This is a genomic window from Phyllobacterium sp. 628 (genome assembly GCF_014189505.1).
Classification (GTDB): Bacteria; Pseudomonadota; Alphaproteobacteria; order Rhizobiales; family Rhizobiaceae; genus Phyllobacterium.
The window spans coordinates 519,044-576,714 of record NZ_CP050303.1 but is presented as its reverse complement, the minus strand read 5'-3'; the positions used below and the strand labels follow the sequence as shown (position 1 = coordinate 576,714).

The 57,671-nt window shown below is 54.7% G+C and carries 55 protein-coding genes (2 of these 55 running past the window's edge); 40 read left to right on the top strand and 15 right to left on the bottom strand.

Going from position 1 to position 57,671, the window contains the following annotated elements; translation table 11 throughout:
• Positions 1 to 1,865, top strand: partial view of an FAD-dependent oxidoreductase gene (locus HB779_RS25170; protein WP_188346628.1) — the 3' portion only. 613 nt of this gene lie to the left of the window's left edge; the window shows 1,865 of its 2,478 coding nt (coding positions 614–2,478); its start codon lies off the left edge, out of view; it ends in the stop codon at positions 1,863 to 1,865.
• On the opposite strand, the gene HB779_RS25165 is transcribed toward HB779_RS25170, so the two are convergent.
• Entirely contained in the window at positions 1,862 to 2,734 is an 873-nt protein-coding gene (locus HB779_RS25165) for a LysR substrate-binding domain-containing protein (protein ID WP_188346627.1), read from the bottom strand. The genes HB779_RS25170 and HB779_RS25165 overlap by 4 nt on opposite strands.
• Positions 2,735 to 2,888: 154 nt before the next feature.
• Between HB779_RS25165 and HB779_RS25160 the strand changes: the two genes are divergently transcribed.
• The 12 genes from HB779_RS25160 to HB779_RS25105 all read left to right on the top strand — a co-directional run bounded on the left by HB779_RS25160 (position 2,889) and on the right by HB779_RS25105 (position 17,557).
• Complete coding sequence (locus tag HB779_RS25160; RefSeq protein WP_244642911.1) at positions 2,889 to 4,091, top strand: 2-aminoethylphosphonate--pyruvate transaminase; 1,203 nt, start codon at positions 2,889 to 2,891, stop codon at positions 4,089 to 4,091.
• Positions 4,092 to 4,116: 25 nt separating this feature from the next.
• Positions 4,117 to 5,376, top strand: a complete 1,260-nt coding sequence (phnA, locus tag HB779_RS25155) for a phosphonoacetate hydrolase (RefSeq protein ID WP_188346626.1) — start codon at positions 4,117 to 4,119, stop codon at positions 5,374 to 5,376.
• A gap of 208 nt (positions 5,377 to 5,584) precedes the next feature.
• Entirely contained in the window at positions 5,585 to 7,042 is a 1,458-nt protein-coding gene (gene phnY / locus HB779_RS25150; RefSeq protein WP_188346625.1) for a phosphonoacetaldehyde dehydrogenase, read from the top strand.
• Between the two features lie 272 nt (positions 7,043 to 7,314).
• On the top strand, positions 7,315 to 8,337 hold the full coding sequence (locus tag HB779_RS25145; protein ID WP_188346624.1) for a putative 2-aminoethylphosphonate ABC transporter substrate-binding protein: 1,023 nt from the start codon (positions 7,315 to 7,317) through the stop codon (positions 8,335 to 8,337).
• Between the two features lie 67 nt (positions 8,338 to 8,404).
• Complete coding sequence (locus HB779_RS25140; protein ID WP_371823963.1) at positions 8,405 to 9,574, top strand: putative 2-aminoethylphosphonate ABC transporter ATP-binding protein; 1,170 nt, start codon at positions 8,405 to 8,407, stop codon at positions 9,572 to 9,574.
• On the top strand, positions 9,558 to 11,573 hold the full coding sequence (locus HB779_RS25135) for a putative 2-aminoethylphosphonate ABC transporter permease subunit (protein WP_188346623.1): 2,016 nt from the start codon (positions 9,558 to 9,560) through the stop codon (positions 11,571 to 11,573). Before HB779_RS25140 ends, HB779_RS25135 begins: the two co-directional genes overlap by 17 nt.
• A 98-nt stretch (positions 11,574 to 11,671) precedes the next feature.
• On the top strand, positions 11,672 to 12,340 hold the full coding sequence (locus HB779_RS25130) for a GntR family transcriptional regulator (RefSeq protein WP_188346622.1): 669 nt from the start codon (positions 11,672 to 11,674) through the stop codon (positions 12,338 to 12,340).
• A 193-nt stretch (positions 12,341 to 12,533) separates the two neighbouring features.
• The gene (bioB, locus tag HB779_RS25125; RefSeq protein ID WP_188346621.1) at positions 12,534 to 13,532 is read left to right on the top strand and encodes a biotin synthase BioB; all 999 of its coding nucleotides are present in this window, start codon (positions 12,534 to 12,536) and stop codon (positions 13,530 to 13,532) included.
• Positions 13,529 to 14,674, top strand: a complete 1,146-nt coding sequence (locus HB779_RS25120) for an 8-amino-7-oxononanoate synthase (RefSeq protein WP_188346620.1) — start codon at positions 13,529 to 13,531, stop codon at positions 14,672 to 14,674. Before bioB ends, HB779_RS25120 begins: the two co-directional genes overlap by 4 nt.
• On the top strand, positions 14,671 to 15,309 hold the full coding sequence (bioD, locus tag HB779_RS25115) for a dethiobiotin synthase (protein WP_188346619.1): 639 nt from the start codon (positions 14,671 to 14,673) through the stop codon (positions 15,307 to 15,309). Before HB779_RS25120 ends, bioD begins: the two co-directional genes overlap by 4 nt.
• Positions 15,306 to 16,586, top strand: a complete 1,281-nt coding sequence (locus HB779_RS25110; RefSeq protein ID WP_188346618.1) for an adenosylmethionine--8-amino-7-oxononanoate transaminase — start codon at positions 15,306 to 15,308, stop codon at positions 16,584 to 16,586. Before bioD ends, HB779_RS25110 begins: the two co-directional genes overlap by 4 nt.
• On the top strand, positions 16,583 to 17,557 hold the full coding sequence (locus tag HB779_RS25105) for a beta-ketoacyl-ACP synthase III (protein ID WP_188346617.1): 975 nt from the start codon (positions 16,583 to 16,585) through the stop codon (positions 17,555 to 17,557). Before HB779_RS25110 ends, HB779_RS25105 begins: the two co-directional genes overlap by 4 nt.
• Here the strand turns inward: HB779_RS25105 and HB779_RS25100 are convergent.
• Together HB779_RS25100 and HB779_RS25095 are read right to left on the bottom strand one after the other, a co-directional pair.
• Entirely contained in the window at positions 17,554 to 18,933 is a 1,380-nt protein-coding gene (locus HB779_RS25100; protein WP_244642908.1) for a sensor histidine kinase, read from the bottom strand. The two genes, HB779_RS25105 and HB779_RS25100, sit on opposite strands and share 4 nt — an antisense overlap.
• Entirely contained in the window at positions 18,920 to 19,585 is a 666-nt protein-coding gene (locus tag HB779_RS25095; RefSeq protein WP_188346616.1) for a response regulator transcription factor, read from the bottom strand. The genes HB779_RS25100 and HB779_RS25095 overlap by 14 nt, the downstream gene beginning before the upstream one ends.
• A 115-nt stretch (positions 19,586 to 19,700) precedes the next feature.
• Between HB779_RS25095 and HB779_RS25090 the strand changes: the two genes are divergently transcribed.
• The 9 genes from HB779_RS25090 (at position 19,701) to HB779_RS25050 (ending at position 28,806) form a co-directional block, all read left to right on the top strand.
• Positions 19,701 to 20,477 carry an ABC transporter ATP-binding protein gene (locus HB779_RS25090; protein ID WP_188346615.1) on the top strand — a complete coding sequence of 259 codons (777 nt, stop codon included), beginning with the start codon at positions 19,701 to 19,703 and terminating at the stop codon, positions 20,475 to 20,477.
• 14 nt (positions 20,478 to 20,491) lie between these two features.
• Complete coding sequence (locus HB779_RS25085; RefSeq protein WP_188346614.1) at positions 20,492 to 21,358, top strand: ABC transporter permease; 867 nt, start codon at positions 20,492 to 20,494, stop codon at positions 21,356 to 21,358.
• 45 nt (positions 21,359 to 21,403) lie between these two features.
• Positions 21,404 to 22,423 (top strand): ABC transporter substrate-binding protein, encoded by a 1,020-nt coding sequence (locus HB779_RS25080; protein WP_188346613.1) that lies wholly within the window; start codon positions 21,404 to 21,406, stop codon positions 22,421 to 22,423.
• 284 nt (positions 22,424 to 22,707) lie between these two features.
• Positions 22,708 to 23,973, top strand: coding sequence for an extracellular solute-binding protein (locus tag HB779_RS25075; RefSeq protein ID WP_188346612.1), 1,266 nt, complete (start codon positions 22,708 to 22,710; stop codon positions 23,971 to 23,973).
• 101 nt (positions 23,974 to 24,074) lie between these two features.
• Positions 24,075 to 24,944, top strand: coding sequence for a carbohydrate ABC transporter permease (locus HB779_RS25070; protein ID WP_188346611.1), 870 nt, complete (start codon positions 24,075 to 24,077; stop codon positions 24,942 to 24,944).
• Positions 24,935 to 25,750 (top strand): carbohydrate ABC transporter permease, encoded by an 816-nt coding sequence (locus HB779_RS25065; RefSeq protein ID WP_188346610.1) that lies wholly within the window; start codon positions 24,935 to 24,937, stop codon positions 25,748 to 25,750. The genes HB779_RS25070 and HB779_RS25065 overlap by 10 nt, the downstream gene beginning before the upstream one ends.
• A gap of 5 nt (positions 25,751 to 25,755) precedes the next feature.
• Positions 25,756 to 26,802 (top strand): NAD(P)-dependent alcohol dehydrogenase, encoded by a 1,047-nt coding sequence (locus HB779_RS25060; RefSeq protein ID WP_188346609.1) that lies wholly within the window; start codon positions 25,756 to 25,758, stop codon positions 26,800 to 26,802.
• The gene (locus HB779_RS25055; protein WP_188346608.1) at positions 26,802 to 27,896 is read left to right on the top strand and encodes an ABC transporter ATP-binding protein; all 1,095 of its coding nucleotides are present in this window, start codon (positions 26,802 to 26,804) and stop codon (positions 27,894 to 27,896) included. Before HB779_RS25060 ends, HB779_RS25055 begins: the two co-directional genes overlap by 1 nt.
• A gap of 19 nt (positions 27,897 to 27,915) precedes the next feature.
• Complete coding sequence (locus HB779_RS25050) at positions 27,916 to 28,806, top strand: AraC family transcriptional regulator (RefSeq protein ID WP_188346607.1); 891 nt, start codon at positions 27,916 to 27,918, stop codon at positions 28,804 to 28,806.
• Positions 28,807 to 28,815: 9 nt separating this feature from the next.
• Here HB779_RS25050 and HB779_RS25045 read toward each other — a convergent pair whose 3' ends face one another.
• From HB779_RS25045 to HB779_RS25035, 3 genes are all read right to left on the bottom strand, one after another.
• The gene (locus tag HB779_RS25045; RefSeq protein WP_188346606.1) at positions 28,816 to 29,499 is read right to left on the bottom strand and encodes a DUF2161 domain-containing phosphodiesterase; all 684 of its coding nucleotides are present in this window, start codon (positions 29,497 to 29,499) and stop codon (positions 28,816 to 28,818) included.
• A 2-nt stretch (positions 29,500 to 29,501) separates the two neighbouring features.
• On the bottom strand, positions 29,502 to 30,734 hold the full coding sequence (gene pepT, locus HB779_RS25040) for a peptidase T (RefSeq protein WP_188346605.1): 1,233 nt from the start codon (positions 30,732 to 30,734) through the stop codon (positions 29,502 to 29,504).
• 165 nt (positions 30,735 to 30,899) lie between these two features.
• Positions 30,900 to 32,498, bottom strand: a complete 1,599-nt coding sequence (locus HB779_RS25035) for an ABC transporter substrate-binding protein (RefSeq protein WP_188346604.1) — start codon at positions 32,496 to 32,498, stop codon at positions 30,900 to 30,902.
• Positions 32,499 to 32,656: 158 nt separating this feature from the next.
• On the opposite strand from HB779_RS25035, the gene pepT (HB779_RS25030) reads away from it, so the two are divergent.
• A complete protein-coding gene (pepT, locus tag HB779_RS25030; protein WP_188346603.1) occupies positions 32,657 to 33,886 on the top strand; it encodes a peptidase T in 1,230 nt (409 codons plus the stop codon).
• Positions 33,887 to 33,998: 112 nt separating this feature from the next.
• On the top strand, positions 33,999 to 34,949 hold the full coding sequence (locus tag HB779_RS25025; protein WP_188346602.1) for an adenylate/guanylate cyclase domain-containing protein: 951 nt from the start codon (positions 33,999 to 34,001) through the stop codon (positions 34,947 to 34,949).
• Between the two features lie 363 nt (positions 34,950 to 35,312).
• Here HB779_RS25025 and HB779_RS25020 read toward each other — a convergent pair whose 3' ends face one another.
• The 5 genes from HB779_RS25020 to HB779_RS25000 all read right to left on the bottom strand — a co-directional run bounded on the left by HB779_RS25020 (position 35,313) and on the right by HB779_RS25000 (position 41,280).
• A complete protein-coding gene (locus HB779_RS25020; protein ID WP_188346601.1) occupies positions 35,313 to 36,788 on the bottom strand; it encodes an MDR family MFS transporter in 1,476 nt (491 codons plus the stop codon).
• Between the two features lie 264 nt (positions 36,789 to 37,052).
• A complete protein-coding gene (locus HB779_RS25015; protein ID WP_188346600.1) occupies positions 37,053 to 37,889 on the bottom strand; it encodes an efflux RND transporter periplasmic adaptor subunit in 837 nt (278 codons plus the stop codon).
• A gap of 94 nt (positions 37,890 to 37,983) precedes the next feature.
• Positions 37,984 to 38,688, bottom strand: a complete 705-nt coding sequence (locus tag HB779_RS25010; protein WP_188346599.1) for an ABC transporter ATP-binding protein — start codon at positions 38,686 to 38,688, stop codon at positions 37,984 to 37,986.
• A 5-nt stretch (positions 38,689 to 38,693) separates the two neighbouring features.
• Positions 38,694 to 39,827 carry an ABC transporter permease gene (locus HB779_RS25005; RefSeq protein WP_188346598.1) on the bottom strand — a complete coding sequence of 378 codons (1,134 nt, stop codon included), beginning with the start codon at positions 39,825 to 39,827 and terminating at the stop codon, positions 38,694 to 38,696.
• A 4-nt stretch (positions 39,828 to 39,831) separates the two neighbouring features.
• Positions 39,832 to 41,280, bottom strand: coding sequence for a TolC family protein (locus HB779_RS25000; RefSeq protein ID WP_188346597.1), 1,449 nt, complete (start codon positions 41,278 to 41,280; stop codon positions 39,832 to 39,834).
• Positions 41,281 to 41,650: 370 nt separating this feature from the next.
• On the opposite strand from HB779_RS25000, the gene HB779_RS24995 reads away from it, so the two are divergent.
• Positions 41,651 to 42,040, top strand: coding sequence for a nuclear transport factor 2 family protein (locus HB779_RS24995; protein ID WP_188346596.1), 390 nt, complete (start codon positions 41,651 to 41,653; stop codon positions 42,038 to 42,040).
• A 91-nt stretch (positions 42,041 to 42,131) separates the two neighbouring features.
• Positions 42,132 to 42,701 (top strand): nucleoside 2-deoxyribosyltransferase, encoded by a 570-nt coding sequence (locus HB779_RS24990; protein ID WP_188346595.1) that lies wholly within the window; start codon positions 42,132 to 42,134, stop codon positions 42,699 to 42,701.
• Positions 42,702 to 42,721: 20 nt separating this feature from the next.
• Here HB779_RS24990 and HB779_RS24985 read toward each other — a convergent pair whose 3' ends face one another.
• A complete protein-coding gene (locus HB779_RS24985) occupies positions 42,722 to 43,132 on the bottom strand; it encodes a DUF2147 domain-containing protein (protein WP_188346594.1) in 411 nt (136 codons plus the stop codon).
• A 318-nt stretch (positions 43,133 to 43,450) separates the two neighbouring features.
• Between HB779_RS24985 and HB779_RS24980 the strand changes: the two genes are divergently transcribed.
• Positions 43,451 to 44,170: a DUF2076 domain-containing protein gene (locus tag HB779_RS24980; protein WP_188346593.1), complete on the top strand. Its 720-nt coding sequence runs from the start codon at positions 43,451 to 43,453 to the stop codon at positions 44,168 to 44,170.
• Between the two features lie 9 nt (positions 44,171 to 44,179).
• Here the strand turns inward: HB779_RS24980 and HB779_RS24975 are convergent, their stop codons facing one another.
• Together HB779_RS24975 and HB779_RS24970 are read right to left on the bottom strand one after the other, a co-directional pair.
• Positions 44,180 to 45,040, bottom strand: coding sequence for an undecaprenyl-diphosphate phosphatase (locus tag HB779_RS24975; RefSeq protein WP_188346592.1), 861 nt, complete (start codon positions 45,038 to 45,040; stop codon positions 44,180 to 44,182).
• 81 nt (positions 45,041 to 45,121) lie between these two features.
• Positions 45,122 to 46,108: a DUF1402 family protein gene (locus HB779_RS24970; protein WP_188346925.1), complete on the bottom strand. Its 987-nt coding sequence runs from the start codon at positions 46,106 to 46,108 to the stop codon at positions 45,122 to 45,124.
• 486 nt (positions 46,109 to 46,594) lie between these two features.
• Here HB779_RS24970 and HB779_RS24965 point away from each other — a divergent pair, with 486 nt between their 5' ends.
• Positions 46,595 to 47,101, top strand: coding sequence for a spore coat U domain-containing protein (locus HB779_RS24965; protein ID WP_188346591.1), 507 nt, complete (start codon positions 46,595 to 46,597; stop codon positions 47,099 to 47,101).
• A gap of 27 nt (positions 47,102 to 47,128) precedes the next feature.
• Here HB779_RS24965 and HB779_RS24960 read toward each other — a convergent pair whose 3' ends face one another.
• A complete protein-coding gene (locus HB779_RS24960; protein ID WP_188346590.1) occupies positions 47,129 to 48,169 on the bottom strand; it encodes a dipeptidase in 1,041 nt (346 codons plus the stop codon).
• A gap of 274 nt (positions 48,170 to 48,443) precedes the next feature.
• Between HB779_RS24960 and HB779_RS24955 the strand changes: the two genes are divergently transcribed.
• The 12 genes from HB779_RS24955 to HB779_RS24900 all read left to right on the top strand — a co-directional run.
• Positions 48,444 to 49,037 (top strand): class I SAM-dependent methyltransferase, encoded by a 594-nt coding sequence (locus HB779_RS24955; RefSeq protein ID WP_188346589.1) that lies wholly within the window; start codon positions 48,444 to 48,446, stop codon positions 49,035 to 49,037.
• Between the two features lie 125 nt (positions 49,038 to 49,162).
• Positions 49,163 to 49,837 (top strand): response regulator transcription factor, encoded by a 675-nt coding sequence (locus HB779_RS24950; RefSeq protein ID WP_188346588.1) that lies wholly within the window; start codon positions 49,163 to 49,165, stop codon positions 49,835 to 49,837.
• Complete coding sequence (locus tag HB779_RS24945) at positions 49,834 to 51,168, top strand: HAMP domain-containing sensor histidine kinase (protein WP_188346587.1); 1,335 nt, start codon at positions 49,834 to 49,836, stop codon at positions 51,166 to 51,168. The genes HB779_RS24950 and HB779_RS24945 overlap by 4 nt, the downstream gene beginning before the upstream one ends.
• 66 nt (positions 51,169 to 51,234) lie before the next feature.
• The gene (locus HB779_RS24940) at positions 51,235 to 51,549 is read left to right on the top strand and encodes a hypothetical protein (RefSeq protein ID WP_188346586.1); all 315 of its coding nucleotides are present in this window, start codon (positions 51,235 to 51,237) and stop codon (positions 51,547 to 51,549) included.
• 237 nt (positions 51,550 to 51,786) lie between these two features.
• Positions 51,787 to 52,332 (top strand): sigma-70 family RNA polymerase sigma factor, encoded by a 546-nt coding sequence (locus tag HB779_RS24935; RefSeq protein ID WP_188346585.1) that lies wholly within the window; start codon positions 51,787 to 51,789, stop codon positions 52,330 to 52,332.
• On the top strand, positions 52,316 to 53,089 hold the full coding sequence (locus HB779_RS24930) for an anti-sigma factor (protein ID WP_188346584.1): 774 nt from the start codon (positions 52,316 to 52,318) through the stop codon (positions 53,087 to 53,089). The genes HB779_RS24935 and HB779_RS24930 overlap by 17 nt, the downstream gene beginning before the upstream one ends.
• A 21-nt stretch (positions 53,090 to 53,110) precedes the next feature.
• Positions 53,111 to 53,830, top strand: a complete 720-nt coding sequence (locus tag HB779_RS24925) for a Bax inhibitor-1/YccA family protein (RefSeq protein ID WP_188346583.1) — start codon at positions 53,111 to 53,113, stop codon at positions 53,828 to 53,830.
• Positions 53,831 to 54,102: 272 nt separating this feature from the next.
• The gene (locus HB779_RS24920) at positions 54,103 to 54,507 is read left to right on the top strand and encodes a RidA family protein (RefSeq protein ID WP_188346582.1); all 405 of its coding nucleotides are present in this window, start codon (positions 54,103 to 54,105) and stop codon (positions 54,505 to 54,507) included.
• A gap of 211 nt (positions 54,508 to 54,718) precedes the next feature.
• The gene (locus HB779_RS24915; protein ID WP_188346581.1) at positions 54,719 to 55,750 is read left to right on the top strand and encodes a glycosyltransferase family 2 protein; all 1,032 of its coding nucleotides are present in this window, start codon (positions 54,719 to 54,721) and stop codon (positions 55,748 to 55,750) included.
• Positions 55,743 to 56,444: a class I SAM-dependent methyltransferase gene (locus tag HB779_RS24910; RefSeq protein ID WP_188346580.1), complete on the top strand. Its 702-nt coding sequence runs from the start codon at positions 55,743 to 55,745 to the stop codon at positions 56,442 to 56,444. Before HB779_RS24915 ends, HB779_RS24910 begins: the two co-directional genes overlap by 8 nt.
• Entirely contained in the window at positions 56,422 to 56,871 is a 450-nt protein-coding gene (locus HB779_RS24905; RefSeq protein WP_244642943.1) for a GtrA family protein, read from the top strand. Before HB779_RS24910 ends, HB779_RS24905 begins: the two co-directional genes overlap by 23 nt.
• Before the next feature lies 1 nt (position 56,872).
• Positions 56,873 to 57,671, top strand: partial view of a hypothetical protein gene (locus tag HB779_RS24900; protein WP_188346578.1) — the 5' portion only. It continues 707 nt past the right edge of the window; only the first 799 of its 1,506 coding nucleotides appear in the window; the start codon lies at positions 56,873 to 56,875; its stop codon lies off the right edge, out of view.

The following is a 57,671-nucleotide window of genomic DNA, read 5'->3' as shown; positions in this document are numbered from 1 at the left end:
ATTGCGCTGGCCAGTGGGCCCGGCAGGTGGGGCTGATGTGCGGCGTATCTGTTCCGCTGCATTCGGCTGAGCACATGTATATCGTCACGGGAAAAATCGAGAGTGTTCATACGGATCTTCCGGTCCTGCGCGATCCCGACGGTTATATCTATTTCAAGGAAGAAGTTGGCGGCCTTGTCATGGGCGGGTTTGAGCCGGAAGCCAAGCCGTGGGGTATGAATGGCATTCCGGAGAATTTCGAGTTCGCGTTGCTGCCAGATGATTGGGACCAGTTTGAAATATTGATGCAGAATGCGCTGATCCGTGTGCCGCAGCTCGAACGTGCAGAGGTCCGCAAGTTCTACAACGGTCCGGAAAGTTTTACGCCCGACAATAACTTCATTCTTGGCGAGGCGCCGGAGCTGAAGAATTTCTTTGTCGGTGCGGGTTTCAATTCCATGGGGATTGCCAGTGCTGGCGGTGCGGGCAGGGCGCTGGCCGAATGGATCGTCAACGGTGCGCCGACCATGGATTTGTGGCCGGTCGATATTCGCCGCTTCGCCTCGTTCAACAACAATCCGCGCTGGTTGCATGACCGTGTCAAGGAAACGCTCGGCCTGCATTACGCCATGCCTTGGCCAAACCGTGAATTGGACACGGCGCGTCCTTTCCGCCGCTCGCCGCTCTATGATCGTCTTGCGGCCAAAGGCGCATGTTTTGGTTCGAAAATGGGCTGGGAACGGCCCAACTGGTTTGCTGTTTCGGGTGAGAAACCGGAAACCCAATATGCTTTTGGCCGCCAGAACTGGCATAATGCCGTGAAGCGCGAAATGAAGGCAACCCGAGAAGCCGCTGCGCTTTTCGATCAAACGTCCTTTGCGAAATTGTTGTTCCAGGGACAGGATGCCTGTGCGGCGCTCAATCGCATCTGCGCTGCAGAGATCGATGTCGAGATTGGCCGTTCTGTCTATACGGGCATGTTGAATGAGCGCGGCGGCTATGAAACCGATTTGACCGTGATGCGCATTGCGGCTGATAAGTTCCTGATCATAACGGGCTCGGCGCAGGCCGTGCACGATGCCGACTGGATCCGCAAAAACACACCGGCCGATTGGCATGCTCACCTGACGGATGTCACATCATCCTATTGCGTCCTTGCGCTGATGGGCCCGAACTCGCGCGACATTCTGAGCAAGGTTACGTCAGCCGACTTGTCCAATGACGGCTTCCCGTTTGCAACGATCCGTGAAATCGATATCGGTTATGCCACGGCCTATGCCAACCGCATGACCTATGTCGGTGAACTTGGTTGGGAACTGATCGTGCCGACGGAATTTGCCGTTGGTGTGTATGAAACCTTGCACAAAGCGGGTGACGATCTGGGGCTTATCGATGCGGGTTACTACGCGCTGGAAGCATTGCGCCTTGAGAAGGGTTTCCGTGCCTGGAGCCGGGAGCTGACACCCGATATCAATCCGTTTGAAGCGGGTCTGGCTTTTGCTGTTGCCCTTGACAAGCCCAACGGGTTCCTTGGCAAGGAAGCCCTCATCACAGCCAAGGCCAAGGGCGCGCCACACAGGCGCATCGTACAGTTCACCGTGGATGACGCAACTCCGATGCTGTGGGGCGGCGAACTCATCCTGCGAGATGGCAAGCCAGTCGGCGAGGTGCGCTCGGGTGCGTACGGCCATACACTGGGCCGCTCGGTGGCGCTTGCTTTGATCGAAAACCCCGATGGTGTCAGCAGGGAATTCATCGAAAGCGGCAGTTTCTCCATCGATCTGGCTGGTGAACTCTATCCGGCAACGGCGCATCTGCGCAGTCCGTATGATCCCAAGTCCGACCGGGTAAAAGCTGACATCGTCAAAGTGCAGGCTGCGGCCTAAGACGTCGGCGCCAGTGACTTTGCGATATCCAGAAACACCCGTACCAGTTTGCCCGCGCTGCGCTCGCGCAGACAGATAAGTGCTTCGTCCATCAGCACTTCGGGTCCGGCGATGGGAATTTGCACAAGGCGGCTGTCCTGACCGAACTCGGCAGAGGAAACAAAGCCGATGCCTGCACCGGATGCCACAATTTCGCGGACTGCTTCGCGGCCTTCCGCCTCGATGGCCGGTTTGAGGTCAAAGCCCATGCTGGCAGCGCGATCCTGCAATTTTTGCCGGGTTTTCGAACCGCGCTCGCGCATGACGAGCGGAAGGCGCGTCAGTTCTTCCAGTGTCAGCGATTTGGCCGCGGCTAGCGGATGTTCGGTGGAGACGAAAGCGACAATCGGCGTTGAATTCAGTTTCAATATCTCGAAGTCACGCCCGGTAGGAATTTCGCCGAGAACGCCGATATCAGCCTCATAGCTGTAGAGACTGCTGATCACAGTCTCCGTATTGCCTGCACGTACGGAAACCTGAATACCGGGATATCTTTCGCGAAATGTGCCGAGAATGTGCAGAAGATGGTGCGCCGCATCAGCAACGATGCGCAATGTGCCTGCGCGGAGGGCCCGGGATTCCGAAAGTAGCTCCAGTGCCTGCTGTTCCGTATCGAACATGCGGTGGGTAATTTCCAGAAGCCGTTGTCCGGCTTCCGTCAGCGTAACCTGTTTCTTGTTCCGGTTGAAAAGCAGGATGTCATATTCCTCTTCCAGCTTGCGCACCTGATCGGAAATTGCGGGTTGCGTGAGGAACAGCATTTCTGCCGCCCGGGAAAATCCGCCGCAGATGGCGACGTGATGAAAGGCGCGAAGCTGGACATAGCGCATGATTTTTCTCCCTGTCATATCGGGGGTCGTTCTGATCGCTTATTATATATCGTATAAACTTATACATCGATACAAAATAACGATTTTACATATATATCGCATCCATGGGAAAGGATTGGCAAGAGCAGATCATGCCAGTCAGGAGGAAATGACAATGTTGGCGGGAAACCAGAGTACAGCGGCAACCCCTTTCGATATGCCGGAGCTTGGCGAACCCTATCTTCTGACACCCGGTCCGCTGACCACTTCCTTTGCGGTCAAGCAGGCGATGCTGCGTGACTGGGGTTCGTGGGACGGTGATTTCCGCGCCATGACTGCCGAATTGCGGCGCCGCCTCCTCGTGCTGACCGGCGACAAAAACGATGAGTTCGACTGTGTTCCCATGCAAGGCAGCGGGACCTTTGCAGTGGAAGCCATGCTGGGCAGCTTTCTTTCGCGCGACAGCAAGACACTGGTTCTGGTCAACGGTGCCTATGGCCAGCGTATCGTCCAGACGCTGGACTACCTTGGCCGCGCGCATACGGTGATCGACAAGGGTGACTACATGCCGCCGCGCGGACCGGAAGTGGCTGCGGCCCTCGACGCTGACCCGGCCATCACGCATGTGATCATCGTCCATTGCGAAACGAGTTCCGGTATTCTCAACCCGGTCCATGAGATTTCAGAAACGGTTTATGCCAAGGGGCGCAAACTTTTGATCGACTCGATGAGCGCATTCGGTGCCATCTCGCTCGATGTGAATGAAATCCGCTATGAGGCCATGGTTTCGTCCGCCAACAAATGCATTGAAGGTGTGCCGGGTTTTGGTTTCATCATTGCCCGCAAAAATGAGCTTGAAGCCGCCAAGGGACGCAGTCATTCCCTAAGCCTCGACGTGCACGCACAATGGGCGCATCTGGTCAAAACCGGTCAGTGGCGCTACACGCCGCCAACCCACGTGGTTGCGGCATTTCTGGTGGCGCTGCGCCAGCACGAAGTCGAGGGCGGTGTTGCTGGACGCGGCGCCCGCTATGCCAACAACCGTGATGTGATGGTTGCGGGTATGCGCGAGCTTGGTTTCGAGACCTTGCTCAAAGACCGCTGGCTATCTCCCATCATTGTCACCTTCTTCAATCCAGCCCATCCGAACTTTTCATTCGAGTGTTTCTACGAACTGATGAAGGACAAGGGCTTTATCATCTATCCCGGCAAGCTGACCGTTGTGGACAGTTTCCGCGTTGGCTGTATCGGACGAATGGACGACCACGTTATGCGCCGCGTGGTCAAAGCTGCGGGAGAATCCCTGCGTGAGATGGATGTCGATACTGCCGCCCCGCCTGCTGCTGCCATCGCTGAACGCGCCAAACTTGCTGCCTGACCTGCTCAAAACAAGGAATATTTTGATGAACCAGATGTCCCCCGTCAATGTCAGCGTCAACGGCCGCAACTATGCCTGGCCGCGCCTGACGGCAATCGCAATCTGCCTTGATGGTTGCGAACCAGCTTATCTCGATGAAGCGATCGAGGCGGGACTGATGCCCGCTCTGGTCAAGATCAAGGAAAAGGGGACGGTGCGCATGGCGCACAGCGTCATTCCGAGCTTTACCAACCCCAACAACATGTCCATCGCCACAGGACGCCCGCCTTCAGTGCATGGCATTTGCGGCAACTATCTCTATGAGCGCGAGACCGGCAAGGAAGTGATGATGAACGATCCGCGCTTCCTGCGCGCACCGACAATCTTCAAAGCCTATTATGATGCTGGTGCGCGCGTTGCCGTGGTTACCGCGAAGGACAAGCTGCGCGCCTTACTCGGTCATGGTCTGGCATTTGATGACGACCGGGCCATCTGTTTCTCGTCGGAAAAGTCTGACAACTCGACCAAGGCAGAACACGGTATCGACAATGCATCGGCATGGCTTGGACGCCCTGTCCCGGAAGTCTATTCCGCTGAGTTGTCGGAGTTTGTCTTTGCAGCCGGCGTCAAGCTGCTTAAGACGTTCAAGCCGGATGTGATGTATCTGACCACAACCGACTATGTGCAGCACAAATATGCCCCGGGTGTACCCGAAGCCAATGCATTCTACGAGATGTTCGACAAGTATCTGGCCGAACTCGACGCGCTGGGTGCAGCCATTGTCGTGACGGCCGACCATGGCATGAAACCGAAGCACAAGCCCGATGGGTCACCGGATGTTGTTTACGTTCAAGATCTGTTGGACGAATGGCTAGGCAAGGACGCGGCCCGCGTCATTCTGCCGATCACTGATCCCTATGTGGTGCATCATGGTGCACTCGGCTCATTCGCGACGGCCTATCTGCCTGAGGGTGCTGATCAGGCTGACATCATGGCACGCTTGGCGAAGGTTGAGGGCATCGATGTCGTTCTCGACAACGCTGCCGCGTGCGAGCGCTTTGAATTGCCGAATGACCGGATTGGCGACATCGTTTTCCTCTCCACGGAAAACAAGACGCTTGGCACCAGCGAGCACCGGCATGATCTTGCTGCGCTCAACGAACCCCTGCGTTCGCATGGGGGTCTCACCGAGCAGGTCGTGCCGTTTATCGTCAACCGCAAATTGCCTGATCTGCCGGATGCGCCGGAACTGCGCAATTTCGACGCGTTCCATTATGCCGCCATGGCTGCGGCCATCGCGGAATGAGGTTCTGAAGATTTGGGCTTGCAATAGCATTGTGCGTGGTTCGACAGGCTCACCATGAGGGAATTTGATGGCTGCAAGGTTTGCAGGATCCAGCTCCCTGCAATCGCCCCATCTCCCTCATGGTGAGCCTGTCGAACCACGCACAGAGATTGATGCCAGCATAAGCTTCAGGGCTTTGAACAGTAGTACGAATTCGGAGAACACGATCATGGTCAAGGTGGAAGCGGATTTCAAAGTGCGTCACGAACCAATGCGTATTGCGGGCAGGAAGGTCGACGCGGATGGCGTGATCGAGGTTCATTACCCTTACACCAATGCCGTGGTGGGTACCGTTCCGGCAGGCCGGACGGAACATGCGCGGCAAGCTTTTGAGATTGCTGCCAACTATAAGCCAAAGCTGACGCGTTATGAACGTCAGCAGATATTGTTCCGCACCGCCGAAGCGCTTGCCAGCCGCAGGGAAGAAATTTCCGATCTGATTACATTGGAGCTCGGTATTTCCAAAGCCGATTCACTCTATGAAGTGGGCCGGGCCTATGACGTGTTCACGCTGTCGGCACAGATGTGCATTCAGGACGATGGACAGATATTCTCCTGTGATCTGACCCCGCATGGCAAGGCGCGGAAAATTTTCACCATGCGCGAGCCGCTGAAGGCGATTTCGGCAATCACCCCCTTTAATCATCCGCTCAACATGGTGTCGCACAAGATTGCTCCAGCGATCGCCACCAACAACTGCGTTGTCTGCAAGCCGACAGAACTGACACCGATGACGGCTCTGGTGCTCGCCGATATTCTTTACGAGGCGGGTCTACCACCGGAAATGCTGTCGGTCGTCACCGGCTGGCCTGCCGATATCGGCATGGAAATGATCACCAATCCAAACATCGAGCTCATCACATTTACCGGTGGTGTTCCCGTGGGCAAGATGATCGCCAATACGGCAGGCTACAAGCGCGCGGTGCTGGAGCTTGGCGGCAATGATCCGCTGATCATTCTCAATGACCTGAGCGACGACGATCTCGCCAAGGCTGCCGATCTGGCGGTGGCGGGAGCCACCAAGAATTCCGGACAGCGGTGCACGGCGGTCAAACGTATCCTGTGTCAGGAAAAAGTCGCCGACCGCTTCGTGCCGATGGTGCTGGAGCGAGCTAAAAAACTGCGCTTTGGTGATCCGATGGACCGCTCGACCGATCTGGGCACAGTGGTGCACGAGAAGGCTGCGGCGCTGTTTGAAGCCCGCGTGCACATGGCGGCGGAGCAGGGGGCTGAAATACTCTATAATCCCGGCCGTCAGGGTGCTCTGCTGCCGCCGATTGTTCTCGACCACGTGCCGCATGCTTCTGAGCTGGTGATGGAAGAAACCTTTGGACCGATCATTCCGATTATTCGCGCTCCGGATGATGATGACGCGCTGATTGCCCTGTCCAATTCCACCGCCTTTGGCCTTTCATCGGGTGTATGCACGAATGATTTCCGCCGTATGCAGAAATACATTGCGGGTCTGCAGGTGGGTACGGTGAATATTTGGGAAGTGCCGGGTTACCGCATCGAAATGTCGCCCTTCGGTGGCATCAAGGATTCTGGAAATGGCTACAAGGAAGGCGTTGCCGAAGCGATGAAAAGCTATACCAATATCAAGACTTATTCTTTGCCCTGGTCCTGAGTTGACCGCTGAATTTTAATATGAAAAAGGGCGCATTGCGCTCCTTTTTCATTGTAACTATTGAATTTTTTCGAATTTTATTATCAGCCGCATCATCGATTTTTCCAACAATAACATCAGATAAATAGATTTTACTTATCGAAGACCATTCCCCACTATTGACCCATGGAGCGGGGGCATTCTGACAAGACGAGGCATTCCTCAATTGGCGGCGGCGAACCTTTCCCAAGCAAAAAGCGCATAAGCCGACCTTCAAAAATGGGAACAAAGTCATGAATACGCACAGATTTGCGGCGCTCGCCGCCTTTGCCTTTACACTTCTGTCATCGGCTGCCTATGCCGAGACCCAGTTGACCGTTTATACCGCCTTCGAGGCGGTCGATTTGCAGCGTTATGCTGACACGTTCAACGCCGATCACCCTGATATCAAGATCAACTGGGTACGCGATTCCACCGGTGTCATGACGGCGAAGCTCCTTGCCGAAAAGGATAATCCGCAGGCTGATGTCGTGTGGGGTGTCGCTGCGTCGTCTCTGCTGATGCTGAAGGGCGAGGGTATGCTGGAGGCCTACGCGCCAGCCGGTGTTGAAAAGCTTGATCCGAAATTCGTTGACAGTTCCACGCCGCCGAGCTGGGTGGGTATGGACGCCTATGTGGCAGCGATCTGCTACAATACTGTTGAGGCAAAAAAGCTTGGCTTGACCCCGCCTAAGAGCTGGAAAGATCTGACCAAGCCCGAATACAAAGACCATATCGTCATGCCAAATCCGGCATCGTCGGGAACCGGCTTCCTTGACGTTTCCGCCTGGCTGCAGATGTTTGGTGAGAAAGATGCATGGTCGTTTATGGATGGTCTGCACACGAACATTTCAAGCTACACCCATTCCGGTTCGAAGCCCTGCAAGATGGCAGGTGCTGGCGAGACCGTTATTGGTGTCTCGTTTGAATTTCCCGGTGCCAAGGCCAAATCTGCCGGAGCTCCGATTGATATCATCTTCCCGGAAGAAGGTTCAGGCTGGGAAGCGGAAGCTGGAGCCATCATGGCCGGCACATCCAAGCTGGAAGCTGCCAAGGTGCTGATGGATTGGTCGATCAGCAAGAAGGCCAATGAAATGTACAATGTTGGCTATGCCGTGCTGGCGATGCCCGGTGTTGCCAAGCCCGTAGAAAATCTGCCGACTGATGTTGCCTCCAAGATGATCAAGAATGATTTCGAATGGGCGGCGACCAACCGTAACGCGATCCTCAAGGAATGGAGTAAGCGCTACGATTCCAAATCGGAACCGAAGAGCTAGGGCGTTCAGCATTTGAACCGGGCGCCGTCAATACGGCGCCCCCTTTCAACCATTGCGAGGTGCCCCGATGAGACATGAAACGCTTGCACGTTCTACGGCAACACCCACAAAGGTGCTTCCAATGGCGCCATCCGGCAATCCGACCTATCTGCAAATCTCGAACCTGTGGAAGGCGTTTGGTGACTTTCACGCGCTGAAGGATGTGTCCCTCGATATCAACGAGGGTGAGTTTGTCTGCTTCCTCGGACCATCCGGTTGCGGGAAAACAACGCTTCTCCGGGCCGTCGCTGGGCTTGATCTGCAAAGCCGAGGTATGATCCGGCAGGGTGGAAAAGATATTTCCACCCTGCCGCCATCCAAGCGCGATTATGGCATTGTCTTTCAGTCCTATGCGCTGTTTCCCAATCTGACCATTGCCAGGAATATTGCCTTCGGGCTTGAAAATACCAAACGGCCGAAGGCCGAAATCGAAGCCCGCGTGAAAGAACTGCTGGCTCTGGTGGGCCTGCCTGATCAGGCCAACAAATACCCTTCACAACTTTCCGGCGGCCAGCAGCAGCGTATAGCACTTGCCCGTGCCATTGCCATCTCTCCCGGTCTGCTGCTGCTTGACGAGCCACTCTCGGCGCTCGACGCGAAGGTAAGGGTGCATCTGCGTCACGAGATCAAAGAGCTGCAACGCAAGCTCGGCGTCACGACGATCATGGTAACGCACGATCAGGAAGAAGCACTGTCCATGGCGGATCGTATCGTGGTCATGAACCATGGTGTGATCGAGCAGGTCGGTACCCCGACGGAAATCTACCGGCATCCGCGAACCCTCTTTGTTGCCGATTTCATTGGTGAGACCAACAAGCTCGATGCACGGGCCACGGATAGTAATTGTGTGGCTTTTGGCAAAAGTGAGCTGCGCTGCGCGCTGCATCGTTTTGAAACGGACCAGTCCGTTATTGCCACCATACGCCCCGAAGATGTGATCCCGCACGAAGCCGGATCCAAATCAAGCGACACCGGTAATCTCATTGACGTTGTCATCGGGGAAATGGAATTTCTCGGTTCCTTTTGGCGGACCCGTTTGCGTGGGGAAAAGCTCGGGGACGAGGTGTTGATTGCGGATTTCTCGATCAATGCCACCCGGCGCCTCGGCCTTGCCGAAGGCGGTTCACTGACGGTGGAACTACCCGCAGACCGACTTCTCGTGTTCCCACGGGGAGGTGGCCATGGCAGCAGTCACTGATACGCTGATGCCATCCGGCCGCTTGCCGCGGCAGCACCTCGACCGGGATGATATGGTCAAGCGCGGCCTGATGATAGTCATCTCACTTTATCTGATTATCTCGCTGGCTGCGCCGCTCTATGTGATGCTGTCAAAATCTTTCTCGACCTATAGCTTTGATTTGACCGCTTACGAATTTCAGGTGAGTGATGCGGCGGGCAATTTCGGCCAAACCGCCACTGCCGCTACGCTGAATGACAGGCTTTCGCTTCTCTCGCCGGACAAGCTGGCAACCAATGCCGATGGCAGGCTCGCAGCGACAAGCTTCTTTCCCGAATTCAGTTTTCGTAGCCCGGTAAAGTATAGAATACGCGGCACCACCCCTGATACTGCCTATCTGATCGGTTCTGATCTGCATCGCGGAACCGAATGGCAGGAACTGGATTCCAATACATTTCGCCGGGTCGCACTAAGATCATCGCGTTCAACCGGCCTTGATAATTACATCAGCTATTTCTCGACACCGTCGCTGTTCCGCTCGGTCCAAAATTCGCTGTTCATTGCGGTTATCAGCACCGTTTTCACGGTCGGCATTGCCTTTGGTTTTGCCTACGCGATCAGCCGCAGCTGCATGCGCTTCAAGGGCGCATTCCGTATGATCGCCATGGCGCCGATCCTCGTGCCGTCCCTTCTGCCCGGCATTGCCTTGATCTATCTGTTCGGCAATCAGGGCATGATCCGCGACGTGCTGTTCGGCACCTCGATCTACGGTCCGCTGGGAATTGTGATCGGTTCGGTTTTCTTCACCTTTCCGCACGCACTCATTATCATTTCGACGGCGCTTGCCATCTCTGATCAGCGCCACTACGAGGCTGCGGCTTCGTTGCGGGCGAGCAAATGGCGAACGTTCTGGACCGTGACCATTCCGGGCGCGCGGTTTGGATTGATCTCGGCAGCATTCGTCGTCTTCACGCTGGTGATTACGGATTTCGGTCTGCCCAAGGTGATTGGTGGTCAATACAACGTGCTGGCAGTTGATATCTACAAGCAGGTTATCGGCCAGCAGAATTTCGAGATGGGCGCGGTTGTCTCGGTCATATTGCTCATACCGGCGCTTGCAGCCTTTGTCGTTGACCGGCTTGTTCAGAAAAAGCAGGTGGCGCTGCTTTCAGCCCGATCTGTACCCTATGCGCCGAAGCCCAACCGCAAGTTTGATTTCTACTGCCTCATGTGGTGCACCCTGGTAGCGATATTCATCGTCGGTATTCTGCTCGTTTGCCAGTTGGCAGCTCTGGTCAAATTCTGGCCCTATGACCTCACCTTGAGCCTCAAAAACTTCGCCTTCAATCACATGGATGGCGGCGGCTGGGGGTCTTACAAAAACTCCATCCAGCTTGCGGCACTGACAGCTGTCTTCGGAACGATAATCGTTTTCACCGGCGCTTACATGGTGGAAAAGACGGAGGGTTTCTGGAAAGGCCGTGCCGTGTTCCATTTTCTGGCCATGCTGCCGATGGCAGTGCCGGGTCTGGTGCTAGGTCTCGCCTATATTTTCTTTTTCAACAATCCGGCCAATCCGCTGCATCCGATCTATGGCACGATGGCCATTCTTGTCGTCTGTACCATCACGCACTTTTACACGGTCGGCCATCTGACAGCGCTGACGGCCCTCAAGCAGATCGATGGCGAATTTGAATCGGTAGCCGCATCGCTGAAGCAGCCCTTTTACAAGCTGTTCGCCAAGGTGACCGTCCCGGTTTGCCTGCCAGCCATTCTCGATATCTCGATCTACCTTTTTGTGAACGCCATGACGACCGTTTCAGCAGTCGTTTTCATCTATTCGGCCGATACGGCATTGGCGTCAGTGGCGGTGCTTAACATGGATGATGCCGGGGATATCGCGCCCGCCGCTGCCATGGGCATGATGATCTTTTACACCAATGTGCTTGCGCGGCTCGTTCACGCCTTCCTGTCGCGCGCCGTACTTGCCCGGACACAAGCGTGGCGCACGCGTGGTTGAGGCGGGTTGCAGCCGTTTTCTGGTGGGATACAAGGTTTATGTCCCGAATCTGATGGCTCGGGCTCGACAGGCGTAGCGAACCAAAATATCTATAAAATATGACCGCACCGAATGAAGACACAATTGCCAGCCGTATCAGCCGTATCCTTGCTGACCGGATTGTGACCGGGCAATTGGAGCCCGGCACCAAATTGCGGCAGGACCATATTGCTGACGAGTTCGGTGCGAGCCACGTCCCCGTCCGCGAGGCCTTCCGCAAACTTGAAGCTCAAGGCTTGGCAGTCAGCGAACCGCGTCGCGGGGTTCGCGTGGCATCTTTTGATCTGAAAGAAGTGCGGGAAGTCGCTTTGATGCGTGCCGAGCTTGAGGGGCTTGCGCTTCGCCAAGCGGCGCCGCATTTGACAGCCGCCATTCTCGATCAGGCTGAGGAGGCAACGGTCGCGGGCGATAATTCGCGCGACGTCCGCTCGTGGGAAGAGGCAAACCGGCGTTTTCACCGGTTGATCCTCACACCGTGCGCGATGCCACGCCTGTTGGCTGTAATTGATGATCTCCACTCGGTGAGTGCGCGGTTTCTGTTTTCCGCCTGGAGATCAGACTGGGAAGTGCGGACCGATCATGACCACCGGGCCATTCTTGGTTTTCTTCGTCAGGGCAATGTCGATAATGCGGTTGCCGTTCTTGAACGCCACGTTCAATGGATCGGGCAAAAGCCGGTAAAAAGCGCGACCGGATCGACCCGGGATGCCTTTGCCATCGTCGGCTAATCCAGGCATTTATTGGGCTCTATGAGCCTTGAGCGGTCCCATAGCGGGCTGTCATTCTTCATACCCACTGCCCCGTTTTGATGCTGCACGCCACGTGTGGTTGCATTTTTCTTTGTGCTGAATAATATTATAGATAATTATGGATTCTATCTATAATAGCCACAATCCCTATCTGGCCCGAAGGAAAAAACCTATGGAAGACGCATCGGTATTTAAACTCGAGGGAGAAATCGTTGCGGAAGGTGCGTTGTGGGAATTTTCGGATGCACAAAAAATCTATAATTTACCGTTCAACGATCTCTTGTTTCAGGCGCAAACGATTCACCGCGCCCAATTCGATCCCAATGCTGTCCAGTTAAGCCGGCTTTTATCGATCAAGACAGGCGGATGTCCGGAAGATTGCGGCTATTGCAGCCAGTCTGCGCATTATCCGACTGGTCTTAAAGCATCCAAACTCATGGAGATTGAAAAGGTCGTTGCGGAAGCGCGCAAGGCCCGGGATGGCGGAGCGACACGCTACTGCATGGGCGCCGCATGGCGCAGTCCGAAAGACCGCGACATGGATGCAGTGGTTGCCATGGTTGAAGGCGTCAGGTCGCTTGGCATGGAAACCTGCATGACGCTTGGTATGCTTTCTCCAGCTCAGGCTGGCAGGCTCGCCGATGCGGGACTTGATTACTATAACCACAACATCGATACATCTGAGCGGTTCTACCGGGAAATCATCAGTACGCGCAGCTTCGCCGACCGTCTGGAAACACTGACTAATGTCCGCGATGCCGGTATCAAGGTTTGTGCGGGTGGCATCCTTGGGATGGGTGAGACGACGGACGACCATATTGCCATGCTGGTGACGCTTGCCAACCTTCCAGTCCCGCCGGAGAGCGTTCCGATCAATATGCTGATACCGATCCCCGGCTCGAAGCTCGGTGATGCAACGCCAACCGATCCCATTGAGTTCGTGCGCGCCATCGCTTTGGCCCGTATTCTTATGCCGAAAGCGCATGTTCGCCTTTCCGCTGGACGAACCGGTATGAGCGATGAGATGCAGGCCTTATGTTTCTTTGCCGGTGCAAATTCCATCTTTGTCGGCGATACGCTGCTGACGGCCGATAATCCGGGTGAAGATCACGATGCCGCGCTGTTTCGCCGTCTCGGACTGAAGCCGATGGCGCTGGATGCGGCCGAATGATCTCCGAACGTTTGGCCCGTTATGAAAAGACATTGGACGGGTTGGAACAGAAAGGCCGCAGGCGGATACTCGTGCAGAGCACCGGCATTGATTTCACGTCGAACGATTATCTTGGCTTGGCCAGCGCGCCACGGATCAGACAAGCGATCTGTGCTGCTCTGGAGCGCGGCATTGCTATCGGCTCTGGTGGATCGCGACTGCTTCGCGGCAATCATCCTGAACATCTGGCGCTTGAAGAAGAGGCAGCAGCATTTTTCGGAACCGAGCGTGCTCTCTATTTTTCAAGCGGATACACTGCAAATGCAGCGCTATTTTCAACGCTGCCCCAACACAATGATCTGATCGTCCACGACGATCTTGTTCATGCCAGTGCACGTGAAGGGATCGCGGCCAGTCGTGCAGAGGCCATTTCTGCTCGGCACAATGATCCCGCCAGCTTTGAGCAGGCGATTTGCACGTGGCGAAGCAGGGGCGGGATGGGACATCCGTGGATTGCAGTTGAGAGTCTTTATTCCATGGATGGCGACCGTGCACACTTGCCAGAGCTTCTGGAGCTGGCCAACAGGCATGACGGATTTCTTGTAATTGATGAAGCGCACGCAACCGGGGTCTTTGGTCCGCATGGGCGCGGGCTCGCTGCCGGGATGGAGAGCCGGGACAATGTCATTGTACTGCACACATGCGGGAAGGCACTTGGCGTTGCCGGTGCCCTTGTTGGTGCGAGCAGCGTGATCTGTGATTATCTCGTCAATCGGGCTCGGTCTTTCATCTATTCCACAGCGCCTTCACCGTTGATGGCGGCGGGTGTGCGCGAAGCGTTGAAAATACTGGCGGATGAACCGGACCTGCGAGACAGGTTGGGACAGCTCCAGATTTTTGCCAATCAGCAACTTTCAGCAATGCTTGGTGTGGAAGGCAGTGGTTCGCAGATCCTGCCAGTCATGATCGGTTGTAACGCCCGCGCAATGCGCATTGCGGCACGCATGCAGGCCGCAGGTTTTGATATTCGTGCAATCCGCCCGCCGACAGTTCCTGCCGGAACCGCCCGCTTGAGAATTTCCATCACCCTGAATGTCGATCAACCCGCAATTGTTCGCATGTTTGAGCGCCTTGCAGCCGCCCTTGTCGAGGAACCAGCATGACACCCCGCTTTGTTGTTACCGGCACCGACACGAACATTGGCAAAACGGTATTTTCAGCCGCGCTAGCCGATGCGCTTGGGGCTTCCTATTGGAAGCCCATCCAGTCGGGGCTCGATGGTGAAACCGATAGCGAGGTGGTCCAACGGCTTGGCCGGATACCATCAGAGCGTATTTTTCCTGAAGCGTGGCGGTTAAAGACGCCAGCGTCGCCGCATCTGGCGGCACGCATCGACCATGTCCGAATACTGCCTGAGCAATTGATGCCGCCGGCAAGCAATGGTCCGCTGATCATCGAAGGGGCGGGCGGTATGCTGGTTCCACTGACGGACGAGGTGGTCTTTGCAGATGTTTTTGCGCGCTGGCAGATACCCGTTATTCTTTGTGCCCGCACGGGTCTGGGAACAATCAACCACACATTGCTATCCCTGGAAGCTTTGCACCGGCGCTCCATTCCTGTTTTCGGTGTGGTGTTCATCGGCGACGAACAAGCTGATACGCAGACTATCATCGGGAAGCTGGGCGGTGCGACATGTCTCGGCCGCCTGCCATTGCTCGAGGTGCTGACGCCCGACGCGTTACGCCGCGCCTTTCGGGATCATTTCGACATTTCATGTTTTCAAAGAGTGGCCGCATGACCAAACCTGTCTCAATGTCGCCAGTTTGGCATCCGTTTACCCAGCATGCACTTGAATCCGCAATGAAGAGGGTCCTTAAAACCGAAGGGGCCTATCTCTTCGATGAGGATGGTGACGCTGTTCTCGATGCAATCTCATCCTGGTGGGTGATTACCCATGGTCACCGGCATCCGCGTGTCATGGAAGCCATCCGCACAGCTTGTGAAATGTATGACCAGATTATCTTTGCCGAATTTACCCACGAGCCAGCCGAGCAATTGGCGCGAGGATTGCTCGCCGTCGTTCCGGCGGGTCTCAATCACGTATTTTACTCCGACAGCGGATCAACCTGCGTTGAAGTTGGATTGAAGATGGCTTTGGGCTTCTTCCACAATTCGGGCGCTCCCCGTTCCCGCATCGTTGTCATGGAACACAGCTATCACGGCGACACGATCGGCACGATGTCAGCGGGCGAGCGCGGTGTGTTCAACGCGGCTTATGAGCCCATGCTTTTCGGCGTTGACAGACTGCCGTTTCCCCTCGCTGGCCGTGAGCAGGATACACTCGACGCTTTTGAGACCTGCTGCAGGAGCGGTGAGGTTGCCGCTTTGCTGATCGAGCCTCTGGTGCTCGGAGCGGGAGGCATGCGGATGTATCCCGCATCTGTCTTGACGGAGCTGAAGCGAATTGCCGAAAAGTACGGCAGTCTTGTCATCGCCGACGAGGTGATGACGGGGTGGGGCCGCACTGGCACGATGTTCGCCTGTGAACACGCGGATATTTCCCCCGATATCCTATGCACATCCAAAGGATTGACCGGCGGCGCGCTGCCATTGGCGGCAACGTTATGCACGGCAGAAATATTTGACGCACATCTGTCGGCGGATCGCAGCAGAACCTTCTTTCATTCAAGTTCCTATACGGCCAACCCTATCGCTTGTGCAGCAGCCGTCGCCAATCTCGAGGTGTGGAAAAACGAGCCTGTCGCCGAACGAATCCGTGAGTTGGAAATGATGCATAGACAAAGGCTGAAACGGTTCGAATTAGACCCGCGTTTTTACAATGTGCGACAGGTCGGGACGATCGCTGCGCTTGATCTCAACGTGACCGCTTCCGGTTATCTCTCCGATGCCGGACCAAAATTGCGCGCATTCTTCCGGTCCAAGAACCTGCTCATTCGGCCGCTTGGCAACGTTATTTACCTGATGACTCCTTACTGCGTCACGCAGGAGGATCTCGGCCGGGCCTATGATGCTATCGAAGAAGCGGCGGGTATCTTTGCCGTCGGCGCGCAATGAGCCGTTTTGCCGGATTTGGTCACTATGTTCCGGTTCGGCGCGTTGAAAATGCGCAGATAGAAGCTGAGCTCGGTCTTGAACCGGGGTGGATAGAGCGGCGGACCGGTATCCGGTCGCGACATTGGGTAGAGGAAGGTGAATTCCTCACAGATATCGCAAGCAAAGCCGCGCGCGCTGCACTGGACAATGCAAATATACCAAATGGCGACGTCGCGCTGACACTGCTTGCGACATCCACGCCTGACCATCTATTGCCCCCATCTGCGCCCTTGCTGGCGCACCAGCTCGGCCTGAAAAATTCCGGGGCGATCGACCTTGCCGGGGCTTGCTCGGGGTTCCTCTATGCACTGGCTCTTGCCGATGGCTTCGTTCGAACGCAACAGCGGCCCGTTCTTGTGGTTGCCGCCAATATTTTGAGCAGGCGTATCAATCCGGCAGAACGCGCGAGTGCTGTTCTTTTTGCTGATGCCGCTGGTGCTGTTGTGGTTGTGCCATCCGGCAATGCAGATCAAGGGCTGCTCGGCTTGGACTTGGCTTCAGATGGAAGTCTTTACGACCTGATTTCCATCCCTGCTGGCGGATCAAAACAGCCATTCTTTGCCGGTATGGCCGTTGAACAATCGCTCATGACGATGCGGGACGGCAGGGAAATGTTCATACAGGCCGTCGAAATGATGACCGGTTGCGCCAAACGGGCCTTGGAAAACGCGGATCTTCCATCCTCGGCTATCAGCAGGTTTATTCCGCATCAGGCCAATACCCGCATTTTTGATGCCGTCAGCGATAACTTGAATATTGATCCCTGCAGAGTTGTCCGCACGATTGCCGACTATGGCAACTCCTCCGCTGCCACCATTCCGCTTTCTCTGTCGATTGCCAATGTTGCAGACCCGTTTACGGCAGAAGAAAGGCTTCTGCTGACCGCAGCCGGTGCCGGACTCACCGGTGGCGCGCTGGTTTGGGGAGTTTAGAGCGCCGGAACTGTACGCGATAAGGTTAGGCGCACGCAGAATTCTTCCGGTTCGTTTATAAAGAGTAACGCGCCGCCATGTGCTTTCGCGACTTCCGCAGCGATGGACAGGCCCAGGCCAGTACCAGTTGTACGATCCGCCCCGATTTCAAAAGGCGCTATCAATCGGGTCTGCTCGGCAAGTGGAATGCCGGGGCCATCGTCGCAGACGCTGATCCACGCATTGATCTCATCCTGTCCTACACTGACCGAGAGCCGGGAATGTGCCCCATGTTTCAACGCGTTGTTGATGAGATTGGTCAAAGCCTCGCGAATGCTGATCGCGTCGCCTTGTACAAGCACGTCATCCGCATCGGGTATGAAGGCGATGGACACTTCGCGTTCTAATGACAGGGGTACCGTCTGGGCGAGGGTGGTCTTTGCCAGTGCGTTGAGGTCCAATGGAGAGAAACTGACTGCTCCAGCCCGGTGAATGACCATGGCGTGGTCGAGAAGCTGGCTCGTCAGATCGCCGAGTTCGGTAATCTTGGTGCCGAGATTTTGAATCTGGCCTTGAAATTTGGGATCGGCGTCGTTCGACAGGATTTCCACCTGTGCATTGAGTTCTGCCAGTGGCGTGCGCATCTGGTGTGCGGCATCGGCGATAAAGCGCTGCATGAGCGCGATACGGTCCGCCAGACGGCGCATGAAATCATCAAGAACACTGACCAGAGCTCGAATTTCATTGGGCGGTGTCATGCGGATAGGCCGCAGGTCATCGGGTTTGCGCGCCTCGATCTCCCGTTCGATACGCGTGAGCGGTTTCAGCGCAATGCGAACGGATATGGCACCGGCGAGCAGGGCGAGCAGGCTCATGATCGCGATCATTCCGAGGGCCTTGCTGGTCAAGTCCCATGCCAGCGCCTGCCGGGCCCGCAATGTCTGGGCCAGTACGATCTCGACCCAGCCTGTCCCGTCTGGGGTGTCGATCTGCTTTCCGATTGCGGCGACGCGAACGGGCTGTCCCTGATAGATGTCATCTGAAAGGATAACACCCCGGCGGATTTTTCCGGCCGGGATTTTAGGAGCGAGATCGCCGTAGCCCGCCACCACCACGCCGCGAGGATCGGTGACCCGATAGAAGACAAGATCATAGGCTGACAGCGTTGAAAAGGCGGCGGCGGGTGGATCCAAGGTTACCACACCGCCCTGAACATACACGTTTTCCGCAACCTGAATCGTGCCGCCGATCAGCAGCTTGTCATAGGCATCGCGGGCGGCGATACCTGCATATTGCCAGGCAGCAAGGGCAAGAACGATTGCGCCAATGCCGAGAATGAGCCCGATGAACAGGATGATCCGGGTGTGCAGCGAATAGCGGATATCATTTGATGGCAAGTTGATAACCCAGCCCTCGTGTCGTGCGGATTTCGATGGTTGTATCCGCCAGTTTTCGCCGCAGCCGCGTCACATATTGTTCGATGGCGTTGGCGCTGGGCTCCTGATCGAAATTGAAAAGCTGTTCCACCAGCTCTTCCTTGGAAATGAAGCGTTTCGGCCGTGCAGCAAGAATTTCAAGCACGATCAATTCGCGGCGCGTCAGATCGAGCGGCATGCCAGAAACACTAGCTGTGCGTCCGGCCTGATCAATGACAAGCTCGCCAAAGTGCAGTGCATTGTCAGACATGCCGGCGCTCCGGCGCAGCAGTGCCCGGGCGCGTGCCTCAAGCTCGCGGAAATCGAACGGCTTGGTCAAATAGTCATCTGCTCCCAGATCAAGAACGTCCACACGGTCGTCGACGGCCGAGCGCGCCGTGAGGACCAGAACCGGCGTCTTGTTCTTGCGGCCACGCAATGCTTTGAGAATCTCGAAGCCATCAGCGCCGGGCAGCATCATATCGAGAATGATGAGATCGTACTCCTGCACCAGCAGCACTTCGCCAGCGGTCCGGCCATTGGTTTCGCAATCCACCGCATGGCCGATTTTCTCAAAGCGTTGGGCAATCGCCTTGGCAATGTCGGGCATGTCCTCAACGACAAGAATGCGCAAATCGTGCCCCCGAAACGTGAGTCAGGTATGTGTCAGTTACCGCAAGTACAGTCGCGCTGGGAGTTTTGTCAACGTTACGGCGTTGCACGAAAGAGAAGACGCATTGGGAGGAAGTATGAGTTTGCATCAGTCGATTGATGCTCGCGGCGCATTGTTGAGCGTTGAGGGCGTCACGTTGCAATACAAGACGCAGGACACGCTGGTCACCGCCACGCACCGCGTTGATTTTCAGGTTTTTCAATCGGACCGCTTTGTTCTGCTCGGACCTTCAGGTTGCGGGAAATCGACTTTGCTCAAGGCGATTGGCGGCTACCTCACGCCGACAGAAGGCCAGATAATCCTCAAGGGCAAGGAAGTAACCGAACCCGGTCCCGACCGGATGATGGTCTTTCAGGAATTCGATCAGTTGCTGCCGTGGAAGACCGTGGGTGAAAATGTCATCTTTGCCCTGACGGCCAGTGGCCGGGCAAAACCGGCGGAAGCACGCGAGCGTGCCCGCAGCTACATCGACAAGGTTGGCCTGACGAAATTCATCGATAGTTTTCCGCACATGTTGTCGGGCGGTATGAAGCAACGCGTGGCCATTGCGCGAGGTATGGCGATGGAGCCGGACGTTCTGTTGATGGACGAGCCCTTCGCAGCACTCGACGCGCTGACGCGGCGCAAGATGCAGGATGAACTGCTGCAGCTTTGGGACGATACACACTTCACCGTGCTTTTCGTCACCCATTCGATTGAGGAGGCGATCCGTATCGGCACGCGCATTCTGCTGTTGTCGCCGCATCCGGGGCAGGTCAAAGCCGAACTGAACAGCATATCACCCGAAGAGCTTGGGACCGGTGCGCAAGCGGCGCTCGAAACCCGCATCAACGACATGCTGTTCGCCAGCTAATTTTGGAGTGTGCCATGACTGAAGTTCTCCATACGCGCCCCGAAATTGTACGTGGCGATTCCAAGAAAGATTTCCTGCAGGTCGAGAAGACATTGTCGGCCTTTGAACGGGTTTACCGTATTGGCGCAGTGCGAAAAGCTTTCATCCTGTTTGTGCTTGCCGCCGCCTGGGAGTTGTACGGCCGGTGGCTTGGCAATCCGCTGCTTTTTCCAAGTTTTTCTCAGACGTTTGCTGCTTTCTGTTCCAACATTGCTGATGGCACCATTCCAGCCAGAACATTGGCGTCGCTGAAGACGCTGTTCATAGGATATGGCATCGGCGTAGTGCTTGCGGCACTTCTGACGACCCTCGCCATCGGCTCACGCATCGGCGCGGACCTGCTTGAAACGCTGACATCGATGTTCAATCCGCTGCCCGCCATTGCCTTGCTGCCATTGGCGTTGATCTGGTTTGGTCTGGGTCAGGGTAGCGTGATCTTTGTCCTGGTACACTCCGTTCTTTGGGCCATCGCACTCAACACCCATGCTGGGTTCCGATCAGTGTCCAGCACGATGCGCATGGTTGGGTTGAATTATGGTCTGCGCGGCCTTTCACTTGTCCGGCACATTCTGATCCCCGCTGCTTTCCCATCGATCCTGACCGGCTTGAAAGTCGGCTGGGCTTTTGCCTGGCGCACGCTGATTGCTGCCGAATTGGTATTCGGCGTCTCGTCGGGTTCGGGCGGACTGGGCTGGTTCATCTTCGAAAACCGCAACCAGCTTGAGACAGCGAATGTCTTTGCCGGCCTGTTCACGGTCATCCTGATCGGTCTTGCCGTCGAAAACCTGATCTTTGCCACGATTGAAAAGAAAACCATTCGCCGTTGGGGAATGCAGGCTTGAATTAGAAACCGCCGGGAGCCGGTATATTATAAAGGGAGGAATGTGATGAACATCTTGAAACAACTATGCACTGCGGTACTGGGCATCGGTCTTGGGTTGACGGCTGTTGCCGCGCCAGCACTGGCCGAAGTCAGTGAAGTGCGAATTTCCAAAGGATACGGCATTCTTTATCTGCCGCTCATCGTCATGGAAAATCAGAAACTATTGGAAAAGCAGGCGGCGAAAGCGGGCCTTGGCGACCTCAAGGTTACCTGGCTGATGCTGGACGGCGGCAACGTCATCAATGACGCCATGATGGCTGGTTCACTCGATTTTGCCGGGACCGGTGCGCCGGGTTTTGTCACGCTGTGGGCAAAGGCCAAGGGTATCCCGAATGTTGAGGTCGTCGGCATCAGCGGTCTCAGCGCAACATCGCTTTGGCTCAACTCAAACAACCCCGAGGTCAAATCGTTGAAGGACCTGACTTCCAAGGACAAGATCGCCTTGCCGGGGATCAAGACGTCGCTTTCGGCAGTCGTGCTTCAGATGATGGCAGCCCACGAATTCGGGCGCGAAAACTATGCCAAGCTCGATCCGTTGACTGTCAGCCTGCCGCATCCGGAGGCTCTTGCGGCATTGACGAGCGGTCAGACTGAAATCACCACGCATTTCACATCGCCGCCGTTCTCCTATCTTGAGTTGAAGGATCCCAAAGTTCACCGTGTGGTCAATTCTGTCGATGTTATCGGCAATATCACGCTGGACGTCACCTTTGCGCCCAAGAAGTTCGTTGATGCCAATCCAAAAACGACGGAGGCATTCCTGGCGGCGCTTGATGAGGCAAACGCATTCATTGCCGGTAACAAGCAGGCTGCGGCAGAGATTTTCTCCAAGAGCTCAAAAGTCAAAGTCTCCGTCGAGGAAGTTCTGCAGATGCTGAATGACAAGGATTCGCAATTCTCCACCACGCCAAACGGCGTCATGCAATTTGCGGAGTTCATGAATCTCGCCGGAACGATCAAGGTAAAGCCTGCGACGTGGTCCGACTTGTTCATACCCCAGCTTCATTCGCGCAACGGCAGCTAATTCGTTTCAGCAGAGATCCGGCTCATTCCCGCGATACTCTCTCAGAATACAAATTTGGCAGGCGGCACCTTCAATGGGTGCCGCCTTTGCGTTTTTGGTTATGTGGAAATCCAATCGGAGAAGGGGTGAATCGTCGTGACATTTTGCAAATTCGTATCAGTTATTTGAAAATATGCTGCTATCGGCATTGGGTATTCCCTGTCAATTTTTGCATCCGGATTGAGCAGGTGAGAGGAGAAACACCTGCCATATCCTGAGGAAAATGGATTTTGGGAGGATAATCAATGTTACGGAAGTCTTATTGTGTTGCCCTGTTGGGCGGCGCCAGCCTGCTTGTTTTTGCAAATATTGCCAACGCACAAATCTGCACCAGTACCGTTCGGGTTTTGGCACAGCCACGTGATAGTCTCACCCTCCTTGAAAGTTACAAGGACGAGTTCAAGAAACTTTCGGGTGCATCGTTTGAGTTTGACTATCTCAACGAAAACGATCGTCGCGCCAAGTCACGCGCTGAAGCCGCAACGACCGGCAAGTATAATGTCTATTACATCGATGAAGCCAATGTCGCGCTGTTTGCGGAGTCGAAGTGGATTGTGCCGCTGCTCGATTATTACCCCGCAGATGCCAACTATGATGATTTTGACGCGGGCCGCAAAAAGGTAGCGAGCTACAATGGCGTTGCCTATTTCGCCCCCATTCAAGGTGGCGGCGACCTGCTCTATTATCGCAAGGATGTTCTGGAAAAAGCTGGGATAACCCCGCCCAAGACTTTGGAAGAATATGAAGCCGCTCTCGCCAAGTTGAACGATCCGGCCAAAGGCTTCTACGGAACCGCTCTGCGCGGCGGGCGCGGGTCGGGAGCCAACGTCTGGCGCTGGATGACCTATTTCAAGGCGTTCGGCGGACAATGGTTTGTCGATGGCAAACCCGCATTCAACTCTGATGCCGCCATGAAAGCCACGGAGACATATCTGCGGCTGTTCAAATATTCGGCGCCCGGCACACAGACCGGCAGCTGGACCGAGGTTACGGAAGCATTCAATTCCGGCAACGTGGCCATGATCATCGAGTCGAGCCCGCTAGCGGGACAGACGGAAGATCCTAAGCAATCGTCTGTTGCGGGCAAGGTCGGTTATACCGTGCCGCCGCGTCCGCTGGTTGGCGGCGGCTACGGCCATGGCCTTGCAATCGGGGCAAAGGCCAATGCTGACGATGCAGCGAAGAAGTGCGCCGGGGCTTTCATTGCCTGGGCAACATCCAAGCAGAATGAAGAGCGCCGGCTGGAGCAGGGCATTTTTGGTGACATCAACCGCACCAGTGTCATCAATAGCGATGCGTTCAAAAAGAAGTACGGCGCTGAAATTGGCAATGCCCTGAACGAGACCGCGCAATACACCGATGTCAATTTCTGGGTCAATGCCGACTGGCCTGACCTTGGCGACCGCTGGGGCATCATTCTTGAAGAGCTCATCACCGGCACGCGTACCGACGTCAAGGGCGGACTCGATGAACTTGAAGCCTACGCCAACAAGCTGATCGCGCGGCGCTGATCCGAACAATCCCTTCCCGTCGCGTCGACTGGGGCTTCACTTCACCCCTTGTGTGAAGCCCCAGACTTTTAAGCCCCTGTTCAAAATTTTGGAATGCCGGAATGAAACGGAAAACAAGTCTTCCTGCGGTTTTTCTCATACCGCCCCTGATCGTGCTCGCCATATTGGCGTTTGTGCCGACAATCGCTGCGGTGAACATCGCCTTGCAAAACCGGGAATTGAGTTTCCCGAACAGCAGCTATGTCTGGTTGGCCAACTTCATCGATCTGTTCGGCGACCGGCGTTTCATCAACGCCATATGGATATCGCTGATCTGGGAAGTGGTGACGGTCACAGCCACTATGCTGGTTGCAGTGTTGCTGGCGATTTTCCTCTTCGAGAGAGCTTCACCGCGCATGCGGAGACTCATCTCCATCCTGTTCATTATTCCGGTGATGCTGCCGCGTGTATCAGCGGCATTTGTGTGGAAATTCATGTTCAATCCGCTGTTTGGCCTGATCAATTATCCCATCAAACTATTGACCGGCGCACCCATTGATTTTCTGTCTTTGCCTGCAACCGCACTGGCATCGGTTGCGGTTGTCGATGTGTGGCAGTGGGGACTCTTCTTTTCAGTGATCATTCTGAAACTGCTGGAAACGCTGCCACCGCAGCCGTTTGAAGCCGCGCGGCTCGACAATGCGAAGACCTGGGAAGTGCATTTTTACATTGGCATTCCCATGCTTGCCGCGCCGTTGATCAGTCTTGTCTTCGTCAAGATGGTCGAGTCACTGCGAGCTTTTGATCTTATCTATGTCATGACCCGTGGCGGCCCGGGTATCGCGACGGAAACACTCGACATGTACGCCTTTTCGCAAGGCTTTGTTGAAGCGGGCAAGATCTCCTACGCCTCCAGCATGGCCGTGCTGATGATGCTGGCCACGATCATTGCTTTCACCATTCTGTGGAAATGGGTGCGCAAATGGCAGTAAAGTCAAAATCACCGGTGTCGAAGCTCGTGCTCGCGGGCCTCGTTATCATCGCCGTTTTCCCGATTTTCTGGGTGTTCCTGAATTCGTTCAAGCAGCTGGTCGATATCGTTTCGACGACGCCCAAGTTTTTCTTCACGCCAACGCTCGACAATTACATCTATGTGTTGGGACGTGAAAACGTCCAGCATGGGCTGATCAATTCGATTGTCATTGCGGGTTCGTCAGTCTTGATCGGGGCAGCGCTTGGCATACCTGCGGCCTATGCGGTTGCGCGTTATCCCAACCGCTTTTCCGACGATATCCAGTTCTTTGTCCTGTCGCTGCGTTTCCTGCCGCCTGTGGCGGTTGCGATACCGCTTATCGCCACCTGGCTGGATTTGGGTCTTTACGACACCAAAACCGCGTTGATCATCACCTATACGCTTCTCACCATGTCGACGATCATCTGGCTCTCAATTCCGGCTTTCAGCCGCGTACCAAGGGAGATCGAGGAGGCTGCGATTGTCGATGGCTACGGTCCCTATGCCGTATTCTTCAAAGTGGCTCTTCCCGTCGCCGCAAAGTCGTTGATCGGTGCAGTGATCTTCAGCTTCATTCTCGTATGGAATGAATTTCTCATCGCGCTGATGCTCACCACATCCGATGCCAAGACCCTGCCGATCATCGCCTCGGAATTCACCCTGCTTGGACGCAATGTGCCATGGGGCATTCTCAATGCTTCGGTCATTGTCCTTTCCTTGCCGCCCCTGATTTTCGTAGGGGTCATGAGCGGGTTCATCAATTCAGCACTCAAGAAAAAGGACTAAGGGGCATGAAGGCTCTTGTTCTGGAAAAGACCCGCCATCTATCGCTGCGTGACATCGAACTTCCGCTCGATCTGGGTCCAGATGACGTAAAGATCGCCATTGAAACCGTCGGTATTTGTGGCAGCGACGTGCACTATTATACCCACGGTCGCATCGGACCGTACGTTGTGAAACGGCCGATGGTGCTGGGGCATGAAGCATCCGGCACGGTCGTTGAAACCGGCACGAATGTGCGTCATCTCAAGCCGGGTGACCGCGTTTGCATGGAACCTGGAATAGCCAACGACAAGTCGCGCGCGACCCGGCTCGGCCTTTACAACCTCGATCCGGACGTGGTGTTCTGGGCCACGCCGCCCGTGCATGGCTGCCTCACACCATTCGTCATTCACCCCGCCAATTTGACATTCAAACTGCCGGATAATGTCAGCTTCGCCGAAGGTGCGATGATCGAGCCTTTTGCCGTTGGCATGCAGGCCGTGACCAAAGCGCGGGTGACACCTGGTGATGTTGCCCTGGTCATCGGTGCAGGGCCAATCGGCATCATGGTTGCCCTTGCCGCTCTTGCGGGCGGATGCAGCAAAGTCATCATTTCCGATATTCAGGATCAAAAGCTGGGAATTGCTGCCTCTTACGACGGCATTGTTGCAATCAATAGCCGCGAAGACAATCTGGGTGCTTTTGTTGCCGGCCATACTGATAATTGGGGTGTCGATGTGGTCTTTGAAGCCAGCGGCCATCCAAGCGCATTCAATGGCATTTTTGAGTTTATCCGTCCGGGCGGAACGGCAGTTTTTGTCGGTATGCCGGTGGAACCGGTCAATCTTGATATCGTCTCGGCCCAGTCGAGAGAGGTCCGGATTGAAACGGTGTTCCGCTATGCCAATGTCTATGACAGGGCATTGGCGCTTATTGCCTCGGAAAAGGTCAATTTGAAGCCGCTCATCACGGAAACATACGCGTTCAAAGACAGTGTGCAGGCCTTTGAACGGGCGGCAGAAGGACGTCCGCGCGACATAAAACTGCAGATACATCTCGGGAAGGATGCACGCTGATGGCTGCGATCGTTTGCAAGGAAATAACCAAGCGCTACGGCAATCATCAGGTCGTGCACAAATTTGATCTTTCCGTACGGGAAAACGAGTTCGTGGTCTTCCTCGGGCCTTCCGGTTGCGGAAAATCCACCATCCTGCGCATGCTGGCCGGCTTGGAGGAAATCTCCGATGGTGAACTCAGCATTGCCGGTAAGGTTGTGAACGATCTGCCGCCGCGTGACCGCGATATTGCCATGGTGTTTCAGAACTACGCGCTTTATCCGCATATGACTGTTTTTGATAATATTGCGTTTGGTCTCAAGCGCCTGAGGGTTGCCAAAGCAGAAATCGATCGCCGGGTGAGGGACGTCGCCTCAATGCTTGGTCTCGAAACTTATCTCGGACGCAAACCGGCAGCCCTATCGGGTGGTCAGCAGCAGCGGGTGGCCATTGCCCGCGCCATGATCAAGACACCTGCGGTTTTTCTGTTCGACGAACCGCTGTCCAACCTTGATGCCAAGTTGCGCAACCACATGCGTGTGGAAATTGCCCGTTTGCACCAATCCTTGAAGACGACAACCGTCTATGTAACGCATGATCAGTTGGAGGCGATGACGCTGGCGGACCGTATCGTGCTTCTGAAAGACGGGCGCATCGAACAATTGGGCACCCCGAAGGAAATCTACGAGAATCCGCGCACCAAATTTGTTGCCAGTTTCATTGGGACGCCCTCGATGAATTTCATTGATATGGTTGTTTCATCGGAGGGCGGGAATTTCATTCTGACAAGTGGCGAAACGCGGCTTACGGTGCAAAAGGACCGGTATGATCTGCGGGACGGACAAACGGTTACAGTCGGTATCCGGCCTGCGCATCTGGAACCTGCAGGCGAAAACAGCGATATTAATATTATTGCAGGCGTCGTCGATCTCATCGAGTATCTGGGGAATGAGACGCTGGTCAATTTTGCCCTCGGGACGGTGGAGATCGGTGCGCTGCTGGATGCCAGTACGTCTCCGCAAGTCAAGCAGTCTTGCCGGTTGACGGTCAATGAAAAGCATATTCATATCTTTGACCGGGAGAGCCAGCTGACATTGATCCGTGCGCTGGCCTGAGGGTGAGGGAGGAAAGGGCGTGATAGGAGCGGCAAAAAGTGCCGAACTGGAACATATTCTGTGTGATCCCGGACATTCATTCCGGTGGTTCACGCACGACTATCCCTATCGGCTGGCCTGCTGGAACTATCACCCCGAATATGAAATCCATCTGATTACCCAATCCAGCGGAACAGCGTTCGTCGGCGACCATATCGGCGATTTTCAGCCCGGGAATTTGTGCCTCATCGGCTCCAATCTCCCGCATGAATGGGTCAGCACAAATTTCGGTAGCGAAACGCTGTTGGGCCGCGATATGGTGCTTCAATTCGATCCGCGAATCTTTGCCCGTGCCGCAGACATCATGCCGGAAATGACGGCGCCCCGAGTTCTTTTGGATCAGGCGCTGCGCGGATTGCAATTCTACGGCAGTGCCGAGGAGCAGGGCGTTGACCTGATGCACCGAATTGGAAAGGTACAAGGGTTGCAGCGTTTGGCGCTGTTCTTTGAACTCATCTCGCTGATGGCCGAAACCGACGAGAAAATCATCCTCTCCAGTCATGATTATGCACCCAATCTCGATGCCAGCAGCGCGGCGATCATGCAGCGGGTCACGGCCTATATTCTCGGCAATATCCATGATGATGTGAGAATGTCGGTGGCTGCAGAACTAGCGGAAATGGCTCCCTCGACCTTCTCACGCTATTTCAAGAAAACGACGGGCAAGAATTTCATCGATTACGTTCACAAGCTGCGCATTGGCCGCGCCTGTAACATGATCAACGAACAGAGCGAACCGATTACGTCGATCTGTTTCAATGTCGGCTACAAGAACATCTCCAACTTCAACCGTCATTTCAAACGGGAGTGCGGATTGACCCCATCCAGCTACAGGAAACTTGCGGCAACGCACCGGGTGGAAAAGATGTAATGCGACCCATCATTCTTCAATGGCGGGCGGGCTGATGTCTGCCTGTAGGGGTGGCCACCGCTTGAGTGCTTCCATACCAAGTTCAGTGATTGCGTAGACACCACGGTCGACACGCTCAAACCAGCCATAGACATTGGTCAGCAATATTTTGGCAGCATCCGGTGCCGCAACGCGAAGATCTCGCGGGCGCAGATGGCCGTGTTGCAAAGCTTCAGCACAAATGAGAGCCTGTTGGCGATAGGCTGTCATGATGGGTTTGCGCGATCCGCCGCCCAATGTTGGATCGCCCTTGCGGCGCTTGTGTTCGGCAACGAGCCGTGCCCGTTTGCGGGCATTCTTCCGGGGCATCGGTGCAACTGGGCTGACAATGACATCGACCGTACCGTTGTCCGCAACGGCGAGCATACCAAAACCCAGCCGCCGGCAGAGATCACGGAAGCGGCGATCACTTTCGCGCCCCTTGCCTTTTGCCGACACGCGGGCGGCGAGCCAAACTTCGTCGCTGGCTGCAGCCCGGTCCACGGCCTGCAGAATAAGTTCAAGATTGAAACTCAGCTTGAGTTCGCAAATGACAACGAGCGGTGGTTCGCCGTCGCTGAGGGCCACGATATCGCAACCCACAATCTCTCCCTTGACGCTGTATCCCGCCGCTTCAAGAAAGCTCTTGATTGGAAGATAAAGCGCGGTCTCCAAGGCTATGCGCGCTCTTCCCAGACTTTTGCCAGTTCCACGATTGTCGCCACGGCTTTCTCCATATCCTGCCGGCTGACCCATTCCAGCGGTGAGTGGAAGGCGTGGCCGCCAGCAAAAATATTGGGGCAGGGCAGCCCCATGAAAGACAGGCGCGAACCATCCGTCCCGCCACGAATACTGCCGCGAACCGGCTCCATACCAGCCCGGCGGACGGCTTCAACGGCGTTATCGACGATTTCCGGATTGCGGTCGAGAATGGCCTTCATGTTGCGATATTGTTCATGCACTGCGAAGCCGTAGGAGGCACCGGGATAGTCCTTCAGAACATCCTTTGCGATTGTCTCGAGTATGGCTTCTTTGGCGGTGAGGCCCTCATCATGGAAATCACGGATGATGAAGCTGAGTGCAGCCTTTTCCATGGAACCGGTCACACCGGTCGGGTGAATGAAGCCCTCGCGGCCCGTCGTCGTTTCGGGTGCAATATACTTTGGCAGCCGGTCAATGATGGCACCGGCAATCTTGATGGCATTTTGCATTCTACCCTTGGCAAAGCCCGGATGAATGGCAACGCCCTCGATGGTGATCTCGACGCCATCGGCCGAAAACGTTTCGTCCTCAATATAGCCGGCCGTCGAGCCATCCATTGTATAGGCGAATTGTGCGCCGAGTTTTGCCAGATCAACCTTGTCAACGCCGCGTCCAATTTCTTCGTCGGGCGTAAACAGCAACTTGATCGTTCCATGTTTGATGGCGGGATTGTCGATCAGAAACTGTGCCGCGCTCATAATCTCGGCAATGCCAGCCTTGTCGTCAGCACCGAGCAGCGTCGTTCCGTCGGTGGTGATGATGTCATTGCCGATTTGATCTTTCAGCGCTGGATGATCGCTGACACGAATAACCTGTTTCGGGTCGCCCGAAAGCTGAATATCGCCGCCACTGTAGTTCCGCAGAATCTGCGGCTTGACGTTCGTTCCGGTGAAATCCGGTGCTGTATCCATATGCGAGCAAAAGCAAATGACGGGCACCGGCTTTTCAACATTGGATGGAATGGTCGCATAGACATAGCCGTTCTCGTCCATGTGAGCGTCAGCCAGTCCGATTGCCAGCAATTCAGCAACAAGAAGATGACCCAGATTTTTCTGCTTTTCCGTGGAGGGTTGTGACGGCGACTTGGGGTCTGATTGGGTGTCGATGACGACGTAACGAAGGAAGCGGTCGATAACAGTGTCAGTCATGGCTTGAATCCAATGTTTGCTCTTCAACTGCCGGCTGGTTTAGCCCCTGCAAGCAGCGGCGTGAATAGAATTTCTTCTCTGGTTCACTGTTTCCGCACCGCAGACTTGGCGCGGCTGAAAACGCGGAAGGGCCAGATGGTATTTTCCGGCCCTTCGCAGGAAACTTTATTCGTCGATATCGACGCCTTCAAACAGGTTGCCGCCAAATGGATCAATGCGGAAATCCTTGACCTTGACGCTCACCGGCTGCTGCACGACCTGATGGGCAATTGTAAGCCACGGCGCCTGTTCCTTGAACACCACCTGCGCCTGCTCGTAGAGCTTTGTGCGCTCGGCCTGATCAGTCGTAAGCTTGGCGGCCTGGATCAGCTTCTCAAAGTCCTGATTGCACCAGTTGGCGCGGTTGCCGCTGCCGATAGCCTGACAGCCAAGGAGAGCCGCAAGGAAATTGTCCGGATCGGCAATTCCTCCCGTCCAGCCGATAATGACAGCACCGTCCCGTTCCTTTTCCAGCGACCGTTTCAGATATTCGGTCCAGTCATAGGAGACGATCTCAACCTTGACACCGACCTTCGCCAGGTCAGACTGCATCATCTCTGCGGTGCGGCGTGCATTCGGCATATACTGGCGCTGCACGGGCATCGCCCAGATTTTCATCGAGAGATCCTTCACTCCTGCTTCCGTCAGCAGTTTGCGCGACTGTTCCGGATCATAGGGATCATCCTTGACCTCTTTGTTGTAGGCCCAGACACCCGGAGGCATGGCATTGACGGCAACAATGCCGGTTGAACCGTAAACAGCATCAATAATAGCCTGCTTGTTGATCGCCATGTTCAGGGCCTTGCGCACCCGCACATCGTCGAATGGCGCAATCAATGTATTGTAGGCCATGAAAGCGATGTTCAGGCCCTCTTTTTGCATGAGATGAATGGATGGATCGGTCTTCATTTCAGCAAGGTCAGCCGGGTTTGGATAGGCCATGACATGGCACTCACCGGCTTTCAATTTTTGATAGCGAACTGCAGCATCGGGCGTGATGGCAATGATCAGATTGTCGATCTTTTGTTTGCCGCCCCAATAATCAGGATTAGCCTGATAACGGATGGCTGTATCTGTCTGATAATCGATGAATTGATAGGGGCCGGTGCCTATCGGCATAAGACTGAACTGGTCACTCTTGCCTTCTGCAAGAAGCTTATCCGCATATTCCTTGGACTGGATCACAGCAAATGTCAGGGAGAGGGAGGCGATCATTGTCGCTTCCGGACGGTTCAGAACAAACTTCACGGTATGATCGTCAATTCGTTCGATCTTATTGATGAGGCTTGGGAAAGAATAGGAATTAAACTGCGGCCAGAGCCCTTTGCCGTAATAGGGATTATTCTTGTTGCCTTGACGATCAAACGTAAAGATGACGTCATCGGCATTGAAATCGCGTGTCGGTGTGAAATATTCCGTTGTCTGGAATTTTACGCCCGGCCGCAGGTGAAATGTATATTCCTTACCATCGGCGGAAATGTCCCAGCTTTCGGCAAGGCCGGGTTCGAGCTCGGTTGAACCGCGCTTGATCTTGATCAGGCCATTGGAAACATTGCGCGCTGAAGCATCGTAGGTGGCGCCGGATGCAGTCGTCGCGGCGTCAAAACCATCGGGTGCTGCCTCGGAGCAATAGATCAACGTTTTTGCAGATGCGTCCGTCATGGCAGACCCGCCTAACGCAATCGCAAAAATAGTCGCTGAAAGAATCTTCTCGTGGAGTTTCATATCGTCCTGTCTTTTCTGGGAATCGTCCGGCCACAACTATGGGATGACAATTTATTGACGATGGTTGTGGTCAACGCAACACAAACCTGTCGGCTGGACGCTTGTCCTGTTGGCTGGAATCATTGAAACCGGCATCTTCGATCAGAGGTAGAGAACCAATGGATATTGTCGAGCGATTCCTCAATTACACGCGCATCAACAGCACAACTGTTCCCGGTGCCGGACATTTGCCATCAAGCCCCGGGCAAACGGAGCTGGCACATCTGCTGGCCGGAGAGTTGCGCGGGCTCGGTCTCGCAGTCGAAGAAAGACAACATTCCATCGTGGTGGGAACGCTGCCATCCAACGTGAAAGACGCATCCCGTAAAGTTCCGACCATTGCGTGGGTGGCTCATCTCGATACCAGCAGCGAATATGACACCGACACGCACGCGGCAATCGTTGACTATAGTGGCGGCGATATCATCCTAAACCCGGCGCGCGATATTGTGATGCGGGTGGATGAATTTCCGGAGCTGACGGATTACATCGGGGACCGTATTATTGTCACCGACGGGACAAGCCTGCTCGGCGCAGACAACAAGTCCGCGATCGCTGAAATCATGCATGCGATGCAAACCCTGCAGCAAAACCCCGGGATTGAGCATGGCGACGTGAAGGTGGTCTTTGTTCCGGACGAAGAGATCGGCCTGCTCGGTGCCAAGGCATTGGATGTGGCGAGCCTTCATGCGGATTTTGCCTATACGCTCGATTGTTGCGCCATTGGCGAAATCGTCTACGAGAACTGGAATGCCGGGGAATTCCACATAACCTTTCAAGGGCAAACAGCACACCCAATGTCTGCAAAAGGCAAGTTGCGCAATGCGGTGCTCTATGCCCAGCAATTCATCTCGATGTTACCTCCGGGCGAGCGTCCGGAGCATACGGAGAACCGTGAAGGCTATTATTGGGTCAAGTCGATTCATGGCACAGTTGCCGAGGCAAAAATCGTGCTCGATATACGTGACTTTACTCAATCGGGTTTTGAACACCGGCGAAAATTCGTCGCAACGTTGGTCGAAAGCTTTAACCGGCTTCACGGGGTTCACACTGTCACCCAAAACTATAAGCCGATGTATCGCAATGCGGCTGAGAGCCTGCAGGGACCAAACCGCTATCCCGTTGATCTTGCCCTGGATGCCATGAAGGCAATTGGAGTCGAGCCAAGGTCCATTCCCATGCGCGGCGGATATGATGGTGCGGTGCTGTCCGAAAAAGGCTTGCCTTGCCCAAATCTCTTTTGCGGTGCGCACAATTTCCACTCGATCTATGAATTTCTGCCAGTTGGCTCGCTCATGAAAGCTTCTGAAATGGTTGTAGAAATTTTGCGGCGGGCAGCGAAGGTCTAGCTTGTGTCTTGAGCGGGGACTTCCCACATAGCATGACAGCCTATATTCTTGGGCAACGTCAGATGGAACTCTCTCCGTATCCAAACGGAGGGAGACGAGGGAACTGCACACCATGTCTGAAACCCGCCGCAAGCTAACCACGATTTTCTCGGCCGACGTTCAAGATTACACGCGTTTGATGCAGGTCGACGAAGAGCGGACGCTCGACACGCTTAAGCAATATCGTGATGCCATGACGAGACTGATCGAAGCGCATCACGGCCGCGTCATCAACACATGGGGCGATGGCCTCATTGCTGAGTTCTCCAGCGTTGTCGAGGCCGTACGCGCGGCGATCGACGTCCAGAATGAACTTGCGGGCCAGAACAACCAACGCCTCAACGATGCGCGCATGCTATTCCGTATCGGCATTAATCTTGGTGATGTTATCGTTGAAGGTGACGACATTTACGGTGACGGGGTGAATGTGGCCGCACGCCTGCAAGCATCAGCGCCAGCTGGCGGGGTTGTGATTTCCAGTACCGTCTATGATCAGGTCCGTAACAAGATGTCGGTCGGCTTCGAATATATGGGCCAGCTTTCGCTTAAAAACATCGAAGGCGGTATTCCGAGCTATGCGGTACGGATTGGTGAGTCTGGGGTTTCAGTTGCACAACCGAGCCCAATGGAACACAAGCGGGTGGTAGAGAGCGTAACCCTGAGAGGTGCGCAGGTTGAAACAAGTGCCGCGCCAGTAAAATCGCGAAGAGGCAGCTACGGCGTATTTGGTGCCGTAGGAGCGGGACTTGCCGCGATTAACGCACTCACATGGGATGGTTCCTTCTGGGCGGCTTGGCCGTTGCTTGCTCTTGCCACCGCCTCCGCATCTCTCTGGGTGCGGACAACGCCCGGCATTGACCGGATGATCGGTACCCTGTCCATTGTCGGACTTCTTCTGACCGCCATTAATCTCCTGACCTGGAGTGGTACATTCTGGGCGGCATGGCCATTGATCGGCCTTGCAGTTGTCGGCGGCATTCGATGGTTCACGCGTCAGCAAGGCAGCGTTCAAGCAAAAAAATGAGCTGCAATGCCCCATAAACAACGGTGTTTAAAGTCAGCAATTATTAGGCGGTTTGCTGGTCAGTTGACGATTTGATCGTCGCATTCGCTGGATTGCATTTCGGCAAGTACAGTCTCGTCATCACCCACAGATAAGCACCGGGGTATTGAGCTGGCAATTTCTTCAACCTGCATTTGTTGCCACGCGCCCGAATGGCGTCCCGTTGCGTAGTAGCCGGCCCCGCAGGCTACCGCCAGACAAACATAGATAACGCATCGCTTAAGGAACGGATCCATGAGGTGGCCACGGCGTGAGTAAGGCTGGAAGAATGATCGCTTCTTCCAGCCCTTAACAGGTTAATCAGAGATTCCCAATATCACCCGCCTAGTGATGTGACGCCATTCCATGATTATCTGGCTTCTTGATGAAGAAGGCCGCAACAACGGCACCGAGCGAGATAATCGCTCCGCACAGGAATGCGAGTTTGATACCACCGGTTGTGGCCGCGTGGACGGTGTCTCCGGCCTTGGCAAGATTTGCCGCATGCAAGGTCATGATGGCGACGAACAAGGCTGTACCGGCAGCGCCGGCAACTTGCTGCGTGGTGCCGATCATGGCGCTGCCATGCGAATAAAGATTTGGCGGCAGGGACCCCAGACTAACGGTGAACAGCGGTGTGAACATCAGGGCGAGGCCAATGCTGAGCACAATGTGGGCAATCAACAACATCCAGAAGGGCGTATCCTGCCCCACGAAAACCAGGCCCCACATGACGATGGCAAGCAGGATCGAGCCTGGAATAACCAATGGCTTTGGTCCAATTTTATCAAACAGGCTGCCGACTTTCGGCGCACAGAGACCCATGATCAAGCCGCCGGGCAACAACAGCAAGCCGGTTTGCAGCGTCGAGAATCCAAGCACATTCTGTGTATAGATCGGCAGGAGGATGAATACGCCAAACATCGACATCATCAGTATCGCCATCATGACCACTGAAATCGTGAATGTTTTCGTGCTCAGCGTACGCAGGTCGAGCAATGCACGGTTCTGTTTTTGCAATTGCCGCTGCCGCAAAACAAAAATGACGATGACTGCTGCACCGATCAAAAGCGGAATCCATGGTGACACAACTGGCGGATGAAGTGCTGCTTCGCCCAATCCGCTCAGGCCATAAACAAAGCTGCCAAAACCGATTGCGGAAAGAACCACGGAAAATATATCGATGGGCGCTTTGTTTGGGACCGTGACATTCTTTATGCGCGTAGCGCCGAGTGCCAGTGCTCCCAGGGCGATTGGCAGCACCAAAAGGAACAGCCAACGCCAATCCAACGCAGACAGGATCAAGCCGGAGAGTGTCGGTCCAATAGCTGGTGCGACCGAGATGACGATGGAGATGTTTCCCATGGTTTTGCCGCGGGTTTCAGGCGGAACGAGGGTCATGACCGTCGTCATCAGCAAGGGCATCATGATCGCAGTGCCCGACGCCTGAACAATACGCCCGATTACAAGCTCGGCGAAACCGGGTGCCAGTGCCGAAATCGCTGTGCCGGCGCTGAACAGCGACATGGCCAGAATGAAGACAGGGCGCGTATTAAGACGCTGCAGCAAAAAACCGGTGATCGGGATGACGACCGCCATGGTCAACATGAATGCGGTGGTCAGCCATTGAGCGGCACTGGCGGTAATTCCAAGGTCGCCCATCAGGTGCGGCAGCGCGACACCCATGATGGTTTCATTCAGGATGACAACAAAAGCTGACACGAGGAGCAAGGCGATAACAAGCTTGTTGCGGGCGCTATGGTCTTCCACGGGATCAATAACTTGCGCGCTGTCAGCGTAAGTTGACGTATCGTTGGTCATGATTACTGCCTCAACAGGGCTTCAGATGGGCGGCCGTTGAAAAACTCACAGTGTGATTCTGTGATTGGCCGAGTTGTGAGCGGCACTCAATTATAACTGCAACAGAAATGCAACCCCGGTGCCAATTAATTAGGCACCGGGTGGATCAAGTATTGCAATTGGCTGAAAGGATCAAGCGTGCAAAACCAATCCCTACATGCATGAATCATCATGGCGCGACATATCTCTATGCCAAAGTACGGCATTCGACCAAATGATCGACGTTCAAGGTTTGACGCGCACGATAACCCGCTGTCCGATCAAAAGCGGTACCTTTGCCGGGATGCTGATGATGCAGTCTGAGGTGCGCACGTCGACACGCTCGCCCGGCATATCGCGCGATTTTGGCTGGGCAAGAACATGGCCAATCCTGACAACCCGCCCTTTGACCAGAATGCCATCGTCGCTCTCGGCAAGGATATCGACATCCATGCCCGGTTTGATGAGCTTGACAAATTGCTCCTGAATTTCAGCACGGACGATGCGCGGGCCTTCCGGCAGAAGCGTGAACAGCTCGGTGAGGTTCTGGGCTGAGATGACCTCGCCAACCTTGGTGGAGCGATGCACGATACGGGCGTCCACAGGCGCACGCACCGTGCGCATCTCCACCTCGAGACGAATGTTTTCCAAACGGCTTTCCGTGGCAGCCAGCGTGGCTTCGGCAATCGTCACCTCGGCTTTTGTCCCCGTGAGCTGTGCTTCGGCTTCGTCCAGAACTTGCGCAGAAACAGCCTTTCCGGCAGCGGCACGCCTTAGCCTGTCAGTTTGACGGGTCTGCGTCTGCAGCTTGGTTTTCAACATGGCAAGCTGGCCCTGCATCTGACGCACTTCTGCTTCCGCCGTATGGACAGCGATGACTTCGTGACGGCTGTCGATCATGGCAAGAACATCGCCCTGTTTGACCTTCTGCCCCTCCGCAGCCAATATTTCTACAATCATGCCGTCACGTTGTGCCGATAGCCGCAGGAGTCCGTCCTCGACGTCAACGATACCGCGCGCGGCAGCGATAATTCCGGGCTTCGCGGCGATCTCCGTTTCATTGGCTTCTGTCGCATCGGACATGAACCAGATCCCCAGTGCCGCGCATCCAGCCGTTGCCAGCGCGATTACACATCGGACGATTATGCGTCTGTGCATGATCATAATCACTGTTTCCTTAGGCTACGGTTGTGAGGCGCGGGCGGGAGTCCCGAAGTATACGGCCGTCTTCCATGTGCAGAACACGTTCCGCGTGGGCAATGAGACGCGGATCATGCGAGACACATAGAACGGTTGCATTGGTGTCTTTTGCTATGGCGTGCAGTATCTCGATGATCGATTGACCATTGACGCTGTCGAGCGCGCTGGTCGGCTCATCGGCAAAGAGAACTGCAGGGTTCTTGACGATGGCGCGCGCGATCGCCACGCGCTGTTTCTCACCGCCTGAAAGTTCCGTGGGATGCAGGTGCTGCCGGTGGGAAAGGCCCACGCGGGCAAGTGCCTGTTTTGCCCGCTCGACTGCTTCGTCCTGCGGCACCTTCAGATAATCCAGAGGAACCTGCACCTGTTCAAGTGCGGTCAGGGCCGGGAAGAGATTGAACCCCTGAAAGACAAAACCGCAATGATTGAGGCGAAAGGCATCGCGCTCATCATCGCTGGCTGAGACGAGATCGGTTGCAAGTGTTCTGATCGAGCCGGTATCCGGTTTGGTCAGGCCGCTCAAGGCTGCAAGCAGCGTGCTTTTTCCACATCCCGAAGGACCGATGATCAGCGTGAGTTCTCGCGGGAAAATGTCGATGGACACGTCCTGCAATGCAAGCGTGTGGATGTGTTTAACCACAAATGATTTGCTGATCCGGGCGGCGGAGATGGTGGGCTGCATGGCGTTCACCTCAGCAACGTTGCCGGATCGGCGTGGTGCAGGCGCCGCAGTGCCAGCAATCCTGCCGCAAAGGCTACGAGCAGCACGACCACGGATGCTGCCAGCATAACGCTGGTGCGAAGCTCGAATGGTACCCGGTAAACATTGGCAATGGCTGCCGCAGTGACGCTGAATGTTGCGCCAACCAGTAGCCCAAGCACACCAACCCAGGCGGCCTGCTCGATAACAATCACGCGCAGCGATTTGAACGATACGCCAAGGGCACGCAAGGTTGCGTATTGTGGAATGGAACCGGCAACCGCTGCCATCAATGTCTGGCTGGTGACGAGCGTACCCACGAGCATGGCAATGGCTGTCGCAAAGATGAAGGCGATACCGGCGCCTGATTCCAGAAGCCAATAGCGTATGGACATGCCGGCGAGATCCTGCGCCGACCAGACGTAAAAGCGTTTGCTGCCGGCTTGCTGATTGAGGCGGCCCTGTATGGCGTCAGCGGGCGCAAACTTGTTCACGTTATAAAGGAAATAGGTCACGTTATCCGAAGCGCCAAAGGCGGCATCAAGGTTGCGCGCCGTGTCAATTGACGTGATGACATTGACGCCGCCAAGCCCCCTCAAACCGTCAATGATGCCGACAACCCGCACCCGGCGGCCATTTATTTCGGCCGAGCCGCCAACATCGATGGCGAGTTTGCTTTTATCTGTAGCGTCAATGAGGACCGTGCCCGGCTCCAGCAGGAGATTGCGCATAGCGCCTGCAACGATCCGGGCGAGCGCAAGACCATTTGCCTTGGTATCGATGCCGACTATGTTGACACCTGTTCCGCCGCCGCGCGCACCGCGCCAATCGCCTGAGCCCAGCAGAAACGGTTCGATGCTGGAAATATTCTGCTCGACATAAAGACTGGTGGCAGTATCGGCCCTGATGGAGCGGCCGAGATCAACGCTTTGCGTGCCGGGAAAGCCAACCCAATAGTCGGCTCTGGATTGGGTCACATAAAGAGCATTGGAGCCGATGATCCCGAGAAGCAAAGCGCCTTGAACAATCATCAGGACGCCGGAAAAGCCGACGGCAACAATGGCCGGAAGGAAGCGGCGCCATTCATGGATCAACGTTTTGCGTGCGATTGAGACAGCCATCGGCTTACTGCTTCCTTTGACGCACGGTATTGGCACCGGACATACCCGCTGAAAGTGGTGAAGCGCCGCCGATTGCTTTGTAAAAGGCAATCAAAGCCAGTGCTTCGGCTTCCTGTGCTTCGGCAAGCTGCCTGCGCTGGCCAAGCACTCTGATGGCGTTTGCGGTCTGCTTTGATTGATCGCTCAGACCTGCACGCTCCAGCACCGCGCTCTCAGCCTGGATCTTCCTGACGGCTGCCAGGGTCTGTTTGAACTGGTGGACGGCGCTGCGCCCGGCTGACCATGTTTGAAGCGCCGTTGAAGCTTCTTCATAGGCGGCAAGAACGCTGTGTTTGTATGCTGCGGCAGTCTCCTCAAACTGAGCCTGTCGCGCGGCAACAACCGCGCGCCGCCGCCCCTGGTCGAGGAGCGGAATTTGAATGGAGGGGCCTCCCATAACGCCAAACAGTGAGCCGCTGGCCGGGCCGCCGATACCTATCATGCCACTCAGCCGAAGTTTCGGGTAAAGATCGGCCTGCGCGATACCGATCTCGGCTGCGGCCCGGACTGTTGCCAGTTCAGCGCGCCTGATGTCAGGGCGAGCCCGCAGAAGATCGGTCGGCCTTCCAATTGCAGGGTCAAGTTTTGCGACCGGTTGAGGTCTTGGCTGCCGCAGCGATGAATCAATGCTCGACGTACCCAGCAGCGTCGCGATCTGCTGCAACGTGCTTTCAATTTGTGTGCGAAGTTTTACCCCTTCCACCCTTGCATCGCCAAGACTTATCCGTGCCTCTTCGGCATCTGACGCGGTGGCCAAACCCGAGCGGTATTTGACGGTGGCAAGTTGTCCGTCACGCCCCAGAAGCGCCAATGATGCACTCGCGATGGCCTCGCGTTCCTGCAGCGCGCGCAGGCGGACATACGTTCCGGCAATTTCCGCAGCGACGGCGATGCGGGCAGCTTCGGCGTCTTCAGCGACCATGTCGGCGGATGCATTGGCTGAACGCTGCGTATTCTCGCGCAGGCCGAACAGACCGATTTCCCAGCCAGCTTCCAGATTAAGCTGCATAGGCCGCCGCATAAGCTCATCTGACTTGGTCGAGCCCGTACCGGCATTGGCCGTGCCGGAGATGTCGGCGGTGGGCATGAACAGCGTTTTTGACGCCCGTACCATGGTGCGCGCGGCGATGAGCTGTTGTTTGGCCTGCGCTATTGTCAGGTTTTGCTCGAGCGAGCGGGCAACCAGTGCGCTCAGGACCGGATCACCGAAGACCTGCCACCAGAGCCGCGCATCGCGCTGGGCTTTGCCCGGCAGTTTGGCTGCCGATGCATAGGCCATTGGCAGGTCAGGCGCAGACACCGCCAGACCCGATACATCACTCTGGCAAGCAGCCACGCTCATTGCGAGGGCGACAACCGGAACGATCTTCAAGCCTGGATTGCAGAAGAGGAAAAACAAAGGCGAACGGGACAATGTCAATTCTCACGCACGCATCTCTGTGTGAAACGCTTGCTCCAGACATACCCGTGACACCGGGAGGAATGGGAACGATCACACTCCCAGATCAAATATAATGTACCCGCACTCATTGCATATCCGTTCCAATTGGCACCGTAATATTCCACGAGAGGGTTGCAGGAACGTGACGGAAGCATCGACGGGCATGAGAATTTTAGCGCAATATGGAACAACCAAGTTCAACCAATAAACAGGGCTGACAAAAGCTGTTCGTCGCGTGCTGCGGCCGTTTATCGCCTTGGAAAGCAAATCAAAGGAGTGTCTTTCGCAGCATTTTCCACTAATTAGATAAGGACTGATGCAGTGCATGAAGAAAGGTCAGCCTATGACTATCGCATTTGATACAATCGATGAAGCGGCCGTTCGAGATTGTGAAGAACGTTTGAAACTGGCAATGCTGGCCAGCGACGTTAGCGCGCTGGACGCGTTGCTTGCCGACGATCTGATCATCATTGATCATCAGGGACGCCGTGTGGACAAGGCTCAAGATATTGAGGTTCACCGCACCGGCGTATTGAAACTGGCTGACATTGAGTTTCTGGATGTTGCCATCAAGCCGCTCGACAATGCAGCTTTGGTTTCGGTGCGCGCAAAAGTCAGCGGTGCCTACTACGATGAAAAATTCTCTGAAAAATTGATCTACACCCGTGTGTGGCAACGCAACGGAGACAGCTGGATTGTTGTCCTTGCCCATTTCTCAAGAATAACCATGTGAGCCTGAAACGGGGCATATGCCAGTAGTTCGCGGTGGAAACGCTTGTCTATATCGGGTGTAGCCGTTCTTCGGTGTCTAGGGAGAGACAAGCATGAAAGTGTATCTGGCGGGCCCGGAAGTGTTCTTGAGCAATGCCAAGGAGGTTTTGGCACAAAAGGCGGCTTTGGCCCGTGCTGCGGGTTTTACACCGCTTGCGCCGGGTGATCTGGAAATTCCGCCAACAAACAGCAAATGGGAGCGGGGTCTGGCCATCAGCGCAATTGATGAAAAGCTCATGCTTGCGTCGGATCTCATCATTGCCAATCTGACACCGTTTCGCGGTATCAGCGCAGATGTCGGTACCGTGTTTGAGCTTGGATTCATGTGCGCGCTTGGCCGGCCGGTTTATGCCTATACCAATACCGCCCGCAGTTTTTTCGAACGCACGAGCCAGGACTATTATCAGGGGAATATTATGGAGCGTCCCGGTGGCGGTTTATCTGGCAGCGATGGCCTCAGCATTGAGGATTTCCATATGGCCGACAATCTGATGCTGGACGGTGGAATCACATCGCGCGGTGGTGCGTTCATCAGAAAAAACGTGCCGGAAGAGGCCTTGCTGACCGACCTTTCCGGGTTCGTTGAATGTCTGGATCTGGCAGCAAAACGGCTGATGGCCTGATCAAATCCGTGGTATCGTGGTTACTGCCGCCGCCAAATTGAAGTCTTGCAGATGAGCCCGCCAAGAACACAGCCGGAGAGCTCCACGCCGCTGTCGGAAACCTTTGCCTTGCCTGAATAGGTCTTGCCGCTCTCGGTATCGTAGAGTGTCCCGGCATAGGTGCCTGTGCCTGTGGACTTCAAAGTCACAGCCTGCAAGCCGACAACCGGACGGTCGCGTTTGGATGCATCGGGATTATTGACGTCGTTGACGGGATTGCTCATCCAGACAACCGTGCCGCAAACGCCGGCGGAACAATCACTGAGCTTCACCTTGGTGCGTCCCGTGTCATTGACGTAGGTACCCGCAATATCTGACGATTGTGCGGTCGCCGAGGTTGCCAGCATTGTCGCGACAACAAGAGAAAAAACAATTTTCTGAACACTATGCATTTCTATTCTCCGGTCTTTCTAAAATTTCCTACCCATGGGTGAAACCGTTCGGCCACATCAAGCAGGTAAGAGCGCTTATCGCCTAAATTGGTCAGGATTAGGTGCAAAAAATGTCCTGTGCATCTTTTTTCAATGATCTCAGTGGGTTCGCATGGTGCGGTTCTGTCACAAAACTGAATCCTTATTGTCGCATTCCCGCCAGGCGAAGCGCTGTAGTTCTACACGGTTACATGATGCCAAAATTACATTTTTGTAAGGTCATCTAAATGCCACGAATCCGGATCGAGATTGAGTTTTCCTGAAACAGGGTAATCGAAAATGAACGCCGACGAACAAAAACTTCTCAGTGGCCTCTTTGATCGCACCAGACAAGCCGCCGATACACCAAGGGATGCCGAAGCCGATCGCTTCGTTTCGGACCAGATCCGTAGTCAACCTGCTGCTCCGTATCTGCTGGCTCAGGCTGTGATCGTGCAGGAGCAGGCACTGAATGCCTGCCATGAGCGCATACAGACTTTGGAAGCGCAGGTGAAAGACCTGCAAAGTGCTGCTCCGACACAGGGACAGTCCGGCAGTCTGCTCGGCTCCATCTTTGGAAGTTCGCAGAGCGGGCAGCCGTCAGCGGCACCTTCACCAAGCAGGTCCAGCGGGCCTTGGGGTAGCGCTGCTGCACCTCAGGATGCCTATGCCCCTCAAAGTCAGCCACAACAGGCCGGACGCTGGGCAGCCCCCCAGCCGTCACAAGGCGGTGGGTTTCTGCAAGGCGCTTTAACCACTGCCGCCGGTGTGGCTGGTGGCGCACTGATGTTTGAAGGTATCAAGAATATGTTCGGCGGCCATTCGATGTTTGGCGGTTCGGGTCTTGGTGCAAGTGGCACGCCTCAAACGGGTGGCGGAGAAACTGTCGTCAACAACTACTACAACGACGACAGTTCCAATGATCTCAGGCAAGCGGATGCTTTTCAGGACGAGACGCAGGATGCTGCAGATGACGCCGCGGACGCCTATGACACGAACGATGACGATGACACTGTGTAAGTGCACGGCCTAGCCGAAAGATATCCATAGGATGACGATGCCGAGGGCTATCCGGTAGATAATAAAGGGCCAGGTCGAAAACCGCTCGAGAATGCGCATCAATCCCCAGAGCGCTGCAAAGGACGATATTGAACCGGCGACAAGCCCGACAAGAAGGATAGCCCAGCCTTGGACGGGAAGGTGCGCATGAACAAGAACTACGAGTTCGTGCAAGCCTGCCAAGGCAATGGCGGGAATGCCAAGCAGAAATGAAAAGCGTGCAGCGTCCTGTCTGGTGAAATCACGAAACAGGGCGGCTGTCAGCGTTGAGCCGGAACGGGACACGCCCGGTATCAGGGCTCCGACTTGCGCGATGCCAACAATAAGCGCGTCGCGCAGCCGCATATCATCAGCCTGCCGTTTGTGACGGCACACGAATTCAGCAACAGCCAGCAGAATGCCCATGATCAGGCAGGAAAAACCGATGACAGGCAAAGCTCGAAGCGGGCTGTCGCAAGCGTTGAGCAGGGGAGCAAGCAGCAGGCCGGCGACAACAATGGGTATCGTACCGAGCACAATACCAACAGACATGCGCAGTTTGGGCGACATCCAGTCGCCAGTCCTTACTGCACCGATCGAACCGGCCGTAATGCTGTATATGTCTTTCCAGAAATAGCATATGACCGCAGTCAGGGCAGCCAATTGCATGGCGGCCGAAAACGCCGATCCCGGATCCTGCCAGCCCAGTAGTGCAGGTACCAGCCGCATGTGGGCTGTTGAAGAGACCGGCAGCAATTCTGTTATCCCCTGCACAACCCCCAATATAGCTACTTTCGTGGCACCCAGAACAACAAAGCCCGTATCTACCCCTTGCGTGCACGCACCACTCATTTTTGCTGCTGCTCCTGATCGCGCATAGTTAAGCTGTAAGTCGAACGATGGTTGTTCAACAGGACTTCACAAAGTGCCATTCTATTGGCTGTTGGAATGAAGAAGCTGTTCCAGCTGATCGAGTTTTTCGTTGATCAGCCAGCCGTAATAATTCTCGACCGGATATTTTCGCGTGCCGCCGTTGTCAACTGCCTGCTTTAGCTCAGCCGCGCGTCGCCGGGGCTGGCCTACATTGTAAAGCGTTGCAGTGATGCCGGGGTTTGCCGAGATATCAAAACCTTCGGCTTGATAGGCATCGACAGCGTCGCGCAGGATCGCGGCAATGTAAATAATGCTGCGGTCGGGATCCATGACGTCACGATACACCGCTTGCGGCTGGTCTGGCGTCAGCAGCGGTAGCCCACTGACGCGATGAACAAGATCTGTAACTTCAAGTGCTGCCAACGGGCTTATCTGACCCAGCCCAAACGTTTGCCCGCCATAAAATGGCTGGAAAAAAGCTCTTTGGAAAGAAATCGGCTCGTAAGAGATATTATCGACGGTTTTGCCCCGAAAATGGTCATCCCAGACCTGATCGCGGCAGTTCCACAATTCAGCACTTCCCGTCAGCGTGGCACACTCTTTGAATTCGGGTTTCTTCACGAAAGATTGGACCGGGACGCCTTTGTATCGAAATGAAAAGTCAGCATTGGTATAGGCGAGGGCTTTGACATAATAGGTCTGCACCTTGCCGATGGCGCTGACATTATACGTGTGCTCACCAACCAATGCGCCAATAATGTGGATCGGGTCGAGCCGGTAAGCTGCAGCGGCCTCTTTGATTTGAGTGACCAGCTTTGTTTCCCGTGTGAGAAGCGCGATGATTTGCTCATATTTTTCGTCATAGGTCGTGTTGAATGCGCGCGCCCTATCTGCCGAGGTTTTGGGTATTGCCGGTTGAGTAACAGATCGATTGCCGGGTGGAACCGCAATGGTACCTTCGGCTTGAGTCGATTGCAGTGTCAAAAATCCAACTGAAAGACTGGCTGCGAATATTGAAGTCAGCCGGAAAGTTTCAAAAATGCTCATCAAATGTCGTTCCATCAATACCCGCGCGCGGGATTCGATAAATTTGCCGGTATTGTGTTTAGCAGACAGCATTGTGGTAAAGGTTTGGCATATTCGGCTGGCGGAGAAATACACCTGTGAGACGCCCGCGCTATGCCGCGGCGGTCATGTCTAATACCGCGCAAAAGGATGCGGTGTAACTCTCTTTCCGGTTCGAAAACGGTCCTCATTCCCGATAAAAGCAAACCAAATTTTCCCACCTTGATTGCTTCAATGGCGCCATGTATTCGATGTCGAATGAGGAGATATTTAGATAGAACCCTATGCTTGTCTAACTACAAAATTTACATAAGAGTCTTTGATTTAATCTCAGGTAAGATACTTTCTTGTTATGCAAGTTTGTTTCTAAATATATAGTTGTTTAATATTTATAATAGAATAAACTGTAGGTTAATAGTAGTTGGCTTGATTATATCGTATCAAGTGTGAATACATTGGGGAGGGTGAATGATTACCGAATTCTCGAAACAAGCCATCATCGTAGCTGGGGTTGTCGCTGCCCTCGGCTTCTCCAATCCTGTTTTTGCCGCTACGGCAACGGGCAGCTTTACCGTTCAGATCACAATCCAATCTTCCTGCATTCTGGTCAGCGCCGCGACGCTGACCTTTACGTCAGTGGGTGTCATTGCCGCCAATGACGATTCATCAAGTGCGCTTTCTGTGCAGTGCACGAACACAACCCCCTATAATATCGGGCTGGATGCGGGGACGGGTGCAGGCGCGAGTGTGGCTGCGCGCAAGATGACGGGACCGGCGGGGGCGCTTGTTACATATTCGCTCTATTCGGATACATCCCGCTCCGCTCTTTGGGGGCAGACCATCGGAACAGATACGGTTGCGGGAACCGGAAACGGGGCGGCACAACCCTACACGGTTTATGGACGGGTTCCGCCCCAGACAACACCGGCGGCCGGTGCCTATACGGATACAGTGACGGTGACGATCACCTACTGATCATAGGGTTCTGCACCAAAGCACCTGCTAATTCTTCCATGTTCGCTCAAGCACGCGGATCCAGTTTTCGTGGCAGATTTTCCGCAAGGCTTCCTCATCATAACCGGATTGCCGCAGGGCAGCGATCAGCAACTGTAAATCACTGGCGTCGCGCATGGTGGCAGGGATCGTTGTTCCATCGAAATCTGAGCCAAGGGCAATGTGATCGATGCCGATACGGTTGGCGATATAATCGACATGCCGAACCAACTCATTCAATTCGGTATCAGGGTTTTTCTTGCCGTCCTGTCGCAGAAACAGAACGCCAAAATTCAACCCGGCCAGCCCGCCCGTATCGCGGATCGCGTCAAGCTGGCGGTCGGTCAAATTGCGGCTGTGCGGGCAAAGTGCGTGGGCATTCGAATGAGATGCAACCAGCGGCGCATCGGAAAGTGCTGCGATATCCCAGAAACCCTGCTCATTCATGTGGGACAGATCCACCATGATGCGCAATTCGTTGCAGGTTTGAACCAGCTTCCTGCCATGATCCGTCAGGCCGGGTCCAATGTCCGGGGAGCTTGGAAAGCGGAACGGTACGCCATGGGCAAAGATATTGGCCCGGCTCCACACCGGGCCCAAAGTCCGCAGACCGGCCTGATGCAGCACATAAAGCGCGTCAAGATCAGGGCCGATCGCTTCCGCGCCCTCTATGTGAAGCACCGAGGCAAATGCGCCGTCTGCCATGGCACCACGAATATCATCAGCTGTTCGGCAGATACGCAGGCGATCTTCCGCTTGCCGCTCAATTCGTGCCAGGAGTGCTGCCATGCCCAATGTGGTTGTCAAAGCATCCGTCATAGCAGGCGTGTTGAACTCACCGTCGGCATTCAATTGCGGTGATGGGGTCGGGACATAGATGGCGCACAATCCTCCTGCCAGTCCGCCTTTCCTTGCTTTGGGCAAATCGATATGCCCAGCCTTCTCGCCTTCAATGAACCTTGTTTCCGGGGAGGCTTCGGTTGACAGCCAGAGACGCAGAAGAACGTCATTGTGTCCGTCGAAAACGGGAATGATGGGATTTGTCGTCATGGGTGATGAAACCTTTGGCCCAATGGCTCAAGCGGAAAGTGAGTCTCGAAGATAATTCAGCTCTGAACCGAATAGCAGTAAATGGCAAATGCGTTTTTCGAAGCCCGTTCCCAAAAGGGGTAAGGCCTCGTGAGAAATCTTTTGCTTTGATTTAATAGAGGGGATGGTGAGCACAGCCACACCACAGCGTCTTTTTCCGTTCTTTGCCAGATTGTCACAATGTTCACGCCCGCACATGCCGCAGGTAGCGAATAGTCTGCATGTGAGGCATTGAATGATACGATCCGATATAGTCCGGTTTCTGGGCGCGTGGTTGCAAGCACCGTTGCGCGTGGCCTCCGTAACACCCTCAAGCCCGAGCCTCTCGGCTTTGATAACCAAGCATATAACACCGGCGATGGGGCCTGTTCTGGAACTCGGACCGGGCACCGGCGTGTTCACATATGCTCTGCTGCAACGTGGTATCGCCGAACGGGACATTACCCTTGTGGAATATGGACGCGAGTTTATTCCACTGCTCCGCTCACGGTTTCCCGGGGCAAAACTGCTTCAGATGAATGCGGCGGATGTCGGCAATCCGGATCATCTTGAAGAAACTGTTTATGGCAATGTGATCAGCGGATTGCCGCTCTTGTCCATGAAACCTCAAATCGTCATGGCAATTCTGGAGGGTTGTTTTTCCCGGCTGACACAAACCGGCGCATTCTATCAATTCACCTATGGGCCAGTATGCCCCGTCTCACCTGTTCTTCTCGGCAGGCTCAATCTCAAAGCGGAAAAGACCGGTTGGACGCTGCGCAATCTGCCACCTGCTGCGGTCTATCGCATAAGCCGGACAGGGCTTCCGACAGACTGGGATAAGCAATGATGGCCACAGCCTTGTATATCTCGCTGCCGGGGTGTGACTTGTGGGAGATTGTTGCATGATGGCCGTCGCTCCCGTAATGCTGCAACGGAGCCAATGCAGCTCTTGCATCGTGCTTGGAGCGCCGCATGCGTATTCTTTTGATTGAAGACGAACCGCAAATGGTAACGGCGCTTCGCGCGGCTTTTACCCGGCATAATCTGGTGGTTGATCACGTTGGAACCTTATCCGATGCGGAGCTCGTTATCAAAGACGGGGTTTATGATGCAATCTTGTTGGATCGTCAGCTTCCGGATGGTGATGGCCTGACGTTGATACCGAAGTTGCGTGCTGCCGGTCATTCCGTCCCGATTATTGTTCTCACCGCAAAAGGACGGGTCCCAGACCGGATCAGCGGCTTGGAAACCGGCGCTGATGATTATCTTGCCAAACCATTTGATTTCGACGAGTTGCTTGCCCGTCTGCGGGCGGTTTTGCGGCGCCCCGGATCGATTCAATCCCAAATCATTACCGTGGGTGGTTTGGCATTCGATATGAAGTTTCAGGAAGCATCTGTTGGAGTGCTTCGACTGGAAATGCCACGGCGTGAAATGCTGGTTTTGGAAAGCCTGGTCCGGCGGGCTGGCCGAATGGTACCCCGTACCGCGCTGATGGAAGCCGTGTTTGGCTTTGACGATGAGGTCCAGTCGAACGCGCTCGACTCCCATGTGTCGCGACTCCGGCGCAAATTGATCGACGCCAAAGCAGGGGTTGTCATCAATGTCATTCGCGGCGTTGGCTATTTACTGCGGGAACAATCGTGAGCCGCGACCGGCCATACTCGCTGAGGCGACGGCTGTTCTGGCAGCTTTTGGCAGTACAGGGTGTCGTCCTTGTTCTTGTTGTGGGGGTTCTTTTCGGTTCCGGTCAATTGTTTGACTTTGAATCGACGGAGAACACGGTTGAAATTCTGAAAATGGCAATTCAGCCTGATCAGCAGGGTGAATTTTCTCTCCGGGATACCAAGGAGATGAAAACATTCCGGGATACTGTGCCGGACCGTTGGTTTGTCATCCGGGATGGAAAAGGACACCAATTATCGGAGGGCACTGTTCCAACCGAATATGCCGCCCTAGGCAACACGCTTGACCAGGTTGGGCAAGCGAGATTCGGCTGGAATGTCGGTGATGGGGATAGACCCGTTGCCAGAATGCGGTGGGTTGAAACAAAAGCCGGTCGTCTGCAAATTTTGACCGGCTCGCCCGCATCGGCCCCGCTTTATCTCGTTCTCCTCGGTGTTTCTCTGGTCTTGCTGAAACTTGTTCTACCCATTCTTGGCATTCTCGCTCTTGGTGCGTGTGTGGCGACACCCCTCGTTGTGCGAAGGGTGATGGCTGGTATGGAACGTGCAGCGGCGCAAGCTGATTCAATTGATATCGAACAGCGTGGTGTCCGGTTGGCGTCGGCCGGTATGCCTACGGAAGTGGCGCCTTTCGTACGGGCTGTAAACGGCGCTTTGGGCCGCCTCGATGATGGATATGACTTGCAGGAACTGTTTCTTGCCGATGCTGCGCATGAATTGCGCACACCGATCGCCATTCTTAAAACCCGAATTGCGTCTCTGCCGCAAAGCTCCGTCAAATCTCATTTAACAGAGGACGTCGCGCGGATGGCTGTTCTAACCGAGCAAATGCTTGATTTGCAGCGGTTGAAGCAAGGCATCGATCACTTCAGCGATCTTGATCTCGTTCCCCTGACGCAACGCGTTATGCTGGATATTGGGCCGCTGGCATTTTCGGCCGGATATGAAGTCGCCTTTGAAGCCAAGACCCACAGCACGCTGGTCAACGGTGATCCGGTTGCAATCGAACGGGCGCTGACCAACCTTGTGCAGAATGCAATCGATCATGGTGGCCGAACCGGCATCATCTCGGTGACCGTGTGGCCCAAATCAATCGAAATCAATGATCAAGGCGAGGGTGTTCCCGTCGAACTACGCGAGCGGATATTTGAACCATTCTTCAAACGTCATCACGGAGCAGGAGGAGCCGGTCTCGGCCTTAAACTTGTGCGCGAGATAATGGGCTTGCATGGTGGTACCGTCGTGATCGCGGAAAAATCTTCCGGCGGTTGCTTCAAGATGATTTTTCCGTAATTCCACTGCAATATACAGGCGATAGTTTGTTCTGGCTGACGGCCGGAATGACTCCTCAACACCGTCATGGAGGCTGCTATCGAACCGATAATAACGATATTTTTGCCGCTCATCGTCGGAGGACTGGCAAGTCTGATTGGCGTAGCGTCCATACTTGGTACCTATCAGTATGGTTTTTCCGCAGAGCGATCGACCATTTTGGGGCTTCTTACCCTGCTCTGTTTGTTTGCGGTTGCGGATTATTTTACTGGTATTCAAACATCGGTTATTATTGTTCTGGGTGTCGTAGCTGCTGGTTTCGCTGGTGCAATTGTGCTGAAGCGGACATGTCTTGGCTGCAAAATTACCGGCGAGCCAACAAGTTCTAAAATTCGACTTTAAATCAGTGGTGCGGCTTCTTCTTTTCAAACTTGCTTTTAGCCGGTCTGCCCCTGACAAAGTAGTGCCGAAGCACCATATGCTGTTCGGTGGTGTGACGCGTTCACTGCTGGCAAACACTGTGGTGCCGATGCTGATATCGCGGTGAATGATCAGGGCCGGACTCAAGCTCGTTGGTTTTTTTTGATAATTATTCTTGATGCCCGGGAATAAAACTGCGCCGGGATACGTATACCCATTATGAAACCGCCAAAACAGCGCTTTGACATTGTTGGTCAGCTCGGCTCACTCCGTCGCTACGCCCGGTCTTTGACCCGGAACGAAGCTGATGCCGAGGACCTCGTGCAGGACACGTTGCTGCGCGCCTATGAACGGCGCGACGGATTCCGTCGTGGCAACACCATACGTGGCTGGCTGTTATCAATACTCCACAACCGGTTTATCGACATCAAGCGGTCGAATTCCGCCGAGGCACGAACGCACGAAGCGGTTGGTCTCCTGGCGGAGACGAATATGGGAGCGCCGCAGGAGCATTCTGTACGGCTTGGTCAGGTCCGCGAGGCTTTCTTCGGGCTGCCCCACGAACAAAGGTCTGCCCTCCATCTCGTTGCCATCGAAGGTCTCTCCTATGAAGAAGCGTCGGCCACGTTGAACATGCCGATTGGAACGTTGATGTCGCGCATCGGGCGAGCACGGGCAGCTCTGCGCCTGCTTGAAGACGAGCGGCAACCGGAGAAGCCTAACCACTTGAAAATCGTGGGAGGTCGTGATGACCCAAACAATTGATCCCGTCGCCGAAACGGACCTTGATGCCTATGTGGATAATCAGCTGGATACGGTTCGCCGCATTGAGGTTGCCCGGTATTTGTCGCAGCACCCGGAAAAGGCTGCGCGCGTCATGGCGGATCTGCAATCACGAGATGAGTTGCAGCTTGCCTTGGCAGCTGGTTTCGTCAGTGGATCGCCTGGCACGACTGAAGCGGCAAGACGTCTTGAACGAGCACTGGCGCGCGATCGCATGTGGGGCGGCCTGCAGCGTATAGCCGCCGTCGGCATTCTGGTGGCGCTCGGCTGGCTGGCGCATGCGGGTTTTGGCCCGCTCACCGTCTCTCCAGTTGTCGCCTCGACGCCTCCGCCCGCCTTTGTCTCTGACGCGATCATGGCGCATAAAACGTCGTCCGTGCGCGCTGCGATGACTTCGCAGCCCCAGACACGCAATTACGATCCGGCTGAGATTCGTGCTGCCACCGCAATCGTTATCCCGACGATGCCGGAGCGCTGGCTTGTTCGCGATGTTCAGCTGTTCCCATCCAATTTTGGGCCGAGCGTCGAAATGGAAATCGGCACCGACAGCCTTGGTCCCGTTTCGCTATTTGCTGTTCGACCGGGGACATTTGATGTCGTCAAACCCAAGGCAGTCCGCCTCGATAATACGTCTGCGGCTTATTTCCAGATCGGTGATGTTGCCTATGCGCTCGTTTCCGATGCTGCCACTGCGGACCTTCAAGAGGCTGCAAACCGTCTTGCCAAAACTCTTTACTGATCAACGAAAGGAACTCAATTCATGAATACTCCACTGCGCTATGGAATGGATGCGGCCCGCGGCCAGTCATCCGCCGTCTTTGACGAGGGACTGCGCCAGCATATGCTGCGCATTTACAATTATATGGGTCTCGGCCTGGTACTGACCGGTGTTGTTGCATTCGTTGTCGCTTCCACGCCGGCGCTTTATGTGCCGATATTTTCGTCGCCATTGAAATGGGTTGTCATGCTGGCGCCGCTTGCCTTCGTGATGTTCTTCTCCTTCAAGATGCAAACCATGTCCGCCTCCTCGGCACAGGCCATGTTCTGGGCATTCTGCGCTGTCATGGGCTTGTCGCTGGCATCTGTTTTTCTGGTTTTCACAGGAACCAGTATCGCTCGGACATTCTTCATCGCTGCGACAATGTTCGGCGCGACCAGCCTGTACGGCTACACCACCAAGCGTGATCTTTCCCAGTTCAGCTCGTTCCTGATTATGGGTCTCATCGGCGTGATGATCGCCAGCCTGGTCAACCTGTTCCTGGGTTCATCCATGTTGCAATTCGTCGTGTCGGTTGCAGGCGTTCTGGTGTTCATCGGTCTGACGGCCTGGGACACACAGTCGATCAAGGAACAATATGCAGAAAGCTTCGATTCTGAATCGCAGCAGAAGCTTGCAGTTTTCGGTGCGTTCTCGCTCTATCTGAACTTCGTCAATATCTTCCAGCTGCTGCTCAGCCTGACCGGACAGCGCCAAGAATAATCTGCAAAAGATCCCAATAACAGGCCGCCGCATCCTAATCAGACGCGGCGGTTTTTTTAATGATTATATGGCCTTGGTCGCGTTTCCTGCCTAATGTTTTACTTTAAGCGGTGCGATCGCATGCCCGGATAATTCCGATTTTATTAATTTCGCGCGTCAAACCTGGCGCCTCTTGTTTCGCCGCCAGGTCGTAGACATCTAAGCTCTCCCACGAAGGCGTGCGGCATACGAGCGACGCGATGCTCCAATCAAAACATTATGAGGATTCAGATATGTCTGGAGAACGGCAGGTTGTCAGGGATGGCCCCTTCAAAGCCATCATTGCGGATGGCGTAAAAACGGGAAACATGATTTACCTCTCCGGGCAGGTCAGCGTTGATGCCGACGGACAAACAGTTGGAGCTGGCGACATCGCTGCTCAGGTGCGTCACGTTTATCAAAACGTTGCGGCGGTTCTCGAAAAGTTCGGAGCAACCATGGCGGATATCGTCGATGAGACAATATTCGTAACAGACATTGACGGGTTCCTGGTGAAGGCAGAGCAATTGTTTGGTATCCGCGCCGAGATATTCGGGCAGGAGCCACAGATTTCACAAACGCTGGTTCAGGTCGCGCGATTAGGCAGCCCCGACTGGCTGCTTGAGATCAAGTGCGTGGCGATAGTATCTGGGGAATAATCTAGAGGGCAGGAAAGACTGGAATTTCTTTCGCTTTTTAGACACCGGGATAATAAATGTCATGTCCACATGAATTATGGATTGATACGATACTCAGCTAAATTTAATCAAGTTGAGTAATAGTAAATTAATCAATAAATTCATTTGCTTAGAGTTTACCCCTATTTTAACGGATTGGCCCCATTGTTGGAAAAAACATTGGAGCTGACAGGTGGCAAAACCCAAAAGAAATGAAGCGCTGGAAAGTATCGCGCTCTCGGTCGTCATTCCTTGTTACAATGAAGTTGATGGCATCGGTGAGCTTTACCGGCGCGTAACGGCGGCTTGTGAGAAGCAGGTCAATCAATCCTACGAGATCGTTCTGGTGGTAGATGGGGCGACCGATGGCACGCGTCAGGCAATCTTCGATCTGGCATCACACGATGCGCATATTGTGGCTGTGGATCTTGCCCGCAATTACGGGCACCAGATTGCTCTCAGCGCCGGTCTGGATATTTGCCGGGGCGAGCGAATTCTCATTCTTGATGCTGATTTGCAGGACCCGCCGGAGCTTCTTGGCGAGATGATGGCCAAGATGGATGACGGTTATGACGTTGTCTATGGCCAGCGGATGAAGCGTGAAGGCGAAAGCTTATTCAAACTCGCTTCAGCAGCAATGTTCTATCGGCTACTGCGCAAGATGGTTGATGTCGACATTGCGCCTGATACCGGTGATTTCCGTTTGATGAATCGCAGGACGCTTGATCATTTGAACGCAATGCCTGAGCGCTACCGCTTCATACGCGGCATGGTCAGCTGGATCGGCTTGCGGCAGGTCGCGCTTCCCTATGAACGGCAGCGGCGCTTTGCCGGAACAACGCACTATCCCCTGCGCAAGATGCTGATGCTGGCAGTCGATGCAATGACGAGCTTCTCTATTGTGCCGCTCCGTTTTGCCTCGCATCTCGGGATGATCTTTGGCCTGCTTGGCCTGTTCGCTCTTGGCTACACGTTCTATTCATGGGTTGATGGCAATGTTTTGCCGGGCTGGACCAGCCTTGCTGCCATTGTCCTTATCCTGGGCAGTGTTCAGCTGCTGGTTCTCGGTATTTTTGGTGAATATCTCGGGCGTATGTATATGGAAACAAAGCGGCGTCCCCTTTATCTCGTCAACGAAGTTGTTTCATCTGACTCCATTGCCTTTTACCGCAATTCGCCCGTTCACCGGTTGCAGGAGCGGGTGAAGGAGGCAGTCAATGCTTGATGCCGAGTTTGACCAGTTTGCTGCCGAGTATCATGAGCAACACGCCGCTAGCATCCGCTTCAGCGGAGAGACCCCGGATTATTTTGCGAAATACAAGATAGACGATGTTGCTGCGGCACTTGCATCGACGGGCATCAAACCCCGGCGAATACTCGACTTCGGCGGTGGTGTCGGCAATTCATTGGGGCACATCCGCAAGGCGTTTCCCGATAGTGAAATCGTACTGCTCGACCCGTCTTCCCGATCACTTGATATTGCTGAAAAGCGTTTTGCCGGCCAAGCGCGATTTCAGTCTTTCGATGGCAAGGCGATACCGTTTGAGGACGGACATTTTGATCTTGTCTTTACGGCATGCGTTTTTCACCACATCCCGGCCGATCTTCATCAGCAGTTGCTGCGGGAAATCAACAGGGTACTGACGCCTGGCGGCAGCTTTTTTCTGTTTGAGCACAATCCCTTGAACCCGATGACATTGCATGCAGTACGCAATTGTCCGTTTGATGAGAATGCGATTCTCATTCCAGCTAGGACCATGAAAAGGCGATTTGCCGAGGCCGGCCTTTCCCAGCCGCGCGTTGTCTATCGCATCTTTTTCCCGCGGCTGCTTGCGGGATTGCGTTCGCTTGAGCGCTATTTCACCAGAATTCCTATTGGAGCGCAGTACTTTGTCCATGCGATCAAACCGGCTGTTTGACTATAAACAGGTCCTGCGTTTTGGGCTGGTTGGCGTGTTGAATACGGCAACGGGGTATTCGATTATCCTGGTGGCGCTATGGCTCGGTTGGGGTGACATCGCCGCCAATATGACTGGTTATGCGTTCGGGCTCGTTGTCAGCTTCTTTCTCAACAGCCAATGGACGTTCGCCAAAGCTGAATATAAGCAGGCGTCGCTTGTGGTCAGATATATCCTGGCTTTCTTGTTTGCTTACGCAGCGAACCTTGTGACTGTTATCGTCATTCGCTCAATGGACGTTCTGGACGGCTGGGCAATTCATCTCATCGGGATCATCATCTATACGGCGCTGTTTTATCTGGCATCGGTTTATTTCGTTTTCTCAAAAAGCCCGGCGCGATCCGATAACGAAACGCGGGCGCTCTCACTTCAAAACGGATCACGCTAAGATGGTTGACCAGACGTATTCTTCACAGGTGGTTGACGCAACACCGTCAACAGTAGAAAAAAACCTGAGAATCCGGTTGATCTTCTGTTTGGCTTTGGCGGCGGTCAAGGCTGTTATCCTGCTTTATTCTGCTCGCGGTCTTCTGCAGGACCCCGATAATTGGTGGCACGTGCGGGTGGGGCTCGACATGTTGACGAGCCATACATTTCCGACGGTCGACACCTATTCCTACACCTTTGCTGGCAATCCGTGGATCGCGAAGGAATGGCTGGGACAAATCCTCTTTGCGCTTGCCTATAAAGCAGGGGACTGGAATGGCGTCGTGCTGCTGGCCATTGCCGCAATCGCATCGGCGACCTTTTTGCTGGCGTGGTATCTCAGTGCGTGGTTGAAGCCGACGGTTGCAATCGGATTGACGTTCCTCCTGATTTTTCTGGTGGACCCCATCTATACCGCTCGGCCCGTCGTCTTTACCCTGCCGATCATTATCATATGGACGGCAGAACTTTTTGAGGCTGCACGCAGGGAACGAGCACCGTCGTTCTGGCTGCTTCCGTTGATTGTCCTATGGGCGAATTTGCACGGAACATTCACGTTCGGTTTTGTTATTGCCGCCTTTGCTGGCCTTGATTTTCTTGTGCGAACACGCTTTGCGAAGCCTGGTCTATTGGGGCGATGGATCGCCTTTGGTCTGCTTTGTCCCGTTGTGACCCTGCTTAACCCCTATGGGATCAAGGCTATCCTTGCGACGTTCTCGGTGGCCTCCGGCAACGAAGCGGTATCCTTCATCACTGAGTGGC

Coding starts and splice junctions, on each gene's coding strand:
- HB779_RS25090 (WP_188346615.1), top strand. CDS start 19,701: ATGAGTTTGCATCAGTCGATTGATGCTCGCGGCGCATTGTTGAGCGTT.
- HB779_RS24935 (WP_188346585.1), top strand. CDS start 51,787: ATGAAACCGCCAAAACAGCGCTTTGACATTGTTGGTCAGCTCGGCTCA.
- HB779_RS25010 (WP_188346599.1), bottom strand. CDS start 38,688: ATGCAGCCCACCATCTCCGCCGCCCGGATCAGCAAATCATTTGTGGTT.
- HB779_RS24985 (WP_188346594.1), bottom strand. CDS start 43,132: ATGCATAGTGTTCAGAAAATTGTTTTTTCTCTTGTTGTCGCGACAATG.
- HB779_RS24955 (WP_188346589.1), top strand. CDS start 48,444: ATGATACGATCCGATATAGTCCGGTTTCTGGGCGCGTGGTTGCAAGCA.
- HB779_RS24960 (WP_188346590.1), bottom strand. CDS start 48,169: ATGACGACAAATCCCATCATTCCCGTTTTCGACGGACACAATGACGTT.
- HB779_RS24905 (WP_244642943.1), top strand. CDS start 56,422: ATGCGATCAAACCGGCTGTTTGACTATAAACAGGTCCTGCGTTTTGGG.
- HB779_RS25015 (WP_188346600.1), bottom strand. CDS start 37,889: ATGTCCGATGCGACAGAAGCCAATGAAACGGAGATCGCCGCGAAGCCC.
- bioB (WP_188346621.1), top strand. CDS start 12,534: ATGGAAGACGCATCGGTATTTAAACTCGAGGGAGAAATCGTTGCGGAA.
- HB779_RS25110 (WP_188346618.1), top strand. CDS start 15,306: ATGACCAAACCTGTCTCAATGTCGCCAGTTTGGCATCCGTTTACCCAG.
- HB779_RS24940 (WP_188346586.1), top strand. CDS start 51,235: ATGGAGGCTGCTATCGAACCGATAATAACGATATTTTTGCCGCTCATC.
- HB779_RS25060 (WP_188346609.1), top strand. CDS start 25,756: ATGAAGGCTCTTGTTCTGGAAAAGACCCGCCATCTATCGCTGCGTGAC.
- phnA (WP_188346626.1), top strand. CDS start 4,117: ATGAACCAGATGTCCCCCGTCAATGTCAGCGTCAACGGCCGCAACTAT.
- HB779_RS24965 (WP_188346591.1), top strand. CDS start 46,595: ATGATTACCGAATTCTCGAAACAAGCCATCATCGTAGCTGGGGTTGTC.
- HB779_RS24970 (WP_188346925.1), bottom strand. CDS start 46,108: ATGAGCATTTTTGAAACTTTCCGGCTGACTTCAATATTCGCAGCCAGT.
- HB779_RS24990 (WP_188346595.1), top strand. CDS start 42,132: ATGAAAGTGTATCTGGCGGGCCCGGAAGTGTTCTTGAGCAATGCCAAG.
- HB779_RS24980 (WP_188346593.1), top strand. CDS start 43,451: ATGAACGCCGACGAACAAAAACTTCTCAGTGGCCTCTTTGATCGCACC.
- HB779_RS25085 (WP_188346614.1), top strand. CDS start 20,492: ATGACTGAAGTTCTCCATACGCGCCCCGAAATTGTACGTGGCGATTCC.
- phnY (WP_188346625.1), top strand. CDS start 5,585: ATGGTCAAGGTGGAAGCGGATTTCAAAGTGCGTCACGAACCAATGCGT.
- HB779_RS24950 (WP_188346588.1), top strand. CDS start 49,163: ATGCGTATTCTTTTGATTGAAGACGAACCGCAAATGGTAACGGCGCTT.
- HB779_RS25005 (WP_188346598.1), bottom strand. CDS start 39,827: ATGGCTGTCTCAATCGCACGCAAAACGTTGATCCATGAATGGCGCCGC.
- HB779_RS25070 (WP_188346611.1), top strand. CDS start 24,075: ATGAAACGGAAAACAAGTCTTCCTGCGGTTTTTCTCATACCGCCCCTG.
- HB779_RS25075 (WP_188346612.1), top strand. CDS start 22,708: ATGTTACGGAAGTCTTATTGTGTTGCCCTGTTGGGCGGCGCCAGCCTG.
- HB779_RS24995 (WP_188346596.1), top strand. CDS start 41,651: ATGACTATCGCATTTGATACAATCGATGAAGCGGCCGTTCGAGATTGT.
- HB779_RS25055 (WP_188346608.1), top strand. CDS start 26,802: ATGGCTGCGATCGTTTGCAAGGAAATAACCAAGCGCTACGGCAATCAT.
- HB779_RS25105 (WP_188346617.1), top strand. CDS start 16,583: ATGAGCCGTTTTGCCGGATTTGGTCACTATGTTCCGGTTCGGCGCGTT.
- HB779_RS25165 (WP_188346627.1), bottom strand. CDS start 2,734: ATGCGCTATGTCCAGCTTCGCGCCTTTCATCACGTCGCCATCTGCGGC.
- HB779_RS24930 (WP_188346584.1), top strand. CDS start 52,316: ATGACCCAAACAATTGATCCCGTCGCCGAAACGGACCTTGATGCCTAT.
- HB779_RS25145 (WP_188346624.1), top strand. CDS start 7,315: ATGAATACGCACAGATTTGCGGCGCTCGCCGCCTTTGCCTTTACACTT.
- HB779_RS25035 (WP_188346604.1), bottom strand. CDS start 32,498: ATGAAACTCCACGAGAAGATTCTTTCAGCGACTATTTTTGCGATTGCG.
- HB779_RS25065 (WP_188346610.1), top strand. CDS start 24,935: ATGGCAGTAAAGTCAAAATCACCGGTGTCGAAGCTCGTGCTCGCGGGC.
- HB779_RS25020 (WP_188346601.1), bottom strand. CDS start 36,788: ATGACCAACGATACGTCAACTTACGCTGACAGCGCGCAAGTTATTGAT.
- pepT (WP_188346603.1), top strand. CDS start 32,657: ATGGATATTGTCGAGCGATTCCTCAATTACACGCGCATCAACAGCACA.
- HB779_RS25160 (WP_244642911.1), top strand. CDS start 2,889: ATGTTGGCGGGAAACCAGAGTACAGCGGCAACCCCTTTCGATATGCCG.
- HB779_RS25130 (WP_188346622.1), top strand. CDS start 11,672: ATGACCGCACCGAATGAAGACACAATTGCCAGCCGTATCAGCCGTATC.
- bioD (WP_188346619.1), top strand. CDS start 14,671: ATGACACCCCGCTTTGTTGTTACCGGCACCGACACGAACATTGGCAAA.
- HB779_RS24910 (WP_188346580.1), top strand. CDS start 55,743: ATGCTTGATGCCGAGTTTGACCAGTTTGCTGCCGAGTATCATGAGCAA.
- HB779_RS25120 (WP_188346620.1), top strand. CDS start 13,529: ATGATCTCCGAACGTTTGGCCCGTTATGAAAAGACATTGGACGGGTTG.
- HB779_RS25140 (WP_371823963.1), top strand. CDS start 8,405: ATGAGACATGAAACGCTTGCACGTTCTACGGCAACACCCACAAAGGTG.
- pepT (WP_188346605.1), bottom strand. CDS start 30,734: ATGACTGACACTGTTATCGACCGCTTCCTTCGTTACGTCGTCATCGAC.
- HB779_RS24925 (WP_188346583.1), top strand. CDS start 53,111: ATGAATACTCCACTGCGCTATGGAATGGATGCGGCCCGCGGCCAGTCA.
- HB779_RS25135 (WP_188346623.1), top strand. CDS start 9,558: ATGGCAGCAGTCACTGATACGCTGATGCCATCCGGCCGCTTGCCGCGG.
- HB779_RS24920 (WP_188346582.1), top strand. CDS start 54,103: ATGTCTGGAGAACGGCAGGTTGTCAGGGATGGCCCCTTCAAAGCCATC.
- HB779_RS25025 (WP_188346602.1), top strand. CDS start 33,999: ATGTCTGAAACCCGCCGCAAGCTAACCACGATTTTCTCGGCCGACGTT.
- HB779_RS24975 (WP_188346592.1), bottom strand. CDS start 45,040: ATGAGTGGTGCGTGCACGCAAGGGGTAGATACGGGCTTTGTTGTTCTG.
- HB779_RS25080 (WP_188346613.1), top strand. CDS start 21,404: ATGAACATCTTGAAACAACTATGCACTGCGGTACTGGGCATCGGTCTT.